This is a genomic window from Tardiphaga sp. GW822-FHT04G09 (assembly GCF_058800725.1).
This window is the reverse complement of sequence record NZ_JBXAMO010000016.1, coordinates 1-56,615: the sequence shown is the minus strand read 5'-3', so window position 1 is coordinate 56,615 and position 56,615 is coordinate 1. Positions and strand designations below refer to the sequence as shown.

Sequence of the window (56,615 nt, the reverse complement as noted above, 5' to 3'; positions counted from 1 at the left end):
CGCCGCTCGAGGCCATCGCCTCGTCGCTGACGGAACTGTTCGCGCCGAACCTGCATGAGGAGCGCATCTCCGGCATGCTGAAGCACTATGATTTTGTGAACCCGGACATCATGAGCTATTTCAGCCGCCGCCTGACCCAGGCGCCGCGCGATGCCGGCTTTGCGCTGGATTACGTCAGGCAGCATGCCACCACGCCGGCCGAGCGCCGCGCGGTTTGCAATGCACTGATCTTCAAGACCAATGTGTTGTGGGTGCAGCTCGATGCGCTGTATCATGCCTATGTGGACGGCCATGTGCCGCCGGGCGCGTTCGTCCCGGCCAGATAGAGGCAACGATGACGGAGCTCCGCAGCAATCGTCGGATGAGCGTCAGCGAGGCGAGCAAGCCGGTCTTGCCGCGCCACGCCAGGCTGAAATTTGACGAGACGCGCCAGCGCTGGGTGATCCTGGCGCCGGAGCGCGTGCTGGCGCCCGACGATATCGCCGTCGAAATCCTGCAACTCTGCGATGGCGCGCGCAATGTTGCCGATATCATCGATCTGCTGGCGGCGAAATATACCGCGCCGCGCGACGATATTGGTGCCGATGTCCTCGCCATGCTGCAGGATCTCGCCGACAAGGGCTTTCTCACGCAGGCGCGGGAGAAGACGGCATGAGCCCCACCCTCACCGACGCCAGCCCCGTCTTCACCGATCCCGCCGACAGCCTGGCGATCATGGAGCGCGCGCGCTCCACTGCGGAGACCTTCGGCATTCCCCTCGCCGTACTGGCTGAACTCACCCATCGCTGTCCGTTGCAATGCCCGTATTGCTCGAACCCCGTGGAGCTCGACCGCGGCAGCACGGAGCTCACCACCGACGAATGGAAGAAGGTCCTGTCCGAGCTCGCCGAAATCGGCGTGTTGCAGATCCACTTCTCCGGCGGCGAGCCGACCGCGCGCAAGGACATCGTCGAACTGGTCCAGCATGCGACGGATGTGGGCCTGTACTCCAATCTCATCACCTCGGCAGTGCTGCTGACGCGCGACAAACTCTCCGCGCTCGCGGATGCCGGGCTATGCCATGTGCAGATCAGCTTCCAGGGCAATGAGCCCGTGGTGGCCGATCGCGTCGGCGGCTATCGCAATGGCCACGTGAAGAAGCTCGAAGTCGCCAGATGGACGCGCGAGCTCGACCTGCCGCTGACCGTGAATGCGGTGATGCATCGGCAGAACCTGCATCAGCTCACCGATATCATCCAGATGGCGGTCGATCTCGATGCCGACCGGCTCGAAGTCGCGAATGTGCAATATTACGGCTGGGCGCTGAAGAACCGCGCCGCCTTGATGCCGACCATCGCGCAGATCGACGAGACCAGCCGGATCGTCGAGGACGCGCAGGCGCGCCTGAAGGGCATTCTCGATATCGACTATGTCGTCCCGGACTATTACGCGCTGCGGCCGAAGAAGTGCATGGGCGGCTGGGGCCGGCAGTTCTTCAACATCTCTCCATCCGGCAAGATCCTGCCCTGCCATGCCGCGGAGACCATCACCGGGATGGAATTCGAATCCGTGCGCAGCAACCATTCGATCGCCTGGATCTGGCAGAATTCCGAAGCCTTCAACCGCTATCGCGGCACCGGCTGGATGCCCGAGCCGTGCCGGAGCTGCGAATTCAAGGAAGTGGATTTCGGCGGCTGCCGCTGCCAGGCCTTTGCGCTGACCGGTGACGCCGGCAATACCGACCCCGCCTGCACGCTGTCGCCGCGCCACGAGGAAATCTTCAAGCTGGCCGCGGCGGAATCCACCGAGGGCCGCGACCGTTTCATCTATCGCAACTTCAAGGGCGGCACGCTGGAAGCCGAAGACCCCCATCTGGACAGCACCCATGGCGCCTGATGCCGATATCGGCAAAACCACCGACTTGTCCGATCCCTTCGCGCCTCTCACTTCCGAGCATCTCGATGTCGGCGACGGCCACACGATCCATGTGGAATCGGTCGGCCGCAGCGACGGCATTCCCGCGGTGTATCTGCATGGCGGCCCCGGCTCGGGCTACCAGCCCGATCATCGCCGGCTGTTCGATCCGCAGCGCTTTCATACCGTGCTGTTCGACCAGCGCGGCGCCGGCCGCAGCAAGCCCAGAGGCAAGCGCGAGGCCAATACGCTGCCGCATCTGATCGCGGATATGGAAACGATCCGCACCAAATTCGGCTTCGACAAATGGCTCGTGGTCGGCGGCTCCTGGGGCGCAACGCTGGCACTCGCCTATGCGCAGGTGCATCCCGAACGCGTAACAGGCATCGTGCTGCGCGCGACGTTCCTCGGCACGCGGGAAGAATTGCACGATGTCTTCAATGTCATGCTGCCGCGGCATTATCCCGGCTTGCACGGAGATTTTCTGAGCGTCCTCTCCGAAGCCGAGCGCGCCGATCCGCTGCCGAACTTCTATCGCCGCATTCTCGATGCCGATCCGGCTGTGCATGTCCCGGCGATCCGCGCCTGGGGCGGCACCGAAGCCATCCTGTCGGAAATCGCGCCGAAGCGCGCGCGGCTCGACCGAGCCGAACTCGGCTACACCGCGCGGCCGCTGCCGGCCACGCCGGCGATGGAAGCGCATTACTTCAAGCATGACTGCTTCATGCGGCCGCATCAGCTCATGGAAGACGCCGGCAAACTCACCGGCATTCCCGGCATCATCATTCAGGGCCGTTATGACTTCCTGTGCCCGCCTGCGACATCGCACGCCCTGGCCAAACGCTGGACGGATGCGGAAGTGCGCATCGCTGAAAGCGCCGGTCACAGCCTGTATGACCCCGGCATGCGCGATGCGGTGATGAAGGCCGCCGCCGACGTCGCGTCGAAATTGAAATAGGACTTCTGGAATGCCGATCAAAGGCACGGGAATGCTGATGACGTCGATGGATATCGACGCCGCACACGAGCAGGAATTCAACGCGTGGTACGACCGCGAGCATCTCGCCGAGCGCGTCGCCATCGAGGGCTTCATCGAAGCGCGCCGCTATGTCGCCGTCGATGCCAAGCCGAAATATCTCGGGCTGTATTCGACCGCGACATTCGACGTGCTGGACAGCGACGCCTATCGCACGGCACTGGCCAATCAAACAAAATGGTCGCTGACCAATATCGGCCGTTTCCAGAACATGCTGCGCTCGGTCGCACGGATCACTGTCAGCCGCGGTCAGGGCCGCGGCGCGGCGCTCGGGCTGGTGCGCATCCGGCCACCCGTCGAAGGCGCTGACAAACTGCGCAGCGCCATCGAAGCACAGCTCGATCCCGGCGATATCAACGGCATCATCTCGATGCATCTGATGGAGAGCGATCCCCGCCTGTCGAAACCGCTCACCGACGATCCCGCCGCGCCCAATCCTGCGGCGCGCGACTGGTATGTGATGATCGACGGCACCGATTTGGATACGGTGGCCGCGACCATGAAGGGGCGTTTCAATACAGCCATCACAGCGTCTTCGGCGGAGCTGATCTCCGAGGGGACCTACCGGCTGATGTGGGATCTGGCAAAAAGCGATCTTTGAATTCACGGTCGACGCGACGCTACCTAACCTCCCCCCGCTCTTTGACCCGCATCTTCACGATGTTGGGAAAGTCCGTACCCTGCCCCTCACCCCACAAGTGCGGGGCGAGGGAGCGCATCGACCGGGGCGAAGGACCGACAACAGGTATTCCAGCGCATCGGATTCGGTCGGAAACTGGCGGATGCCGGACTCAAGGCCGCGCTCGCTGTAAAACACGACCCATTGCGTCTCGCGCGTCTCCAGCACATGACACTCGTCGCGTCGATGATCCAGATCGAATGATCGCGGATCGATCTTCCGCGTTCGGATGGCCTCCAAAAACTCATCTCTGGTCATTGGTTGCTCTTCGGACATGCGCTCCGGCAATGCCTCGCCAGCGGGTGTCACCCATAAATCCGACGCACAAAATTTACACAATCGTCATTTCACGCACCGTTCCGGCCAAACACGGAATTGCGATCCGGCTCCCGCGACCGGAATGGAACCGTTCGGCTTGCCATGCGTAGGGGTTTGGGGCGATCATTGGAACCGGGCCGCGGCACGTTCACGCGGCGATCGGCCTTTTGATAATTGTGAACAGAACAAGGCATCATGAATCCCGTCAAAGCACTCGAATCCCATGGTCAGGCCGTCTGGCTGGACTTCCTCGCCCGCGGCTTCGTCGCCAAGGGCGACCTCAAGAAGCTGATCGACACCGACGCCGTGAAGGGCGTGACGTCGAATCCGGCGATCTTCGAGAAGGCGATCGGAAGTTCGGACGAATATGATGCCCCGATTGCCGAGGCCTTGAAGTCCGGCGACAAGTCGCCTGCCGACCTGTTCGAGCACATTGCCGTCGAGGACATCCAGCATGCCGCCGATGTGCTGAAGCTGGTCTATGACAAGATGGAGGGCGACGACGGCTTCGTCAGCCTGGAAGTCTCGCCCTATCTCGCCAATGACACCAAGGGCACCGTGAACGAGGCCCAGCGTCTTTGGAAGAGCGTCAAGCGCCCGAACCTGATGGTGAAGGTGCCGGCGACGCCGGAAGGCCTGCCGGCCATCGAACAACTGATCGGCGAAGGCATCAGCATCAACATCACACTGCTGTTCGCGCAGAAGACCTATGTCGAGGTCGCCGAGGCCTATCTGAAGGGTCTCGAAAAATATGTCGCCGGCGGCGGCGATCCCTCCCATGTGGCGAGTGTTGCCTCTTTCTTCGTCAGCCGCATCGATGCGCAGGTGGACAAGCAGCTCGACGACAAGATCGCCAAGGCCAACGATCCCTCCGAAAAGGCACGGCTCAAGGACCTGAAGGGCAAGGTGGCCATCGCCAATGCGAAACTCGCCTATCAGGAATATCTCAAACTGTTCGCCGGCCCGCGCTGGGAGAAGCTCAAGGCCAAAGGCGCCAAGCCGCAGCGCCTGCTCTGGGCCTCCACCGGCGTGAAGAGCAAGGACTATCGCGACACGCTCTATGTAGAGGAGCTGATCGGCAAGAACACCGTCAACACCGTGCCGCCCGCCACATTGGACGCCTTCCGCGACCACGGCGAAGTGCGCGACAGTCTCGAAGAGAATGTCGAAGATGCGAAGAAGGTGCTGGCCGATCTCGCCAGGACCGGCATTTCGCTGGATGCGATCACGACCCATCTCGTCGAGGACGGCGTCAAGCTGTTTGCCGACGCCGCCGACAAGCTCTACGGCGCCGTGGCACACAAGCGCGCGACGTCGCTCGGCGGCAGCATCGGTACGCAGAAGCTGGCGCTCGGCGACGGCATCACGAAGAAGGTCGCAACCTCGACCGAAGAGTGGCGCAGTCAGGCGAAGATCCGCCGGCTCTGGCACAAGGACAAATCGGTCTGGACCGGCGCCGACGAAGACAAGTGGCTGGGCTGGCTGAACAGCGCTTTTGCCGAGAAGGCCAAGCTCGCCGACTACAACGACTTCGCCAAATGGGTGAAGGCGCAGGGATTCACCGATGCGGTGGTGCTCGGCATGGGTGGCTCCAGCCTCGGGCCTGAAGTGCTGGCGCAGACTTTCGCCAGGGTCGCTGGCTTCCCGAAACTGCATGTGCTGGATTCCACCGATCCGGCACAGGTGCGTGCCATGGGCGCTGCGGTGACCGTCGCCAAGACGCTGTTCATCGTCTCCAGCAAGTCCGGTGGCACCACCGAGCCGAACGTGATGAAGAACTACTTCTTCGAGGAGGTGACCAAGGCGGTCGGTGCCGACAAGGCCGGCGGCCATTTCGTCGCCGTGACCGATCCCGGCTCGTCGCTGGAGAAGGTCGCCAAGACACAGAAATTCGCGCGGATCTTCCACGGCGACCCGACCATCGGCGGGCGCTATTCGGTGCTGTCGCCGTTCGGCCTCGTGCCGGCCGCAGCCGCAGGCGTCGATCTCGCCAAGTTGCTGGATCTCACACTGTCGATGGTGCGCTCCTGCGGGCCCGACGTGCCGCCCGCCGAGAATCCCGGCGTGCAGCTCGGCCTTGCCATGGGCAATGCCGGTCTCGATGGCCGCGACAAGGTGACAATCCTCTCATCGAAGAAGATCGCCGATTTCGGCGCATGGGCCGAACAGCTCATCGCTGAATCCACCGGCAAGGACGGCAAGGGCCTGATCCCTATCGACGGCGAGACGCTGGGCGAGCCCTCCGTCTACGGCACCGATCGCTTCTTCATCGACCTGCGCACCTCCGGCGAGGACGACAAGGCCCATGACGACAAACTCGCAGCGCTGGAGAAAGCCGGTCATCCCGTCGCGCGCATCGTGATGGCGTCGATCGATCATCTCGGCCAGGAATTCTTCCGCTTCGAAATGGCCACGGCGGTCGCAGGATCGATCCTCGGCATCAACCCGTTCAACCAGCCGGACGTGGAAGCCGCCAAGATCAAGACGCGAGAGCTGACGGAATCCTTTGAAAAGACCGGCGCGCTGCCGCCGGAGACGCCGGTGGTGTCGTCGAAGGAAGCCGATCTCTATACCGACGACAGCAATGCCGAACTGCTGAAGAAGGCCGGCGCCAATGGCGATCTGACGTCGTGGCTGAAGGCGCATTTCCGCCGCGTCACGCCCGGCGACTACGTGGCCCTGCTCGCTTATGTCGAACGCGACGGCGCGCATATCGACACGCTGCAGCACATGCGGATGGCCGTGCGCGACAGGAAGAAGGTCGCGACCACAGCCGAATTCGGCCCCCGCTTCCTGCATTCAACCGGCCAGGCCTATAAAGGCGGACCCGATACCGGCGTCTTCCTGCAGATCACGGCGGACGATGCCAAGGATCTCGCCATCCCCGATTACCGGGCGTCATTCGGTGTCATCAAGGCTGCACAGGCGCGTGGTGACTTCGGCGTACTCACGGATCGCAATCGCCGCGCTTTGCGCGTCCATCTCAAGGGCGACCTCAAGGCCGGTCTCGCGATGCTCGACAAGGCGATGACTGCCGCATTGAACTAGACGACGACTCGCATGGCCCGGACATTGCTTCGGGTCATGCGCAATCAATAAAGGACATCGCACAATGCAGCTCGGCATGATCGGCCTCGGCCGAATGGGTGGAAATATTGTCCGCCGCCTGATGAAGAACGGTCACAGTGCCGTCGTCTATGACAAGGACGCCAAGGCCGTCAGCGGCCTCGCCTCCGAAGGCGCCACCGGCGGATCGTCGCTGGAAGACTTCGTCAAGAAGCTCGACAGGCCCCGCGCGGTCTGGGTGATGCTGCCCGCCGGCAAGATCACCGAAACCACCATCGACGCGCTGACCAGACTGCTGGAGCCCGGCGATACCGTCATCGATGGCGGCAACACCTTCTGGCAGGACGACGTCCGCCGCGGCAAGGCGCTGAAGGAAAAGGGCCTGTATTACATCGATGTCGGCACCTCCGGCGGCGTCTGGGGCCTTGAGCGCGGCTATTGCATGATGATCGGCGGCGACAAGGAAGTGGTCGACCGACTCGATCCGATCTTCAAGACGCTGGCGCCGGGGATCGGCGACATCCCGCGCACGCCGGGCCGCGACAACAGCGATCCCCGCGTCGAGAACGGCTATATCCATGCAGGCCCGGTCGGCGCCGGCCATTTCGTCAAGATGGTCCATAACGGCATCGAATACGGATTGATGCAGGCCTATGCCGAAGGCTTCGACATCATGAAGAACGCCAATATCGAGGCGCTGCCCGAGGCGCATCGCTTCGATCTCAATCTGCCCGATATCGCCGAAGTGTGGCGCCGCGGCAGCGTGATCCCGTCATGGCTGCTCGACCTCACCTCATCCGCACTCGCCAGGAACGAGACCCTCGATACTTACTCCGGCTTCGTGGAGGATTCCGGCGAAGGCCGCTGGACGGTGAATGCCGCCATCGACGAGGCGGTGCCCGCCGAGGTTCTGACGGCGGCGCTGTTTGCGCGGTTTCGCTCCCGCAAGGAGCACACATTTGCAGAAAAGATTCTATCCGCGATGCGCGCCGGTTTCGGCGGCCACAAAGAGCCCGATCAGCATCCGGATCCAAAACGGCAGGACGCGCCTGACATCATCAAGCCAAAGGCGTAGCCCGCATGACCGACACACCAGCTCAAAGCCTTGCCAAATCCAAGAAGCCGGATCCTTGCGCATTCGTGATCTTTGGCGTCACCGGCGATCTCGCGCACCGGCTGGTCATCGCGGCGCTTTATAACCTGCAGGCAGCCGATCTGCTGCCGGAGAAATTCTGCGTCGTCGGCATCGCCCGCAAGGACATGACCGGCGCCGAGCTGCGCGAGGATCTGATGAAGGGCCTGAAGCAATATGCGACGCGCCCCGTCGACGACGCCATCGCGCAGAAGCTGCTCAATTGCGTCACCTGCATCGAGGCCGATCCGGGCGAGCCGGAATCCTTCGACCGCATGCGCGACCAGCTCGACAAACTCGAGGAAGCCCGCGGCACCGGGGGCAACCGCCTGTTCTATCTGGCGACACCGCCTTCGGCCTTCGCGCCGATCGCGCGCCAGCTCGGCCGCACCGGCATGTTGAAGGAAAATGGCTGTTGGCGTCGCCTCGTGGTCGAGAAGCCGTTCGGCACCGACCTTGAATCAGCGAAGAAGCTGAACAAGGAACTGCTCAGCCTGATGAACGAGCAGCAGATCTACCGGATCGATCACTATCTCGGCAAGGAGACGGTGCAGAACATCCTGGTGCTGCGCTTTGCCAATGGCATGTTCGAGCCGATCTGGAATCGCAACCATATCGATCACGTGCAGATCACCGTGGACGAGAAGATTGGCGTCGGCCATCGCGGCTCGTTCTACGATGCGACCGGCGCGCTGCGCGACATGGTGCCGAACCATCTGTTCCAGCTGCTGTCGCTGGTTGCCATGGAGCCGCCCGCGCGTTTCGAAGCCAACGCGGTACGCTCCGAGAAGGCTGAAGTTCTCGCTGCCGTCACCACGCAGACCGAAGAGGAAGCGCTGAAGAATTCGGTACGCGCGCAATATGTCGCCGGCCATGTCGGCGATACCGATATCGGCGACTATCTGAAGACCAAAGACGTCAAGGAAGGCAGCACCACCGAAACCTATGCGGCGATGAAGCTGTCGATCGACAACTGGCGGTGGGCCGGCGTTCCCTTTTATCTGCGCACCGGCAAGGCGCTCGGCATCAAGCGCACCGAAGTGGCGATCAAGTTCAAGCAGGCGCCATTCGCGATGTTCCGCGATATGTCGGTGGAAAGCCTCGCGGAGAATTTCCTCGTCATCGCCGTGGAGCCGAACGAAGGCATCTCGCTGAAATTCAACACCAAGGTGCCCGGCCCTGCCGTGAAGATCGACGGCGTGGAAATGAAGTTCCGCTACAAGGACTACTTCCAGGCCGCGCCGGCGACGGGCTATGAGACGCTGATCTATGACTGCATGATCGGCGACAACATCCTGTTCCAGCGCGCCGACAGCGTGGAAGCCGGCTGGCGTGCCGTGCAGCCGTTCCTCGATGCCTGGAAGAAGGCCGGCAAGGATGGGCTCAAGACCTACAAGGCCGGCAGCGAAGGGCCCGACGAAGCCAACGACCTGCTCAAGCGCGACGGTCGTAGCTGGCGCGTGCTGAGCTGACGCCATGACAGCGCCCAATCGTCATATCGTCGTGGTCGAAGATGCGCTGGCGCTCGCAGAAGCCGCGGCCGAGCGACTGATCGAGCGCATCGAGGCCAATCCCGGCCGCATCGCCATCTGCATGACCGGCGGCTCGAGCCCCAAGCGGCTCTATGAACTGCTCGCCACCGAGCCTTACCGCAGCGAGATCCCCTGGGATCGCGTGCACTGGTTCATCGGCGATGACCGCTTCGTGCCGTCAAGCGATCCACTCAACAATATGAGCATGGCGCGAACTGCGTTTCTGGATGCATGCGCGCCGCTTGCGAATGTGCACCCGATCAAAACCGATACGGCGAGCCCGGATGAAGCCGCTGCGCTTTATGCACGCGAGCTGCAGTCGTTCTACGGAGCCGACAAGCTCGATAACGCAAAGCCGCTATTTGATCTGGTGCTGCTCGGCGTCGGCCCCGACGGCCATGTGGCCTCGCTGTTTCCCGGCTACCCCGCCATCGAGGTCAAGGACCGCTGGGTGGTCGGCGTGCCCGAAGCCCATGTGAAGCCGTTCGTGCCGCGCGTCAGCCTGACGCTGGCGCCTCTCGCCTCGTGCCGCGAGATGCTGTTCCTGATGAGCGGCGAGGACAAGCGCGCGATCCTGACGCGCATACTGAAAGGCGAGGACCTGCCGGCCAACCGCGCGCGGTCGGACGGCGAAACCGTGTGGCTGTGTGACAAGGCCGCATTGCCGGACGACACGCGTGGCTGACACCGCCCCCAACAATCTGGCAGCCAAGACCCTGACACCCAAGGCTTTGGTCGTGATGGGCGTGTCGAGCTCGGGCAAGAGTTCGATCGGAAAGGCCCTGGCCGATCGTCTCGGCTGGCATTTTGCCGACGGCGATGATTTCCACCCACCGGCGAATGTCGAGAAGCAGCGCGCGGGTCAGCCACTCACCGACGACGACCGCTGGCCCTGGCTGCAGAGCATCGCCGACGAGATCGACCGCGTCACCGCCGATGGCCATAGACTCGTCGTTGCCTGTTCTGCACTCAAGCGTGTCTATCGCGATCTGCTGATACACGGCCGGCATGATATTCGCATCGTCTATCTCGACGGCGCCAGGGAGCTGATCGCAAAACGGATGGCGGCGCGGAAGAACCATTTCATGCCGCCGTCGCTGCTCGACAGCCAGTTCAGGACGCTGGAGGTTCCCGGTCCCGATGAACGTCCGATCACGGTGTCCATCGACGACAACATCGATGGCATCGTGGACGCCATCACAAAGCAACTACCGGCCTGAAGGATCAGACCATGACCAAGATCGCTCTCGTGGTGTCCGATGTCGACGGCACGCTCGTCACGCACGATAAACGCCTCACCGACACGGCCAAGGCGGCCGTGAAGAAACTGGAAGACGCCGGCATCGGCTTCACCATCACGTCGAGCCGACCGCCCGTCGGCATGCGCTTCCTGGTGAAACCACTGGGGATCACACTACCCATCGGCCCGTTCAACGGCAGCTCCATGGTGGACGGCGACCTCAAGCCGATCGTGCAGCACCTGATCCCGGAAGCCGCCACCAAACGCGCCATCGAAATACTGGAAGACTACGGCGTCGATATCTGGATTTTCACCAATGACGAATGGGTGATCAAGCGCAACGACGGCAAATATGTGCCGCATGAGCGCGACACCATCCAGCACGAGGCCGTGACGGTGGATGACTTCTCGCCCTATCTCGCCAGGGCCTGCAAGATCGTCGGCGCGAGCCAGGATTTTCCATTGCTGGAACGCTGCGAGGGCGCGATGCAACAGGCGCTGGGCGATACGGCCGTCGCCGTACGCTCGCAGAACTACTATCTCGACATCACGCCGCCCAATCAGAACAAGGGCACCTTCGTGCAGGCCATGGCGCAGCGCCTCGGCATCTCCCTTGAGGCCATCGCTACCATCGGCGACATGCGCAACGACCTGCCGATGTTCAAGGTGTCGGGCATGTCGGTCGCGATGGGCAATGCGAGCGACGATGTGAAATCGCAGGCGACGGATGTGACGACGTCCAATGAGGAGGAAGGGTTTGCGGGCGCGGTGGAGATGATTTTGAAGCGGAATGCGGGCGGATAAGGCGAAGATTGCACTTCTTCCCTCGCCCCGCTTGCGGGGCGAGGGAAGACAGAGCCTCTATTTCGACCGCTCCATCGCAGGCCTGCCCTGCGGACGCTTCGCGCCATCGATATTCTGCGCCGCCGCGATCAGCGCGATATGTGTCAGTGCCTGCGGGAAGTTGCCCGTCTGGCGTTTCATCAGCGGGTCGTATTCTTCCGCCAGCAGCCCGACATCGTTGGCAACGGACACCACGCGTTCGAACAGCTCTTCCGCCTTGGCGAGCTCGCCCATCATGATATAGGCCTCGGCCAGCCACAGGCTGCAAGCAAGGAAGGCGCCTTCGATCGGCTGGATCTCGTCGGTGACTTCGCGCGGATCGTGGCGCAGCACAAAGCCGTCGCGCATCATGTGTTTCTCGATGGCCGCGATGGTGCCTTTGACCCGCGGATCGGTCGCCGGCAGAAAGCCCACCAGCGGCAATAGAAGAACGCTGGCATCGAGCACATCCGAGCCATAGGATTCGACGAAGGTGTTTTCGCGGGGGTCATAGCCCTTCTCGCAGACATCGTGATGGATTTCGTCGCGCAGCTTGCGCCATGCCTCGACCGGCCCCTTAAGTCCGAATTTCTCGGCGCTCTTGATGGCGCGATCGAACGCTACCCAGCACATGATCTTGGAGAACACATAGTGCTTGCCGTTGCCACGGCGCTCCCAGATGCCGTGATCCGGCCGCTGCCACACCGCTGTCAGGTGCTCGAGGATTTCGCGTTCGACCGCCCAGGGTTCGCCCTCAAGCTCGAGTTTGGCGACGCGGGTCTGGTAGAATGAATCGATCAGCTCGCCATAGACGTCGAGCTGCAGCTGCGCATGGGCGGCATTGCCGATGCGCACGGGCAGCGCGCCGCCATAGCCCGGCAGCCAGTCGGCCTCCCATTCCAGCAGGCGACGCTGACCCATGATGCCATACATGATCTGCATTTCGGCGGGCGAGCCGGCAACGGCGCGCAGCAGCCAGTTGTGCCAGTCGCGCGCTTCTTCGGTGTAGCCACTGTTCATCAGCACCAGCAGTGTGAAGGTCGCGTCGCGCACCCAGCAGAAGCGATAATCCCAATTCCGGGCGCCGCCGAGCTTTTCCGGCAGCGACGTGGTGGGCGCCGCGACGATGCCGCCGGATGGCGCATAGGTCAGGGCCTTCAGCGTGATCAGCGAGCGCATCACGAGATCGCGGTGCTTGCCTTTATAGGTGCAGCGCCCGCTCCACTCCGACCAGAACTCGATTGTATCTCTCAGGGCATGGTCGGGATTGATCGGCGCCGGCAGTTTGAGATGCGAAGGACCATAGGTGAACACGAAGGGGATGCTGTCGCCGGGTTTGACCTCGAACTCGGCAACCGTGGTCATGTTCTCGCCATGGGTCTCCACGGGCGAACGCAGCACGGTCATGTCGGGCCCGCAGATCGCGAGCAGCGCGCCGTCTTCCGCACGTCTGACCCACGGAATGTTGTTGCCGAAGCCGAAGCGGATGATCAATTCCATCCGCATCTTCACGGTGCCCTGCTCGCCGCGAACGATGCGCACGATGTCGGACGCGGCACCGCGCGGCGGCATGAAGTCGATCAGTGTGACCGCACCGTCGGCCGTCTCCAGACGCGTTTCCAGGATCAGCGTATCGCCCTGATAGCGGCGCTCACATCTGGTAATCTCGGCGGCGGGCTTGATCAGCCAGCGGCCATGTTCCTTGGTGCCGAGGATAGCTGCAAAACATGCATCGGAATCAAAGGCCGGCCAGCATAGCCAGTCGATGGAGCCATCGCGGTTGACGAGGGCGGCGGTCTCACAATCGCCGATCAGGGCGTAATCTTCGATGTTGCTGAACAATGACTTTCTGCCCGATCAATCAATTAGGAAGTAACGGACCTCCGGTCGGCTGTGGCGTGTTTCAGCGCCGCGAGATCGATGGCCTCGGTGATCTTGTCGACTGCGACCGGAAGCCGCTGTCGCCAGTTGGGATGCTCGTTGATGGTACCGGGAATATTCGGCTGATCGATCACACCCAACAGGTCTTCCAACGCGATGGCCAGCAAACGGGTCCGCGTACACGCGAGAAAGTGAGCAACGGCGTAGAAATCCTCGGTCTCGATGCCCTGATCTCGCAGGGCCTCGCCGAGCATCTGCAGCGCATAGCGGCGGGCATCGTCGCTTTCGCCGGGATCGATGCCGAGCGAGCGCTTGAGCTGCAGGTCGTGCAGGCTGCGCCAGCCGGCATAAGTCGGCAGATCGTGGGTGTTGAACGTCACCAGCGCATTGGGCGCGTAATAATCGACGCCCCTGAACGCATAGCGTTCGTCGCGCTCGAACATCATGACCAGATATGACCATATGCCCCAGGATGCGAGATGATCGCGGAAGCCGTCCGGCACGGTACCGAGATCCTCACCGATCACCACGCAGCGATTGGCCACGCTTTCCTGCGCTGTCACGGCCAGCAGTGCTTCCAGCGGCATCTTCACATAGGCGCCGTTGTCGGCGTCGTAGCCATGCGGCACGACATAAAGGCGGTTGAGGCCGAGCACGTGATCGAGCCTGACAGCGCCGGCATAGCGCATCGAGGCGCGCAGCATGTCCTTGAACGGTGCGAAGCCCTGCACCTCGAGTCCCGCGGCATTGAAGCCGGCGAGACCCCAGTTCTGTCCGGCGGGCTGCAGCGCATCGGGCGGCGCGCCGACGGAGAGATGACGTGAGATCGCGATCTGTTCATTCCAGGCATCGAAGCCGCCGGCCTGCACACCGACGGCGACGTCGAGATAGAGGCCGACGGGCATGCCGAGCCTGGTCGTCAGATCGAAACAGGCCTTGAGCTGCAGGTCGGCATTCCACTGCACATATTCGATATAGGCGACGTCCTTGCCGTCCGGTCCGGCCCGAAAGGCGGCGCAGGTCGCATCATCCGGGAGCAGCCATTCCGGCGGCCAGTCCCACCATGCGGTCTGCTGCTGATGCCGAAGTACCTCGAAACAGGCGAAGCGCGTCAGCAGCGGCGCACGCTCGGCGCGGAAGGCGGCGAAGGCCTTTTGACGTTCTGAACCTGGGTCCGCATAGAACACCTCGAAGGCCGCACGCATCGCCTTCGACTTGGCGGCTGCGATGTCCGCGTAGTCGACGAATTGGCTAGCGCGCAGTTTGGCCAGCATATCGCCGCTGTCATTAGCCGCGTATTCGGGCAGTGCCTCGACGTCGATATAAAGCGGATTGAGAAACAGCCGGCTGTTGGGCGAATACGGGCTGCATTCGGCCGGCCGGTCGTCGAACAGCGCATGCAGCGGATTGAGCCCGACACCGCCAGCGCCGATACTGGCGGCCAGTTTGATCAGGTTCTGCAGATCGGTGAAGTCGCCGATCCCCCAGTTGCGCTCGGTGCGCACACCATAGAGCTGCACGGCGAGAATCCAGGAGCGTTCAAATTCACCGGGAAATGCCCTGGATGGTGCCACGATGAACGGCGCTTCGTCGGGGAAATTCCTGGCGTCGACCAGCCTGAGCTTATGCACGCCGACCGGCAGATCGCGCGGCCAGATAATCTCGCGCCCCTCCGTCGTTCCCTCGGCGATAACCTTAACCCCGTCGAGGATTTTCCAGATCAGGGGGAACGTGGCAGCCTCGTTGAGGACCGTGCGGGCGCCCTCTCCGGCCCGGACCACGACCGGACTTTCCACAAACCTGTGCGGCGTGCGCACCGGCATGGCGTCCAGAATGATCTTCAGCGCCGCTTCGCTGGTCGTATGCCATTGGCCCTGACCATCATGAAAGCCGGTCTGGATTCCGAGTTCGGCAGCTTTGGTGAAAAGGTCCATTCGGCACGCCGTTTGCAGAGCAACAATCGAGAGTTGCTGGGAAATTCATGAATTTGCGGAAGAGGATAGCCGTTCTCAACGCGTCGATCTAAGCTCGGTTCCCGAGGGAACCAAACGCCTGTCACGGGGCTTTGTATATGATCGCACCGTCTCTTTTCCATTCATTCGAACAGGGGACGACACCTCATGTTGATGGCATCACCGTGAACAGAACTTCCCAAGTCGTGGACACCGCTGGTATTGGTGGGGCTTTCCATATCGAAAATATCTATCCGATCATCGATGCCGGCCGTTTCCCGGTCAAACGCATCGTGGGCGAACCTGTGGCCGTCTATGCGGACCTGTACCGCGATGGTCACGAGATCATCGCCGCGGCCATTGTCTGGCGGCGCGAGCAGGACCGCGAGTGGAATCGGGTCCCCATGACCCTGGAGGCCAATGACCGTTGGGGCGGCACCTTCACACCCGATGGTATCGGCCGCTATGTCTATGCCATCGAGGCCTGGACCGACGAATTCGCCACCTGGCGCCACGGCTTCGAACTGAAGCTGCAGGCGGGCCAGGATGTCACGCTGGATGCGCTGGAAGGCGCCGGCCTGATGACCAAGGCGCAGAATGGCGGCCCCGAGGCTTCGGCGCTGATCGTCAAGCAATGCGAGAATTTCCTACAGACCGGCGACAATGAGCCGCTGCTGTCGCCGGAACTGCGCACCGCCATGAGCGAAGCCCAGTTGCGCCCGGACCTGACGCGCTCGCCCCTACTGCCGCTGATGGTCGACCGTGAGCGCGCCCGCAACGGCGCATGGTACGAGATGGTGCCGCGCAGCCAGAGCACGGTGCCCGGCCAGCACGGCACGTTCCGCGATTGTATCGCTCGCCTGCCTGACGTGCAGGCCATGGGCTTCGACGTGCTGTATTTCACGCCGATCCACCCCATCGGCAAGACCAACCGCAAGGGCAAGAACAATTCGCTGACCTCCGAACCCGGCGATGTCGGCAGCCCCTATGCTATCGGCGGCGACGAAGGCGGCCATGACGCGATCCATCCTGAACTCGGCACCATGGACGATTTCCACGCGCTGATCGCTGCGTGCAAGGAGCACGGTCTGGAAGTGGCGATCGACGTGGCCGTGCAATGCTCGCCGGATCACCCCTGGGTCAAGGAGCATCCCGACTGGTTCAAGCGCCGGCCCGACGGCTCGATGAAATATGCCGAGAACCCGCCGAAGAAATACCAGGACATCCATAATCCCGACTTCGACTGCGAGGATGCGGGATCGCTGTGGAATGCGCTGCGCGACATGCTGCTGTTCTGGTGCGATCAGGGCGTGAGGATCTTCCGCATCGACAATCCGCACACCAAGCCGCTGCGCTTCTGGGAATGGGTGATCCACGAGGTGCAGATCAGGCATCCGGACGCGCTGTTTCTGGCGGAGGCCTTCACACGGCCGAAGCTGATGAAGGGCCTCGCCAAGCTCGGCTTCTCGCAGTCCTACACTTACTTTACGTGGCGCACCGCAAAGTGGGAGATCGAGCAATATCTCAACGAACTGTGCGGCTATCCCGAGCGCGAATACTATCGCCCGAATTTCTTCGTCAATACGCCGGACATCCTGCCCTATCACCTGCAATCCGGCGAAGCCTGGATGTTCAAGGCGCGCGTGGCGCTGGCGGCCGCGCTGTCGTCCACCTATGGCATCTATAACGGCTTCGAATTGCTCGAACACGAGGCCATTCCGGGCAAGGAGGAATATCTGAACTCGGAGAAATACGAGATCAGGACCCGCGACTGGAATGCGCCGGGCAATATCAAGCCCTATATCACTGCACTGAACCATGCGCGCCGCGCCAACCCGGCGCTGCAGCAGACCTCGAACCTGCGTTTCATGCAGGTGGAGAACGACAATATCATCGGCTTCGTCAAGGAGTCGGTGGATGGCACCAACACCGTCGCCGGCGCCATCGCCCTGTCGCGCGACGCTTACGAATTCTGGCTGCCGATCGACACGCAAGTCACAGTCGATAGTGAAAGGCGCAACGTCGCCGCCGTCGAGAACATCATTACCGGCGAGCGCCATGGCGTCGAATGGGGCGGCATCCGCCTGCGTCTCGATCCCCAGCGCGACCCCGCCATCTTCTTCCGTTGCCTCGCCTGAAAGCGTTGACATGAACGTAATGACCGACATCGACGCCAAAGCGAAACAGCGCGCTGAAGAGATCGACAAGCTCTGGTACAAAGACACGATCATCTACCAGCTCCACGTGAAGACCTTTGCCGATAGCAACAATGACGGCATAGGCGATTTCGTGGGCCTGACCGAAAAGCTGGATTACCTGCAGGATCTCGGCGTCACCACCCTGTGGCTGATGCCGTTCTATCCGTCGCCCGGGCGCGACGACGGCTACGACATCGCCGATTACGGCACCATCCATCCCGACTTCGGCACGATGAAGGATTTCAAGCGCTTCATCCACGAAGCCAAGCGCCGCGGCCTGCGCGTCATCACTGAGCTCGTCATCAATCACACCTCGGACCAGCATGACTGGTTCAAGCGCGCACGCCGCAGCCCGGCAGGTTCATCCGCGCGCGACTGGTATGTCTGGAGCGATACCGACCAGAAATATCAGGGCACCCGGATCATCTTCACCGACACCGAGAAGTCGAACTGGACCTGGGATCCGGAAGCAAAGGCCTATTACTGGCATCGCTTCTTCTCGCATCAGCCGGATCTGAATTTCGACAATCCGCGCGTCGTCTCCGCTGTGGTGCAGGTGATGAAACGCTGGCTGGATGCCGGCGTCGATGGCTTCCGCCTGGACGCGATCCCCTATCTGGTCGAGCGCGATGGCACCAATAACGAAAACCTGCCGGAGACCCACAAGGTCATCAAGCATCTGCGCGCGGAGCTCGACGCCTATGCACCCGGCAAATTGCTGCTGGCCGAGGCCAATCAATGGCCCGAGGACGTACAGGAATATTTCGGCGACAGTGACGAATGCCAGATGGCCTATCACTTCCCCCTGATGCCGCGCATCTATATGGCGCTGGCGCAGGAAGACCGTTTCCCGATCACCGACATCATGCGGCAGACGCCGGATATCCCACCCGACTGCCAGTGGGCCATGTTTCTGCGCAATCACGACGAACTAACGCTGGAAATGGTCACCGACGTCGAGCGCGACTATCTGTGGTCGACCTATGCCAACGATCCGCGCGCGCGCATCAATGTCGGCATTCGCCGCCGCCTGGCGCCGTTGATGGACAATGATCGCCGCAAGATCGAGCTGCTGGATTCGCTGTTGCTGTCGTTCCCCGGCACGCCGATCATCTATTACGGCGACGAGATCGGCATGGGCGACAATATCTATCTCGGCGACCGCAACGGCGTGCGCACCCCGATGCAATGGGCGCCCGACCGTAATGGCGGCTTCTCGCGCGCCGATCCCGCGCGGCTCTACGCACCGCCGATCATGGACCCGATCTACGGCTACGAGTCCGTGAACGTGGAAGCGCAATCGCGCAGCCTGTCGTCGCTGCTGTCGGCGACCAAACGCCTCATTGCCGTCAGGAAATCGACGCTCGCTTTCGGCCGCGGCACCATGACCTTCATCCGCCCAGATAACCGCTCCGTTCTCGCTTATGTGCGCCAACTCGGCGACGAAGCGATCCTCTGCGTCGCCAACCTGTCGCGCGCCGCGCAGGCCACCGAACTCGATCTGTCGCCGTGGAAGGAACGCGTGCCGCTGGAAATGCTCGGCCGCACCAAATTCCCGCCGATCGGCGAACTGCCTTACATGATCACGCTGGCGCCTTACGGCTTCTACTGGTTCCAACTGCAGCTCCGCGATGTCTCCGAACATTCGCAGCCGCCGGTGGTGCCGGAATTCGAAACGCTGGTTGTGCCGCTCGGCTCGACCTGGATGACTCTCGCCCGTACGCGCGGTGTGTTCGAGCGCGACGTGCTGCCCTCCTTCCTGGCGCGCAGCCGCTGGTATCCGGAGCGACAGCCCAAGGCGATCCAGCCCTTGCTTACCGGCGCGATCCCGTTCTGCGAGATCGGCGACAACCGTCCATGGCTGGTGTTCTTCGAAACGAGCCAGCGCAACGTCACGACGCGCTATCTGCTGCCCATGCAGATCGAATGGACGCGCTTCGATCGCGAACGCTACAATCCGAAGGCTTTTGCCGCCGTCCGTCAGGGCGCGCGCGAAGGTACGCTGCTCGACGTCGCCACCGACCACATCTTCATTGCGCTGCTGTTGCACAATTTGCGCATTTCACTGACCGTCGAAGAAGAGGGCAACCGTCTGGAATTCCGGCCCACGGCCAAGCTTGCCGAAAAGCCGGGAGCGCCGCTGGAGAACATCCGTGCGGTGGAGACCGAACAATCCAACAGCACTGCACTGGTCGACAAAGATTATGTCGTGAAGATCTATCGCAAGCTGCAGGCCGGTATCAATCCGGAGATCGAGGTCAGCCGGTTCCTGACCGATGTCGCCGGATTCGCCAATACGCCGGCCCTGCTCGGCAGTGTCGAGCTGGTCGAGGGCGATCAGCGCACAGCCGTCGCCATCGTGCATGCCTTCGTGCAGAATCAGGGCGATGCCTGGACGGTGACATCGGCCTATCTCGACCGTTTCGCCGATGAGCAGCGTCTGCTGGCCGTCGATGACCACGCCCCGCACAGTGAAGAGCAGGTTCCTTACCTGCTCTATATGTCGCAAACCGGACGCCGCGTCGCCGAGATGCAGATGGCGCTGGCCAGCCACGACGACATCCCGGATTTCAAGCCGGAGCGAACATCGCCCGACGATATCAAACTGTGGATCAGCGAAATCGTCTCGCGCGCCGAGCCGGTGTTCAGCGCGCTGGCACAGCGTCGTAACAACGTGCGTGACACCGATCGCGGCCTGATCGATCAGGTTCTGGCGCTGCGCAACGGCCTGCGCGAACGGCTGGCTGCGCTACTGCCCGAGGGGATCGACGGACTGAAGATCCGTCATCACGGCGACTTCCATCTCGGCCAGATGCTGATCGTGAAGGACGACATTTTCATCATCGACTTCGAAGGCGAGCCACGCCGGTCGATCGACGAACGCCGCCGCAAGGCGCCGGCCGCACGCGATATCGCCGGGCTCATCCGCTCGATCGATTATTCGGCCACTGCGGCGCTCGAACGGGCGCTCAGGGTTACGCCCGATGACACCGGCAAGCTTGCCGCCGCGCTGGATGCCTGGCGGGAACGTGCCACATCGTCCTTCGTTGATGCCTATCGCGAGACCATGACCGACAAGCGGTTGTGGCCCGCCGATCAGAATGCTGCGGCAAGCATGCTGAATTTCTTTCTCATCGAGAAGGCGCTCTACGAAATCGAATACGAACTCGCGCATCGGCCAGACTGGCTGCGGGTGCCCCTGGCCGGCATCCTCCGCATCCTGCACCAGCACTCTGAGGAGGTCGTGTGACCAATATGACCAATCTACCCGCGGAGGCTTACGCGATCGTCGAAGGCCGCCATTCGGATCCGTTTCACTATCTCGGCCCTCACAAGGAGGACGACCGGATCATTGTGCGCGCCTTCCTGCCTGAAGCCGTGAATGTCGATGCCATTGACGATCATGGTGCGACCACGGCGCTGGAGCGTGTCCATGATGCCGGCCTGTTTATCGGCGCACTGGCCAATGGCTCGACCAAATATCAATTGCGGGCGCGTTATGGCGACAAGTCGGTCGATCTCGACGATCCCTATCGCTTTCCGCCGATCCTGAGCGAGTTTGATCTCTACCTGCTGGGCGAAGGCACCCATCAGCGGCTCTATGACAAGCTCGGCGCCCACCCCATGGTGCTCGAAGACGTCAGCGGCGTCGGCTTTGTCGTGCTCGCACCGAATGCGAAGCGCGTCAGCGTGGTCGGCGATTTCAATTTCTGGGACGCGCGGCGCCACCCGATGCGCGTGCGCGGCCCCGGCTACTGGGAATTGTTCGTGCCCGGTGCCGTCCCCGGAGATCACTACAAGTTCGACATCATCGGTCCACATGGCCAGCTGACGCAGAAGTCCGATCCGATGGCGTTCGCGGCCGAGCTGCGCCCCTCGACGGCCTCGATCGTGCTCGATGAAACCAGGATTCCGCATCCGCGTCCTGCACCGGCCGATATCAATGCGCTCAACAAGCCGATGTCGATCTATGAGGTGCATCTCGGCTCATGGCGCCGCAAGGGCGACAATGAATGGCTGACCTATCGCGATCTCGCCGAGACGCTGCCGCGTTACGCCCGCGATCTCGGCTTCACCCATGTGGAATTCCTGCCCGTCAACGAGCATCCGTTCGACGGCTCCTGGGGCTATCAGCCGACCGGCATGTTTGCGCCGACCAGCCGCTTCGGCACGCCGGCAGAATTCGCATTGCTGATCGACGCCTGCCACGCCGAAGGGCTCGGCGTGCTGCTCGACTGGGTGCCCGGCCATTTCCCTGATGACCCGCACGGCCTCGGCAACTTCGATGGCACGGCGCTATATGAACATGCCAACCCGCTGCAGGGCCGGCACATGGACTGGGGCACGCTGATCTATAATTACGGCCGCACGGAAGTCGTGAACTTCCTGGTGTCCAATGCGCTGTTCTGGCTGGAGCGCTACAATATCGACGGTCTGCGCGTCGATGCTGTCGCCTCGATGCTGTATCTCGACTACAGCCGCGAAGCCGGCGCCTGGATTCCGAACAAATATGGCGGCCGCGAGAATATCGAGGCCATCAGCTTCCTGCGCCGCTTCAACACCGAAGTGTTCGCGAAATTCCCGCATGCCACGACGGCGGCAGAGGAATCGACGGCTTGGCCGCAGGTGTCGCGGCCGGTCGAATTCGGCGGCCTCGGTTTCGGCTACAAGTGGAATATGGGCTGGATGCACGACACGCTGAACTATATCAGCAAGGATCCGATCTATCGCAAATACCAGCACGGCGACATCCTGTTCGGCCTGCAATATGCGTTCTCGGAAAACTTCGTGCTGCCGCTCTCCCATGACGAAGTGGTACACGGCAAGCGCTCGATCCTCGGCCGCATGCCCGGCGACGACTGGCAGCGTTTTGCGAACCTGCGCGCGTATTATTCCTTCATGTTCGGACATCCCGGCAAGAAGCTGATGTTCATGGGCTGCGAGTTCGCCCAGGAGCGCGAATGGAATCACGATCATTCGCTGGACTGGCATCTGCTGGAGCAGGACAGGCATGCCGGCATCCATTCGCTGATCCGCGATCTCAACGAGCTGTATCGCAACCAGCCGGCACTGCATGAACTCGACTGCGACCCCGCAGGATTCGAGTGGATGATCACCGACGACGCCGGCAACAACGTCTTCGCCTGGCTGCGCAAGGGCGCCAATCCGCGCACGCAATGTCTCGTGGTGGTGAACTTCTCGCCGAACGTCTATCACAATTATCGCGTCCGTGTGCCGTTTACCGGCACCTGGCGCGAGGTGCTGAATTCCGACGCCGCGCATTACGGCGGCAGCAATGTCGGCAATTCAGGCAGAGTGATTGCAACCGGGCTCGTGCCCGAACTCAGTCTGACCATTCCACCGCTGGCCGCTATCTTTCTCGTACCGGAACTCTAGAGCATGAGATTATCCGCCGGCACGCCCTCCCGCCTCGGCGCAAGCTGGGACGGACGGGGGACCAACTTTGCCTTGTTCTCTGCGAACGCCAGCAAGGTCGAACTGTGCCTGTTCGACAGCCAGGGACGCCGCGAGCTCGAGCGCATCGAATTGCCGGAATATAACGAGCACGTCTTTCACGGCTATCTCAACGACGTGTCGCCGGGCCAGCTCTATGGCTATCGCGTGCACGGCCCCTATGAGCCGGAGCACGGCCACCGCTTCAATCCGCACAAGCTGCTGCTCGATCCCTATGCCAAGAAGCTGGCCGGGCGCCTGGCGTGGAGCGATGCGCATTTCGGCTATCGCACTGGCTCATCCCGCGAGGATCTCTCCTTCGACCGCCGCGACAATGCGCGCGGCATGCCGAAGGCTGTGGTGGTCGACGAGACCTTCAACTGGGGGCGCAAGGAAGCGCGCCCGAGCGTGCCCTGGGAAGATACGATCATCTATGAGGCCCATGTGAAGGGCCTGACGCAGACCCGCAAGGATATACCGCCAGGGCTACGCGGCACCTATCGCGGCCTCTCGTCGCCGTCGATGATCGACCATCTCAAGCGGCTCGGCGTCACCACCATCGAGCTGCTGCCCGTGCACAGTTTTGTCGATGACCGCCGGCTGGTGGAAATGAAGCTGGTGAATTACTGGGGCTACAACACCCTCTCCTTCTTCGCCCCGGAAGCGCGCTACGGCGCCGACAATCCGCTCGATGCGTTCCGTACCACGGTGGCGCGTCTGCACGATGCCGGCATCGAGGTGATGCTCGACGTGGTCTATAACCACACCGCCGAGGGCAACCATCTCGGCCCGACATTGTCCTATCGCGGCATCGACAACGCCTCCTATTACTGGCTGATGCCGGACAATCCGCGCTTCTATGACGACTTCACCGGCTGTGGCAGCTCGATGAACCTTACGCATCCGCGCGTGTTGCAGATGGTGATGGATTCACTGCGCTACTGGGTGGAGGTGTGTCACGTGGACGGTTTCCGCTTCGACCTTGCGACCACGCTGGCGCGCGGGCCAAACGGCTTCGATCGCAATAGCGGCTTCCTCACCGCAATCCGGCAGGATCCTGTTCTCGCGACCGTCAAGATGGTCGCCGAGCCCTGGGATCTCGGCATGGGCGGCTATCAGGTCGGCGCGTTTCCGTCGCAGTGGTCGGAATGGAACGACAAGTATCGCAGCGCCATGCGCCGCTACTGGAGCGGCGAGGGCTCGCTGATCGGCGAGGTCTCGAGCCGTATGACCGGCTCCTCCGACGTGTTCAACCATGACGGCCGCAAACAGCGCGCCGGCATCAACCACGTCACCGTGCATGACGGTTTTCCGCTGGCCGACCTGTTTGCCTATAACGAGAAGCACAACGAAGCCAATGGCGAGGACAATCGCGACGGATCGTCGGATAACCTCAGCAACAACTTCGGCGTCGAAGGCCCGACCGACGATCCCGAACTGCTGGCACTTCGCCGGCAACTGCGCAAGAACCAGCTTGCCTGTCTTTTTCTCGCGCAGGGCGTGCCGCTGCTGCTGGCCGGCGACGAGGTCGGCAATACCCAGGGCGGCAACAATAACGCCTATTGCCAGGACAACGAGATCGGCTGGGTGACCTGGGACAACCTCGGCGATAAGGACGAGGACCTCACCGACTTCATCGGTCATATGGCGCAACTGCGGCAGCGCTTTCCCCAGATCACCGCGCAGCGCTGGCTCGATGGCCGCCGCGCCGACGGCACCTATGGCGTGCTGTGGCTGACGCCCTCGGCCGAGGAGATGACAGAAGCGGACTGGGCATTTCCCGACGGTCGATTTCTTTCTTATGTGCTTAGCGCCTCGGGCGAGAACACCAACCCCATCTTTATCGTGCTGAATGCGGCGCCCGAAGGCATTGCCTTCAAGCTGCCGAAGATGACGGAATACAAGAATTGGCGGCAGGTGCTGAACACCGCCGATGACAACCTCTCCATCGCCATCCTGCCACCGGGCGCCGACATCGACGCGCCTCCGCGCTCGGTGCTGGCTTTTGCGGGGACACCGGCATGAATAGGCATTCGTTCGGGCCGCGGTTGACTGCGAAAGGCGCGATCTTCCAATTGTGGGCACCGGCCGCGCAGGGCGTCGATGTGATGCTCGGCGATCAATGCCATCCCTTGAAGCCCGGCGAAGAGGGCTGGTTCGCGGCAGAGATCGCGGGCGTGACAGCCGGCGCGACCTATCGCTTCAGGATCGACGGCAAGACCGACGTCCCTGACCCCGGCTCACGCTTTCAGCCGAGCGACATCTCCGGCCCTTCCGAAGTGATCGACCACAGGACTTATTCGTGGCGCGCGACCGGCTGGCGCGGGCGGGCGTGGGAAGAGACCGTGCTGATTGAGACCCATGTCGGCACCTACACGCCGGAGGGCACCTATCGTGCCATGATCGACAAGCTCGATCATCTGGTCGCGACCGGCATCACCGCATTCGAGCTGATGCCGGTGGCGGATTTCGCGGGCAAGCGTAACTGGGGCTATGACGGCGTGCTGTGGTATGCGCCGGACGCGATGTTCGGCCGTCCCGACGATCTCAAGGCGTTGATCGACGAGGCGCATCTGCGCGGGCTGATGGTGTTCCTCGATGTCGTCTACAATCACTTCGGCCCGGAGGGGAATTATCTCGGCCTCTATGCGCCGAATTTCTTCGGCGGTGCCGATACGCCATGGGGATCGGCGATCAACTATCACCTGCCGCAGGTGCGGGCCTACGCGATCGAGAATGCCGTGGCGTGGCTACGCGATTATCGCTTCGACGGGCTGCGGCTCGATGCGGTGCATGCGATCCCCGAACAGGGCGAGATCCCGATGCTGCACGAGCTGAGCCGCGAGGTCGGCAAGCTGGCCGCCGACACCGGCCGGCTGATCCATCTCGTACTCGAGAACGACGACAACCGCGCCACGCTGCTGGACCCCGTCACCAACCCGGCGCGCGGCAAATATCGCGCGCAGTGGAATGACGACTATCACCACGCCTGGCACGTGCTGCTCACCGGCGAGGACAAGGGCTATTACAGCGACTACGCGCCGAAGCCGCTCGATCACATCGTGCGGGCGCTGGGCTCGGGCTTCGCCTATCAGGGCGAGCCGTCGGCGCATCGCAACGGCGCACCGCGCGGCGAGCCGAGCAGCGAACTCGCACCATCGGGTTTCGTGAACTTCCTGCAGAACCATGACCAGATCGGCAACCGTGCGCTCGGCGACCGCCTCGAAACTCTCGCCAGGCCTGACGCCATCGAAGCTGCGCTGGCGATCACGCTGCTGGCGCCGATGGTGCCGATGCTGTTCCAGGGCGAGGAATGGGGCTCGAAGGTGCCCTTCCCGTTCTTCTGCGATTTCCAAGGCGATCTCGCCAATGCCGTGCGCAACGGTCGCAGGAAGGAATTCGCCAGCGCCTATGAAAAATACGGCGACGAGATTCCCGATCCGCTGGACGAGCGCTCCTTCCGCTCGGCTTTCATCGATTGGGATCATCGCGACACTGCGCCGGGCCGGAAGCGGCTGGCTCTGGTGCGTGACCTGCTGGTGCTGCGCAAGCAGCACATCGTGCCGCGTCTTGCCGGTGCGCGCTTCGGCAAGGCCGAGGCGACCGACGGGGGCTTCATCACGGCATTCTGGAAAATGGGCGACGGCAGCAGGCTGCATCTCGCGGCCAATCTGTCCAACAAGGCCGTCAACGCAGCACCGCCGAGCACAGGCACAACGATTTGGGGCAACACTACCATCGGCGTGGGGACGCCGTGGTCCGTCGCATGGCGGATCGGAGATAGATAATGGCGCCTGCGATTCCCGTCGCGACCTACCGCATTCAGCTCACCAAGGATTTCGACTTTGATGCCGCCGCGGGCATCGTCCCCTATCTGAAGGCGCTTGGCATCACGCATCTCTACGCCTCGCCATTCATGAAATCGCGCGCCGGCTCGACCCACGGCTATGACATCGTCGATCACACCAAGCTCAATCCCGAACTTGGCGGCGAAGCCGGCTTCGAGCGCCTGAGTGCCGCGCTGAAAGCGCACGACATCGGACTGATCCTCGATTTCGTACCCAATCACGTGGGCGTGCATTTCGCTGACAATCCGTGGTGGCTCGACGTGCTGGAGTGGGGCCAGGCCTCGCCGCATGCCGTCTCGTTCGATATCGACTGGGATACCCTGCCCTATCGCGCCCGCGGCGGCGTGCTGCTGCCGATCATCGGTTCCTCCTACGGGCAGGCGCTGGACAATGGCGAGATCGAACTGAAATACGACGCCGGGGAAGGCAGCTTCTCGGCCTGGTATTTCGAACACCGTCTTCCGATCGCGCCGGAGCGCTACAGCGAGATGTTGCGCAGCATCGTCAAGGAGGCAAATGCCGGAGAGACCGCGGCCGGCCGCGCGATCCTGAAGCTGGCGGCCAAGCACACCGGCCTGCGCCATCCCAACCGGCAGGAAGCGCCAGCGTTCAAACGGCAGCTCGCATCCATCGACGGTGCTGCCGAGGTCATCTCCAGAGGCCTCGAGGCTTATCGCGCCGGCGCGGATCGGCCGGCACAGATCCAGGCGCTGCACATGCTGCTGGAGCGCCAGCGTTACAAGCTCGGCCAGTGGCGCCTCGCTTCCAGCGAGATCAACTATCGCCGCTTCTTCGACGTCAACACGCTGGCCGGGCTGCGCGTCGAGGATGCCGGCACGTTCGAGGCGATCCATTCGCTGGTCAAACGACTGATCGCCGAGGACAAGTTACAGGGCCTGCGGCTCGACCATATCGACGGTCTGCGCGATCCCTCACAATATTTCCAGCGCCTTCGTCGCCTGATCCGCGAGGCGCATGGCCGCTCGTCCAAGCCGTTCTATATCGTGGTCGAGAAAATCCTCGGCGAACATGAGAAACTGGTGCCATTTGCCGGCGTGCACGGCACCACCGGCTATGAATGGCTCAATGTCATCACGCAGGTGCTGGTCGAGGAAAAGGGCCTGGAGCCGCTGGGCGAAACCTGGCGGCAGGTCAGCAATACCTCGCCGAAATTCGATCCACTGCTGATGGAAGCCAAGCGCCGCGTCCTCGATACGCTGCTGCTCAGCGAATTCACGGTGCTGACGCGCCTCCTGGCGCGGATCGCCAACGGACATTATTCGACACGCGACTTCTCCGCCGACACGCTGCGTCAGGCGTTCGAACTCTATGTGCTGCATTTCCCGGTCTATCGCACCTATCTCACGGCCGCCGGCCCGTCTGCCCTCGACCGGCAACTGATCGCCACGACCATCGAGAAGGCGCGCGCCGACTGGTTCGGCACCGACGAAGGCCTGTTCGACTTCCTGCGCGACGCGTTGACGCTTGACCTGCTGAAGCCCGGCCGCCCCGCGCACAGCAAGCCGCGCGTGCGGCGCTTTGCATTGAAGGTGCAGCAGTTCACCGGACCGACCATGGCGAAGTCGCTCGAAGACACCGCCTTCTATCGCTATCACCGCCTGCTGGCACTGAATGAAGTCGGCGGCGAGCCGGCGGCGAAAGCGATACCTGTCGCCACGTTTCACGAGATGATGGTGACGCGCGCGCGCGAATGGCCGCATGGCATGACCTCGACCGCCACCCATGACACCAAGCGCGGCGAGGATGCGCGCGCGCGTTTACTGGCTTTGGCCGAAATGCCCGGTGAATGGGCCAGTGCGGTCAGCCGCTGGAAGGTGCTGAATGCGCCGCATCTGGTCGTCCATGGCGAGATGCGCGCGCCGTCCGCAGCGTTTGAGTATATGTTGTATCAGGCATTGATCGGCGCATGGCCGCTCGACGGGCCGGACCGTTCCTTCCTCGAGCGGATGCAGGCCTATGCGCTGAAGGCGGCGCGCGAAGGCAAGCAGGAGACGAGCTGGCTCAATCCGAACGAGGCTTACGAGAAAGGCCTGCACACGTTCCTGGAGCGCATTCTCGATCGCGCGCAATCGCCTGACTTCATCGAGGCGCTTGAGACGTTTGCCAAGCGTACGTCGCTCATCGGCGCATTGAATTCACTCAGCCAGATCACGTTGAAAGCGACCATTCCCGGCATGCCGGACTTCTATCAGGGCACAGAATTCTGGGATTTCTCGCTGGTCGATCCGGACAACCGCCGCCCGGTGGATTTCGCCGAACGCACGAAAGTGCTGGAGGGATTGCGGCAACCGGACTGGGCCGCGCTGGCGCAAAACTGGAATGATGGCCACATCAAGCTCGCCTGGACGCGCGAACTGTTGAAACGCCGCACCGCAATGGCAGCCGTCTTCACCGATGGCGATTACGAACCGCTTGAAGTGACCGGACCTCAGGCCGCACATATCATCGCCTTTGCGCGGCGGTATCAGCGCGACGCCGCAATCGTCGTGATCCCGCGCGCCTTTTTCGAAGCAACGCAAGGCGGGCGCCATTGGCCGGAGGCGACGGCGTTCGACGCGACCGTGATCGCGCCCGGCTACCTCGTCGAAGGTGCATCGCAGAAGCACGGCGCGAGCGAACTCTCCGTTACCAAACTTTTCAGGCAGCTTCCGATGGCGATCGTGAAGGCGCATGCCGCGCCGAAACGCATTCGTTCGACGCGTTTGCGATAGCACACACGACAAGGCCGTCCGGGATCAACGGCCGGACGGCCTGGCGGATGTCGTGCCGACTCGAGAAAGGTCGGTTCCCTTCCTCCGCGTGCTCAAAGCTTTTCATCAAATTATTGGCGAATGGTTTATGGCGGGACCAACGTGCACCGCACACTCAGGCGCGGCTTCTTATGCTGCTAAGCAAAAGACATTGAATAACAGCGGGAATTCCTCTTGAGCGTTTCGCAGCGCATCAACTCTTTTTTGTGAGCAGCAGATTTCCACGCGATTTGATTGCCGCCTGGGCAACTTGCGCGAATCGCTGCAGCAGCCACGGCAGCACCACTTCGACCTTGACGTGATCGTCCGCGACATCCACCTGGCCGGACGCAGCCTGCCCTAGGGCGCGGACGCGGAAGATCATCCGGTCACCCTCCCAGCGTTCCTCATCTACCGTCAGCGTCGGGACATTCGACGCAGCACGTGTCAATCCATTCCTGAGACGGCGAGACGCCTCCTCGCGACCGAGACTGTGCGGAATGGAGACGATGAGAGGTGCAGACATCACACGATCCTTTGTTAGCTCACCCGATGTAAGCCCGATTTTGTCCGGCGGTAGTCGCAATCAAAGTTTCAACCATGGAACCTTGGGGATGCCTGCGCGTTTTTATCGCATGAAGGCAGCAGGCTTGTCCGTCTGCCAGGCTGAGGAGAAATCCATGTCTATTGGTACTATTATTCTGATCATCCTGATCATCGCCTTGCTTGGCGGCTTCAGCGGTATCGGTGGCGGTCCGTTCTACGGCACCGGCTATTACGGCGGCGGCGGTCTCGGCCTCATCGTGGTGATCCTGCTGATCCTCCTGTTGCTTGGTAAGTTGTAAGACAAATATTGATTTCAAGGCGCGCGATCCGGAAGGGTCGCGCGCTTTTGTTTTGTCGCAGAATGGGTAGAGCGCCTTCGCGAAACCCATCTTCTCATGCATGAAGGCGACGGGTTTCGCTGCGCCCTACCCATCCTGCGATGTCAGGCCATCTTTCCAATCGCCGCCTTGATCGACGATGCAACATCATCGTAACCGGCCCACGCCTTGCTCTTCTTCAGAAGCGCCGGCACGCTGCGCACCGTGAACCGCTTCGGATCGAGATCGCTCCGCACCTGCGCCCATGTCAGTGGCATCGACACGGTGGCGCACTTTCGCGCCCGGGGTGACAGCACAGATACCGCGGTCGCCATCCGGTCGTTGCGCAGATAATCGAGGAAGATCTTTCCGCCCCGTAGCTTCTTCGACATGTTGAGCAGATAGCGCTCGGGGTCATCGCTCGCCATCTGCTGGCACACGGCCTGCGCAAAGGTTTTCGCGGTCTTCCAGTCCACCTTGTCCCTGGCCCCATACAACAGCGGCACAACCACATGCAGGCCCTTGCCGCCGGTGGTCTTGCAGAAGCTCTCCATGCCGAGGCTTGACAGCCGCTCGCGCATCTCGCGCGCCGCATCCATCACAGCTGCAAACTCCACATCGGGCGCGGGATCGAGGTCGAACACCAGACGCCCAGGCGTATCCGGAGCATCCGGGGCGCAATTCCACGGGTGCAGTTCAAGCCCGCCGATCTGCGCGACGGCTGCGAGGCCCTCGACGCGGTCGATCTGCAGATAGGGCTTGCGGTCGCCCGAGACCTTCACAAGCTCCAGCAGATTGGACGTTCCCGGCATGGCATGGCGCTGGAAGAACTGCTGGCCCTCGATGCCGTCGGGCGCGCGTACAATCGAACAGGGCCGCCCCTTGAGATAGTCCATCATCCAATCGCCGACCGCTTCGAAATAGGTGGCGAGGTCGCGCTTGGTGACGGGCTGGTCGTCGCCTGCATCGGGCCACAGCTCCTTATCGGGCTTGGAGATGGAGACACCCATGACGACAGCATTCCCCACCGCTGCTCTTGCGGGTGCAGCCTTCTTCGCAGTCGTCTTCGCCGCCTTCTTCGCACCGCGCTTCGGCTTCGGCTCGGCGAGCTCAGTCTTCTTCGGCGTTTCGGCCTCGACTTCGTCCGCGGGCTTGTCCTGTCGCAGCCCCTTGAATGCAGCCTGCCGCACCATGCCCGCGCCGGTGAAACCTGCGAATTCGATCTCGGCCACCAGTTCGGGCTTCAGCCAGTGCACATCGCGGCCGCCCGGTGGTGTTTCCTTGCCGCCAAAGGGGCTGCTCTTTGCCGCCGCTGCTTTCAGCGCTGGCATGATGCGCTTGACCGTGTCCTGGCCGAAGCCGGTGCCGACCACGCCGACATAGGCCAGATGATCGCCCTTGTGGACGCCGACCATCAGCGAACGGAATTTGCCGGCATTGCTCTTCCATCCGCCGATTACGACCTCGTGGCCGGCGCGGCATTTGGCCTTGGTCCAGTTTTGCGAACGGCCGGAGACATAGGGTGCCGAGAGCTTCTTGGAGACAATGCCTTCCAGCGACAGTTTGCAGGCGGATCGGAGGATGGCATCGCCTCCGGTCTCGAAATGATCGACATAGCGGATCAGGCTTTCCTTGCGGCCACGGCGGGCTTTGTCGAGAAGCTTATGAAGCCGTTCCTTGCGCGCGCTCAGCGGCAGCTTGCGCAGATCCTCACCGTCGGCGAACAACAGATCGAATGCAAAGAAGATCAACGTATCGGTCTCGCCATCGGACAGCGCCGCCTGCAGCGCCGCGAAGTCCGGTGCGCCGTCCGCATCGAGGCCGACAATCTCGCCATCGATGATGGCATCCGGGAGGCCGGCGGCTTCGCTGGCGATGGCCTGAAATTTCTCCGTCCAGTCGAGACCCTTACGCGTCTTCAGTGTCGCCTCGCCGTCCTCGACACGAAGCTGCACGCGATAGCCGTCGAACTTGATCTCATGCGCCCAGCCATCGGCAGAAGGTGGACGATCGACGGATACACAAAGCTGCGGGGCGACAAATCCGGGCATCTTCGCGACCCTCGCGGCCTTACCTGTGACAGCCTTCTTCGCTGCAATCTTCTTCGTCGCACCTTTGCCGACATCCGCCTTGGTCTTCACGCCTTTCGTCGCACGCGCCTGCGCAGCGCTGCCCTCGCTGGAATCCCACACCGCATCCGGCTTGATCCTCGCGGTCTTGGCAATCATGAAGGGCTTCGGCGCTTTTCCCTTGCCCGACGCAATCTCGCGCATGGTCCGGCCGGAGGCGACCGACATATCGTCATCGAGAATCCTGTTGGCCTTGCCTTCCCTGACGAATTCGTCGCGGTGCTTGATCAGCAACCAGTTGGTGCGTTTGCCGCCATTGCGGTCATGCTTCATGCGCACCAGCACGAAGCCGCCATGCAGCTTCTCGCCATCCAGCGTGAATTTGAGGTCGCCTTTCCTCAAGCCCTTTTCCGGGTCGTCGCTCTCCCAATAGCCGCGATCCCAAAGCTGCACCGTGCCGCCGCCATATTGCCCCTTGGGGATGGTGCCCTCGAAGTCGCCGTAATCGAGCGGATGATCCTCGACCTCGACGGCGAGGCGCTTGTCGGCAGGGTCCATGGACGGACCGCGGGTGACGGCCCAGGACTTGAAGACGCCGTCCATCTCCAGCCGCAGATCGTAATGCAGCCGGGTGGCATCGTGTTTCTGGATCACGAAACGGCGCCGCTTCGCCGGCGCGACCACGATCTGGCCCGACGGCTCTTTCGTCTGCGCGAAATCGCGCTTCCGGCGATAGATCTGAAGCTGCTTGTCGGCCACGCCGTCCCCCACTCAACGCATCGGGCACATGATCCGGCCCGGAACCAAAACCGGCAACTGCCGTTGAAGTTCCTGGAAATCCACGCCAGCGCAATACTTTGCGGCCTGCGTGCTTCATTTGTAGATCGAATTGGAGAACGAGTATGGCCCCGCCCCGCGCCTATTGGAAAGGCTCTCTCAAGCTGTCGCTCGTCACCTGCCCGGTGGCGCTGTATCCGGCCGCGACGACGGTCGAGAAGACCAAATTCCACATGATCAACCGCGAGACCGGCAACCGGCTGAAGCAGCAGATGGTGGACGCCGAGACCGGCGACGTCGTTGAAAAGGAACAGAAGGGCCGCGGCTACGAGATCAGCAAAGGCGAATATGTCGAGATCGAGAAGGAGGAGCTCGAGGCCGTGCAGATCGAGAGCAACCACACTATCGACATCGACAATTTCGTGCCGCGCGACGAGATCGATCGGCGCTATCTGAACGCCCCCTATTACATCGCACCCGACGGCGACGCCGGCGCCGATGCCTTTGCCGTGATCCGCGACGCCATGAAGGACAAGGATCGCGTGGCACTGGCCCGCATCGTGTTGACCAATCGCGAGCACATCATCGCCATCGAGCCGCTCGGCAAGGGTCTGCTCGGCACCACGCTGCGATTCCCCTATGAGATACGCGACGAGGAGGACTATTTCGACGGCATCAAGAGCCCGAAGATCTCCAAGGACATGATCGACCTCGCAATACATATCCTCGACAGCAAGGCTTCGCATTTCGATCCGACCGAGTTCAAGGACGAATATGAAACCGCGCTGAAGACGCTGGTGAAGCGCAAGGCGGCCGGCAAGCCGGTGAAGGTGGTCGAGAAGGAAGACAAGCCGGACAATGTCGTCAATCTGATGGATGCGCTGAAGGCGAGCCTCAAGGGTGGCAAAGCGCCGAGCAAGCGCGTCTCTGCCACACGGCCGCATGTGGCGCGTAAACGCCCCGCCAAGAAGACCGCGCGGTCATCCGCACGGCACCGCAAGGCAAGTTGACCGCATGAAGCCCGTTGCAATAGCTCTCATCCTGACGGCGACACTTGCCGTGACTGCCGATGCGCAACAACTGCAGACACGGGAATGCAATGCCTCGAACATCGGCTTCATCGCCGAGGCCATCGCCAAGATGCCTGACAGCAGCAAGCAGAAGAAAACGGCGTCGGACGAAATCGGCCTTGCCAGCGAAGCAATGGTGGAAGGCAAGGAAGACGAATGCAAGAATCATCTGCTGAAGGCGACATTGCAGACCAAGTGATCTGCAGTGTCGCCTTCGATCTGACCGAGGTCAGGATTTCTTCTTCGAGGTCTTTCTGGATTTCTTCGTTTTCGTAGTTTTCTTAGCTGCCTTCTTGGCCGCGGTTTTCTTCTTTACCGTCTTTTTCTTCGGCGCCTTTGGCACTTTCCGGCCTTCGGCGCGGGCTTCAGACAGGCCAATTGCAATCGCCTGCTTCTTGCTGGTCACCTTCTTGCCCGAACCGCCGCTTCGCAATGTCCCGGTCTTGCGCTTCTTCATGGCCCGCGCGACCTTCGCGGCGGACTTCTTGGAATATTTCGCCATTCCATGCTCCCATTATGATCGAAATGTTCAATCGCCGCCGCGAATGATGGTTCCGCCTGGTGATGTGCGAACGGAAGCACTTATGAAATCCCTATAACGCGGTACCACCGCTCATCTCGTTTTCAAACGGGCCGCCGATCATCTTGCAGACATTCGCTCAAGCGAATGAACTGGAGACTGCAAGTGATCACCATCGAACCTCCCTCGCGTAGCTCATCCCTCATTTTCATCGGCAAGAACCGCCGCGGCCAGTGGGTCGCGCAGGAGCAGAACGGCCTGTTCGGCGGGTTGTTCGTCAGCCGCGCGAATGCCGTGCGCTATGCGCTGTTCGAGAGCGGCCATCACCCCGAAGCGATCATCGAGACGGCGGGCCTCATCGAACTCGATATGAATGCCGTGCCGGTCACGACAGCAACCTCTGACGAACTGTTGCAACAACGGCGCGTCGCCTGAGCTTCTCACCATGTCCGCAGTTGCCCTTCGGGCCCATGCCCTCCCGCAAGCTCATGCCTCCCGTCACACCAATGACTGGTTGCATGGCATCATCGCTGAAGTGCCGACGCCGTTCGATGCGCATGGCGCACTCGATCTCCTCACTTTCGCGCGGTTATGCGAGCGACAGGTTTGTGCCGGCGCGAGTGCCATCGTGGTCGGAGAGACTATTGGTGAGTCTGACACGCTCACTTCGAACGAGCGCGCCACCCTGATCCGGACTGCCGCCGGCGTCGCCCGCGGGCGCATCCACATCATTGCCGGCGCGGGATCGAACTGCACCAGTCGCGCCGTTGAATCGACGCGGCTGGCACGGGCCGCCGGCGCCAATGCCGTCATGTCGGTCGTGCCGTATTACAACCGCCCGACGGCAGATGGCATAGCAGCGCATTTCCATGCGATCCTGAAGGCGACATTGCTGCCGGTCATTGTGCATGATGCACCGTCGCGCTGTGCCCGTGCGCTGACCGACGACACGCTCATCGCTCTCGCCGCCTCGCCACGACTGATAGGACTGCGCGACGACACCTGCGACGCCGGGCGACTGGCGCGATTGCGGCCACTGCTGCCGGGAGGTTTCCGGATGCTGACGGGACAGGACACCGCAGCCCTGCCCTATCTGCTGCTCAGCGGCGACGGCGTTGTCTCCGCGATGGCCAATGTGGCGCCGCAGCTCTGCCGCGGCATGTATTACGCGGCCCGCCAGGGATGCCCGCGCTATGCGACAACCATTTCCGACATGCTGGCGCCGCTTGCCGAAGTCCTGCCGTCGGATCAGGCATCAGCAGCGGTGAAATTTGCATTGAGCCTGCGGGGCCTGGGGAATGCCGCCGTGCGCCTGCCGCTGACAGAGCTCACAGAGACCGAGCAGCAGCAGGTCTACGCCGCGATGGAAGCGATATGGGCGCAGCCTGACGACGCGCCGCCCCTGCGCCGTATGCGCTAGAGCTAGATTCATTGAAGATGAATCTAGCTCTAGCTTTTTTCTCTAGTGGAGCATGATCTTATCCGAAAACCGGGCCCCACTTTTCGGGATCATGCTCTAGGACTTGGGGCGCGTCCGCTCGTTCTTCTCGCGACATTTCGGGCCGGGTCCGCGCATGTAATGTGCGGCCGGCCGATAGACGGCAGGTCCAATGACAAAACGCCAAAGCCGGGCGAGAATGCCCGGCATGATGGTCGCATAGGAGGCGATGCGCGCGAACAGCGCTGCAGAACGGTCTTTCCTCATGGCACGCTCCGGCGATCCGGAAGCACCGGCGTATCAGTGGCACGGACGCGGACGCGCGCCAGTTCACGCCGCGCGCGGCGCATCTTGTCGGCGACCAGCGCCATGTGAATGGCGGCGAAAAAACCATTGACGTGGTTACGCGTCAATCGCGCGGCGACGCAGAGCCGCTTCCACTGGACATCACCGGAGTGATAGACGATCGGGGACTGGTTGCGGCTGATGAGGTAGCTGCGATAAGCGCTATCGGCCGAGAGATCGTGCAGCTGCGTATCGCGATTGTAGAACATCGTCATGGTCGTTGTCCGTCTTCTCAACTCCCTGGCGCATGAGCGCGTCGGGATGGTGGGAAGATGCGGACATCGCCATATGAAATCGAGACGGGCAGCCGCGCCTGTTCATAGGCGCGGCATAAAGATGGAAGCGGCCGCGGTGACCGGGCTCAGCACCCGTCGGATGGGTAGTGCGTCTACGCGAAACCCCTCGCCGCATATGCAAAAGCGATGGCTTTCGCTCCGGCGCTACGCGCCTGCACTCTGCCCGTCCTACGTCTCAACTCTTGCTAGCGCCTCAGCTCTTGGCCATGCAGTCTTCGATATAGAACCAGCGGTCGTCGCCAGCGAGGCCCTTGACCTTCACGTCCTTGCGGCAGGCCTTGAGCTTGCCCTTGTTGGCGCTCCACTTCGCCTTCATGTCCTTGAGGCTCTGCTTGTTCAGCTTCATCTTGGCGGGTGCGGCAGATGCCGCTGGCGTCGCAGGCGCTTGCGCCGAGGCAACGCCGATTGAAGTCGCAACGAACAGTGCGGCCACGAGGCCCGTGGTGATGCGTGTCATCGTTATCCCCGAATGTGCTTGTTTTGAAGATTGATCGTCAGATGTGAAACAGGACCGGAAGCTTTCGCCGCCGGTCCCGCAAAGCCTTACTGGAAGATCTTGACCGCGCTCTGCAATGTGAGCCAGACGCCCCAGCACAACGGGAGGCCGACAAAGGCCCAGAAGGCGATCGCGCTGGTGTCGAAACCACCCTTGCCGATGCCATAGGAGCCGCCACCGGTCGACGCCGCAGCCCCCTTGGCCTGCAGCGCCGCGACTTCCTCGGGCTTCATGAACCAATGCGGCGCCAGCGGCCTCACCAGCATGTTGCAGATCAGGCCGAGCACCAGCATGCCGGCGAGGATGTACATCGTAAAGTCATAGACCTGCGCCCGCGGCACGCCGGCGGCGATCTGGAATTCGCGGATGTAGTTCACCACCACAGGACCCACGATGCCCGCCGTCGCCCAGGCGGTCAGCAACCGGCCGTGGATCGCGCCGACGAACTGGGTGCCGAAGATATCTGCGAGATAGGCCGGGATCGTGGCGAAGCCGCCGCCATACATCGAGAGGATGACGCCGAAGGCCAGCACGAAGAGGACCTTGCTGCCCATCGCCGCCAGCGTCGGCACCAATGCGTAGAGAACGATGCCGAGGATGAAGAACGTATAATACGTGTTCTTGCGGCCGAGCTTGTCCGACAGCGACGCCCAGAAGAAACGCCCGGCGATGTTGAATAGCGACAGCAGACCCGCGAAGCCAGCGGCGATACCGGCGATGGCGGTCTTTTGCGTGGCCGAGAGCTGGCTGAATGAGACATCGGGCAGGCCGATCAGCTTGCCGGCGAAGATTTCCTGCAGCATTGGCGAGGCCATGCCGATGACGCCGATACCGGCAGACACGTTCAGACAGAGCACGCCCCAGATCAGCCAGAACTGCCTGGTCTTGTGTGCATTGTCGAGATGCACGTGACCGGTGGTGATCATGGCATTCGCTGTCGCCGGGGGGGTCCAGCCATCAGGCTTCCAGTTCGGCGGCGTGATGCGATAGGAGAATGCACCGATCATCATGAACACGAAATAGATCACGCCCATGGCGAGGAAGGTCTGCCAGACGCCGACATCGGTCGGGGTCTTGAAATAGTTCATCAAGAGGTTAGCCAGCGGCGAACCGATCATCGCGCCACCGCCGAAGCCCATGATCGCCATGCCCGTCGCCATGCCGCGACGATCCGGGAACCACTTCACCAGCGTCGACACCGGCGAAATGTAGCCGAGACCGAGACCTATACCGCCGATCACGCCGGAGCCGATCCACAACAGCCAGAGCTGATGCGTGTAGACGCCGATCGAACCGAGCACGAGACCGCCGCACCAGCACATCGCCGAGACGAAGCCGGCCTTGCGCGGACCGACGCGCTCGAGCCAGCCGCCCCAGATCGCGGCAGAGACGCCGAGCAGCACGAAGAACAGTGTGTACATCCAGCCGAGGCTGGCGACCTTCCAGTTGCAGGTGGTGGTGAAGAGTTCGGTGGCGAGGCTCATGCCGTCGCACACGTCTTTCGACGCAGGTGTCGTGATCGCCTGCGACAGCGGCAGCCAGAACACGCTGAAGCCATAGGCCATGCCGATACAGAGATGGATACAGAGGGCAGCAGGTGGAACCAGCCACCGGTTGAAGCCGGCGGTCGCAATGATGCGTTCGCGTTCCAGCAATCCTGGCTTGGTGCCAGACAGTATTCCGGCGTTGCCAACACTTGTCATGAAATCCCCCCCTGCAGCCGACCCTTCTGAGCCGATCAGCGATTTGAAAAGTCGCGTCGTCAATTCCCCTGCAGCGCGCAGAAAAGATTCAAGCGCGCACTCAATGAGAATGGGCCAGAAGCGACTGCGGGAGTCGATAGTCCAAAGGTATCAGGAACGAAAATTTCTCAATGATTTCCACTGCATCGCAGCAACTCAATCGCGATTTGCAATCGCAGCATTTCGTTTCTCGATAAAGAAGATCATCACATCGCCGCTACGTTCAGAGGTCTCGATCTGATCACCGCACTGTTGGATCAACGCAGGGATGTCGATCACTGCGAGGGGGTCCGTACAGTGAACTTCAAGCCGATCACCGACCGACAGCGCCTTCATCGCCTTGCGCGTCATCAGCGCCGGCAACGGGCATTTCAATCCTGTCAGGTCGAGCTTGGTGAGGGCCATCGTGGGGTTCCGTTTTGTGCAACTGCGTTATATCCGGCTGACGCCAAATGTCATATGCAGCGCTATGACGATGACGAGCGCATATCCGACCACCCTGGGCGTGCTGCTGGCCGGCGGCCTGGCACGCCGGATGGGCGGCGGCGACAAGCCGATGCGGACAATCGGCGGCCGCAGCATCCTGGCCCGCGTGATCGCGCGCGTCGCACCGCAATGCGTCGGGCTGGTGCTGAACGCCAATGGCGATCCCGCGCGGTTCGCGTCCTTTGCCCTGCCGGTGATCGCCGACGACGTTGCGGATTTCCCCGGCCCCCTTGCCGGGATTCTCGCAGGCCTGGAATGGACAGTCGCCAACCGACCGGATGTCACGTGGATGCTCAGCGCCCCCGGCGATTGCCCGTTCCTGCCGCGCGACCTCGTCTCGCGTTTGCATCACGCCCGCATCGCTGAGAATGCACAGCTTGCCGTCGCCTCCTCGGCCGGACAGTCGCATCCCGTCATAGGATTGTGGGACGTTGCCCTGCGCCATGAGCTACGCGATGCCCTCGTCAACGAGAACATGCGCGCGGTCGGCCGCTGGACGTCCCGCTACAAACTCGCAACCGTCCAATGGCCGGTTGATCCGGTCGACCCGTTCTTCAATGCCAATACGATGGATGACATCGCAGAGGCCGAGCGGTTGGCGAAGCTGGATGACGGTTAACGGCCCGTCGCCGTTGCGACGCTGCATTCAAGAGACGCGTCATCCGCACCGCATCTCCTGAGATGGGCGTTCTTAGAATCTCACAGCGAAATTCCCGCGCAAGGTCTGGTCGGTGACACCCGAGCCGAACTGACCGCCATAGGTGACACCAAGCGTGGCGTTCGGCGTGACATTGATGTCAAAGCCAAGATCCGCGAGAGCGGCGTTTGCAGCGATAGGCACACCGGCAACGGTGAAAGGTGACCCACCGGCAAAGGCCATGATCGAGGTTGGCGTCACGTCACCGAAGGCGTGGCGCCAGCCGAGCATTGATATCGGACACCGCATATCCGACCGACCAGATTCCGCAACGTGAATATCTTGAGTCCGCATGCCGACCTGATCGAAAGGCGAGCGCGTAATGCTGCATGGCCAGAGCGCGCGAGAACTAGCATACAACTATCATACAACTATAATATGTCAAAGCGTCGCGATGGACTCTACTCGCAGCCATATCAAGCATTGGATTTAATGTGCTATCGTACTTGTTGCACCCTCACGCTTGCTGCATGATCGGCCCAAAGCTGGGACGTGCATGTCACGCGTCACACAGTTAAAGAACCAGGGAGGCAATATTCGTGCACTTGAAAAGACTGACCGTCACACAACTTTCACTCGCCGGTGCTTTGACGCTTGCGCTGTTGGCCACATCCGCGCACGCGCAGGTCTCCGACAACGTCGTCAAGATCGGCGTGCTCACCGACATGAACGGTCCAGCCTCGACGCCCTCCGGCCAAGGCTCTGTGGTCGCCGCTCAGATGGCTGTCGATGATTTCGGGGGCACCGTGCTCGGCAAGCCGATCAGCATCATCATCGGCGATCATCAGCTCAAGCCCGATATCGGCGCCAGCCTCGCGCGGCGCTGGTACGATGTCGATCAGGTAGATATCATCGTCGACGTGCCGGTCTCTGCCGTTGGTCTTGCCGTGCAGAATGTCGCCAATGACAGGAAGCGGCTGTTCATCACCCATTCGACCGGCGCTGCGGACTTTCACGGCAAGTTCTGTTCGCCCTATACGATGCAATGGGTATTCGACACCCGTGCGCTCGCCGTCGGCACCGCACAGGAAGTGGTGAAGCGCGGCGGCGACTCATGGTTCTTCATCACCGACGACTTTGCTTTCGGCCATGCGCTGGAACGCGATGCTGCGGCTGTCGTCACCAAGACCGGCGGCAAGGTGATCGGCTCGGTGCGCCCGCCGTTCGGCGCATCGGACCTCTCGTCCTTCGTGCTGCAGGCGCAGGCCTCCAAGGCCAAGATCATCGGCATCGCCGGCGGCCCGCCGAACAATATCAACGAGATCAAGACCGCCGGCGAGTTCGGCGTGTTCAAGGGCGGGCAGCAGATGGCGGCGCTGCTGGCGCTGATCACCGACGTCGACTCGCTGGGGCTGCAGACCGCGCAGGGCCTGCTGCTCACCACCGCTTTCTACTGGGACATGGACGACAAGACCCGCGCCTGGTCGAAGCGCTTCTTCGAGAAGACCAAGCGCATGCCCACCATGTGGCAGGCCGGCGTCTATTCCTCGACCATGGCCTATCTGAACGCCATCAAGGAAGCCGGTACCGACGAGCCGCTAAAGGTTGCCGCCAAGATGCGCGAGAAGCCGATCGAGGATTTCTTCGCGCGCAACGGCAAACTGCGCGAGGATGGCTTGATGGTGCATGACCTGATGCTGGTACAGGTCAAGTCCCCCGAAGAGTCCAAGTATCCGTGGGACTACTACAAGATCCTCGCGAAGATTTCCGGCGAAGACGCATTCGGGCCGCCCGATCCGGCTTGTGTGTTGGGGAAGAAGTGAAGGGCGAATGGTGAGTGACGCGTAGCGAATGGCCGCCTCCATTCGCTACGCGCCCTTCGCTCCCTACTTTACCAACCCGATCTCCCTGAAATACTTCAGCACACCGGGATGGATCAGCGACACATCAGGCGCTGACGCCACGGTGTTGCTGGCCGTCGTTTCCTTCGCCTGCGCGAGCCGCGCGCCAAGCGCGGCCTCCGCGCCATGCAGCGTCTTTGCCAGCCGATAGGCGACATCATCCGGCAGCGTTTCCCGCGCGAGGATGTAACTCCATGAACCCACCGACGCGATCGGCACCGGCTGGTTCGGATAGCTGTTCGCGCCCACCAGCATCGGCTTGAGGAAGGCGTGCTTGGCACGGATCTGCGCGATCTCTGCCGCATCAGGCGCAATGAAGCGCGCGCCGCCCGGGCTTTCGCTCATGGCCTTGAAACCGGGCCAGCCCAGCCCCGCACCCCACAATGCGGCAACGCGGCCGTCCTGCACCATGGCCGGGCCATCGCCGGCGCGGTCGAGATAGACCGACTGGAAATCCTTGTCGTGATCGAGACCGAGCCCGTCCAGCACATAGCGCGACAGGATCACGAGGCCGGAGCCCTTCGCGCCGAAGGCGATCGGCTTGCCGACCAGATCGCGGATCGTCCTGTAGGGACTGTCGGCGCGCACCACGAACATGCCGGGATTGGAATACAGCGCGGTGATGATCTTGAGCTTCGTGGGGACCCGCCCGATGCCCTTGAAGGCTTCATAAGCGGGCTCGCCGGCCACCAGCGCGAGATCGAGCTGGCCGGCCTCCAGCAGCGGAATGTTTTCGGTCGAGCCCTTGGTGTTGCGCGTCACGAGCGCCAGCGACGGATCGGCCTTGTTCATGACCTCGGCAAAGGCGTCGCCATAGAGTGGAAAGCCCCCGCCGGGCGTCGCCGTACCGAGACTCAGGTTGAAACCAGGACTTGGCGTGGTGGTCGACATCGGCTTGGCTCCTTCCTGCGCAACGGCCGTTGTGACCACCAGAAGTGCTGCGCAAAGAAGCGGCATCATTTTCATGTGGCATCCTGACGTCGTTCGCCCTGCATCGTTGAGCCATGCTTGTAGGCAAAATCCGAATTCTGTGAAAGCATGGAGGTAACGGGTAGCAAGCCCGATCGAACGACGGCGCGCATCACCGCCGCAATCTTCATGTCTGGGAGGAATTATGATCGCTTTTCTGCGCACTGCTGTTCTGTGTCTTGTTGGCTTCGCTAGTCTTGCCACGACAACCCTCCCCGCCTCGGCTGCCGGCTATCCGGATCGCCCGGTGCGCTGGCTGATCGGCTTCGCGGCCGGCGGCCCCGTCGATATCGTGGCGCGCATCATGGCGCAGTGGCTATCGGATCATTTCGGCCAGCAATTCGTCGTCGAGAACCGCGCAGGCTCCGGCGGCAATCTCGCCGCCGCTGCGGCCGTCACCTCGGCGCCGGATGGCTATACGCTGCTGTTCGTGGCGCCGAACAATGCGATCTCCACTTCGCTCTACAAGAAGCTGCCCTATGACTTCATCCGCGATACCGTGCCGGTCGCCAGCATCATGCAGCTGACCAATATGCTGGTGGTGTCGAACGGCATGCCGGTGAAAACCGTCCAGGAGTTCATTGACTACTGCAAGGCCAATCCCGGCAAGATTTCATATGCTTCGTCGGGCAACGGCACCTCGGTGCATATGTCGGCCGAATTGTTCAAGGCGATGACCAAGTGCGACATGATCCACGTGCCCTATCGCGGCTCGGCGATCGCCTTTCCCGACATCATCTCCAACAAGGTCCAGTTGATCTTCGACAACCTGCCTACCGCGCTCGAACAGTCGCGCGGCGGCACCGTGCGTGCACTCGGCGTCACTTCGCCGCAACGCTGGCCGATCGTGCCGGACGTCCCGGCCATTGCCGAGACGGTGCCCGGCTTCGAGTCGGTCGGCTTCTACGGCATCTCCGCGCCGAAGGGCACGCCGCCGGACGTGATTGCCACCCTCAACAAGGCCGTCGGCGAAGCGCTCAAGGATCCCAAGCTGATCGCGCGGCTCGCCGAAACCGGCGGTGTACCGAAGCCCATGACGCCTGGGGAATTCGGCAAGCTCATAGCCACTGAGACCGAGAAATGGCGCAAGGTGGTGGAATTCGCCGGCGTCTCGGTCGACTGAGCTGGACGCTCACCGCGACCATGGCGGGCAGCAGCTGAGAGCTGCTGACCGCCCCGGCGACCGGATAGGCAAATCCAGCAGCGCCGGGAGGCCCGGGAAGAACAGCGCGACGAGGATGAGCGAGAGCTTCCCGGCGAAGGCCGGGATATTGGTAAGGCCGAGGCTGCCGGCAATCAGGGCAACGATCGGACAGACGACAGCCCCAGCAAACACCCGCGCTTCCATGCGTTGACATTGCGCGGGCAAGCGTCACTGCCGGGCCGAAGTTCCTGCCCCGGGGACCACGGCATTGCCCGCAGGCGGCGGCCGATATAAGGAATGCCTGCACCGCCGTCCCCCGCTCCCGTGCGCCGGACGCCGGCGGGGCCTGTAGCTCAATGGTTAGAGCCGACCGCTCATAACGGTCTGGTTGCAGGTTCGAGTCCTGCCGGGCCCACCAATGATTTCAGATAGTTGGACGACATTCAACGCTGCTGAACTTTTCGCCGCCACAAGTGTCGCCACAGGTGCGGTGCACGCTTCGTTCGCTGTTGATTCAGGGGGCGTGTTCTCATTCGCGTGGAATGAAAGTCGGCACAACCTTATATTGCTAACGGGGGAATGAGTCGCGTCGTCCGGCGCTCTTATGAGGAGACCAGTCTTTGACCGAGCGCATCGCCATCCCAGATCACTGCTTCGCCCCAAAGCCGCTGTTCGACAAACCTCCCGACCGCGATGTCGTGGACGAAGTGCGCTCATGGGTGAAGAGCCAACCGGTTTATCTTTGGCGTGGCCACACGCACTCAAAACCGGACAAAGAAGAAGCCGGACAGATCCGCTACATCAATGATTTCGTACTGCCAAAAGGAGTGGAATCGCCCTGCCCTTGCTGCACCCCCTACCACGCAAAGTTTGGAAAGGGGTACATCGCTTGGTTTCCACTAACGCAAAACATAAGGCTCATGGGGCAGGATTGCTTTCGGACGTTGAATCCAGAGGGACACGATTTCGCGGTCAACGAATTGGACGCGCGCATCAAGCGAGAGGCAGAGCAAGAGTATCTATTAGCTAACGTTCACAAGATTCCCGATATCATCGCCACCATTCGTGCAGCTAAGCCGATCGCGTCTTACCTCGACGATCTGCGCGAGATCCTCGGACCGAAATTGGCCAGGATGACGGAAATCAATCTCTGGTCCTACGTGCGATCTGGATCGCTCGATCTAATCGAGGAAACCCGCGAGGGAGCAGTATCAACTCCTTATGCGTCAGTATCCGGCATTAGTTTGCTGAACCCTAATAGGCGTTCGTATCGCGTAGCACTCGACGCGGCCGAAGTGATGATCACCAGCAACATCGACCTTCCGTTTGATCCTAAGAGGGCCAGCGACATAGACCGGCAAAGAGCTGCTAAGGTCTTAGCGCGCACCACTCGCTCAACAATCGATACGCTCTCCGCGATGGCGGAAGCCCGGCTTTTTGTATCCGTGGCTAACACGGCGACGATGCGGAACTGGGCCGCACAAGAAAACGCGCCGGCGCGCTTCTATATTCGCCGGGAAAGCAGAGACCTGCACATCGGCATCACAGAGAGAGACGCACACTTGATACAGCTGAACCCCGTGATCGATAGCTCGATTCCGAAAATACCTGACTAGCCTCCGCGCACATGATGATCACGCGTGAGATGGTCGCGGCCGTGGAAGCTGAGATGCGCGTTTCTGGGCAAGGATGACGCCCGCCCCGCCATCCGCTAAAATGGCGGGATGCCAGAACTCCTCCTCCGCTGAAACGCCGTTGTGGCAGCCTACCCTGATCTGAAGGGCTGGAAGCCCTCATAGCGGTAATGGCCGAAACCGGCGATCCATTTTCCGAAATAGGCCACTCTAAATTGTGCTAGCTTCCGACCGGGGAATGGAGTGCCGCCAGGTGTTGCATCGAACGATAAGATATGACGTGCAGGAGATTGAGCCGGGCCTTTGGCGCTGGAATATCTATCCAGGCAATCGCACAGTGCAGGGGCCGGTCAAGTTTCGCTCGCGCGAACTGGCCGTCGAAGCCTGTCACGGCGAGATCAATGATGGCATTGAACGGACCCGGCGTCAGGCAATGCACCGATAGACACTCGCAGATTCAAAACAGGCCACTGTAATATCCTTGGGAAATCACATGGCCGCAAGTAATTCAGGTACTCGCCCGCTTCCGGCCCTAGTCGCTAATTTGGTTCCAGTTACATTCTTTAAAAATTGACTCGCGCCCCGCCGGATTCAGGCGCAGACTTGAAGCATCACAGCCCTGCCCGAGGCTTTTGTCTGTGATGAGATCGCCCGGTAGCGCTCCCGCCTTCCTCTCATGGAAAGGAGCGCGCCATGTCTCAACAGCGTCGCTTCGAACAAACCGATCTCATCGCCAAAGGTTTTTCGGAAGAGGTCAAACGTTTCCGGAAAGAAGCCCGCGGCACTCCGCCCGGGGTGGAGCGCGAGAGGCTTATTCGCAGAGCGCGTCAAGCCGAAATCGGCGCGCATATCAGCGAGTGGCTTTCCTCACCCAGCCTGAAGGCTCCGACCAAAACGTAAGGCCACCCACTGAGGCGGCCTTGCGCAAGTCCGGGGTATCTGCGGATCTGAAGTTCTATGGGGCGCGGATTGCGATGATCTTTTCGATGCCCTGCGCCATCTCGCGGTACTCGCGCGCTAGCTTTTGGAATAGCTCGCGCTTTTGAACGTCTGTCGCCAAATCCGCGATCAAGTCGCATTCAGCGGCTTCTATGCGCAGCTTAGCCAGTCTGGCTTTGTAGTCCTGCATGGCGTTTCCACATAATTCAAAACAGGCCACTGTGGAAAGAAAATTATACCACTAAGGGTTAAAGCAGCCCGGCACCCGAAATTCAACCTAAGCGGACTCGACTTTTGTTCTTCTTATGTTCTAATCGAGGGTATGAGCGACCGACCCGCAAGTTTCCGTATGTTCACCGAGCGGCAGATGGAAAGGCTGGCCTCCAAGCCGAGCCGCCCGCCTGAGCCTGGGACCCCGACGCCCGGCCCTGCGGACGATCTTCGGAGGCATATTGGGATTCCATTGTCCGGGACCTCGCGGTCAGATCCGTACCGGCGTTCCCGTCCAGCAGCGACGCCTCTCCGAAATTCCCCGACATGTCCTGCGAGTAGCCTGCCGCCGCTGTGATCGGATCGTTGAGATCCGAACCGTCGATGCTGTGCGTCTCTACGGGGCACATGCAATCTGGAAAGACGTCGGCATGAAGTTGCTCGACAACGGTTGCCGGGAGCGGACAGGACGCCTCGAAGAGGACGGCTGCTGGCCCTCGTTTGAGACGACGTAGCGTTTTTGATTTTTCATTTTTGACCGTCACGCTTGGACGCCCATATGGCTCCGAAATATCACCTCACGCCCCTATCCGGCGGCGACCGCAAGGCTCTCAATAAAGAGCTGACGAAGGCGCGAAGCGTGACGCTGATGCTTGCGCGTCAGTCGGACGAGTTGCGCGCCAAGGGTGAAGCGCTAATCCGGGAAGCCGACAAGCTGTCCTGCGAAAGCTGGAACGAGCGTATGTGGGCGGATGGCGAGCCGGTCGACCCATCACCGACCGTGGACCAGGCGCTGAATGGCGGCTTCCCGTGGCTCGAGATTGAATGTTCAAGATGCCGGGCCAGGCGCGACGTCAGCCTGGCAGAGCTTCCGCACGTTGACACGACATGCATTCACGACCTCGCGACCCGCCTGCGCTGCGAGCGATGCGCGAAAGGCGGGAAACGGCCACTGGCAAAATTGCTGCAGCTGGCGCCCCGGCGACGACACGAGCCGGAGGCGCCATGATGCTGGAGCTGACACGGCGACGTGCCGATGATCGTCTGGAGACATGGGAAATCTGGTACGGCGACGTGCAGGTCGGCACCATCGCTCAGCAAAACTGGGATCCGAGCCCGGAGAGGTCGGGGATCTGGAAATGGTCTTGCGGCTTCTACCCGCTCCATCGCGATGAATGTTTCAGAGGTGAAGCGCTTGATTTCGAGACAGCCCGCACCGGCTTTGAGGCCGCGTGGAAGCTGTTCCTGCCGAGGCGCACCGAGGCGGAGTTCGAAGCCTGCCGCCGAGACAAACAGTGGACCGCCAACAAATACGCGCTTTGGGATGCCGGCTATACCGAGCAGATCCGCCGTGGCGAGATCCACTGCCCGTGCGGCGCGACCTTCAACCCGCGGTTCCACGATCAGACGATGGCGCATATAACGCACATCACCGGAAGACCTCCGGGAACGTAAGCGACAGGAACGCTCTATGTGCAACCTCTATTCGATGACGAAGAACCAGGATGCCATCCGCCGGCTGTTCGCCTTCGACATCGACAGCACCGGGAACTTGCCCGCAATGCCCGGCATCTTCCCCGACTATCCGGCGCCGATCGTGCGCAATGTGTCGGGCGGCACTGAACTTGCGCTGGCACGCTGGGGCATGCCGTCCTCTCAGTTCGCCCAGATGCAGGCTGCGAAGAAGCGAGCCGCAAAGCTCGAGGAAAAAGGCAAGCCGGTCGACTTCAAAGAACTGCTGCGGATGGAGCCGGACAGCGGCACGACGAACATCCGCAACCTGGACAGCAAGCACTGGAAGCGCTGGCTCGGTGTGGAGTCGCGGGGCTTGGTGCCGTTCACATCCTTCAGCGAGTTCAACAAAGCCGAGGGCGGCGACATCTGGTTCGCTCTCGACGAGAGGCCACTGGCATTCTTCGCGGGAATCTGGACGAACTGGACATCGGTCAGGAAGGTCAAGGAAGGCGAGACCACCAACGATATCTTTGCGTTTTTGACCACAGACCCGAACGCCGAAGTCGGCGCAATCCACCCGAAAGCAATGCCTGTTATCCTGACGAAGCCCGAAGAACTGCAAGTCTGGATGACCGCGCCAGCCGATGAAGCGATGCAGCTCCAGCGCCCTCTTCCGGACGGCGCGTTGAAGATCGTGGCTCGCGGCAAGAAGAGAGACGAAGCCCCTACCCCATGAGCAAGCCGTTCGAGAAATACGTCCAAGCCCGCCCCTACGCCACTCCTGAAGCCGCAGCCGCTAGACTGCTGGAAATCGCCAAGACGCTCCGAGTCGACCAAGGCCGGATGTCGATAGGCGAATGGAATGGCACCTTCCTGAAAGGCGGCGCCGGCAGCGTTGAGGAATATACCGCCGGCCGTGACAAGCTCATCGCGGATGGGATTATCCGCATCCACGAGTGCGGAGGATTCATCATGTGGGCTGATAAGGCACACTTGGCCGGCCATGGGGTTGGAACCTGATGTACTCCTAGATCGTTCTAGCGCTACTCTCTGCACTCTCCGAGTCACGGTTTGAGTAGGAGTAGCCGGCCATGCCCCGCCGCTCTGCATCGAAGACTTGCCCGAAATGCAAGGGGCCGATGAAAAAAGAGCCATCTATCGTCGGCCCGGCCATCTACGTTTGCGAGAACTGCGATCCGCCTGACCCGTTCGAGATCGGATCCAAGTGGATGAACAGCGATCTCAAGCCGCCAACGTAGGTCTCAATCGTCATCCTCGCATGCAACAGGCCGCGGACGGCCTCTCCGAAGATCGTCTGGCCGGGCAAACGCTGGCACCGGCGCCAGATATACCGGGCGCCGTTCCGATTTCTTTTCGTCCGACTTTTCTGGCATCGGCGGTACTCCTTTATCCTCCAACACGTCTTTTCTGAGCTCGTTCCCACGCTGCGGAACGAACTGGGATTTTCTCACTTGAGTCGCCGTTCAGTTGTGGAGTTGCGTTGTGTCCTGGTCAGCCAGATTTCCCGATCCCATAGGCCTGCCCGGCGGCGGCGCGTTGACGACGTTGCAGGATGCCGGCGCGTACATCACCCGATTGCCAAAAGAGAAGCAGGCGTCGCCGGCTTGGCAGAACGCGACCCACGTCCTGATCCAGGCGGCAGACCACGGCGGCCCGATCGAATTCGCGCGCCTTGGCATGTTGCGAGCGCTGTGGCCCAAGGGGACGCCCGTCTATCACTCGGTCGACAAGGATCCGAAGTGGCGCAATCGCTATAAGCTCGTGAGGGATCGGTGAAGATTTCGGATCAGGAGACTGTATTGGCAACCATCGATACCGTGCGACGCATCCTTGGTGAGTATATCGAGCCGGGCCAGCGCGATCCGAGGGCTATTTTACAGCGCATCTTGACCGTTATGGATGATGGCGACTTCGTCAGAGCGCTTGATCACCTGAACCGGCGAAGAGTTATCAGGCTGGTCGAATAGCAAAAAGCCCCGCCACCATTTCTGGCAGCGGGGCAAGTTTACAGAGACAAACAGGACCGGATGATCGGGCCGCCCTCTCGGGCCTCGTGACGGGCCGTAGCCCGAATTCAATCTCGATATCGGACCGGCAATTCCGGAAGGTCGATAGTCTGCCCGGCCAGCGCGTGCGTGCAGTCGCTGAGAAACTGTATTTTCCCAGCTCGAAGAAAGTAGTGGCAGACGTCAGTCCGGCCTTGCTTTCCCTCATCGTCGTCGGGATACGGGCCGATCCGAATATTCATGCTCGGCGAGAATGTCGGCGCGTCGAGATTGCCGTCGAACGACCACTGTGCGCCGTTGCGCTGCGGAGCATCGACGGCAAATGCGTGCATCGCCTCGCACGCCGGGCACCAGTGAGCGTAGCCGCCCGCCGTGTAGCCGCTCGCGGCCCCGGTGCGGCGGAGATATTTGCAGACGGCGTTCACGATGCCACCCGATAACGCGCGTGTCGCCCAGTGTATTCGACCTCCCGCCAGCCCCGGCCGCGCGTGCTGGGATTCCAGACGAAGACCCGTGATCCCTCGACACGCGAGACGATGGCTACATGCCCACCACCTCGCCTGTCGGTGACCGCCACGGCGCCGGGAACGGGACGCGACACCCTGACGCCCCAGCGATCGTAGGAATGCGCCAGCGCGCTCCCGGTGCCCTTGATACCGCGTTCGGCGAGAGCGGCGCCGACATTGATGGCGCAGATCAGGCGGCCGGCGATGTAGCGAGCCGGACGCGAGATAGCCGAACCACTGAACGAGACGGCACCCAAGCGATCGACATCCGCCCGCGCGCGACGCTCCCGCTCCATCGTCACGTTGATTGACGTCACGAGCCGGCCGTCGCGGGTCTCCCAGATGCCCGGGCTGGAGCCGCCCATTCCACAGATCGGCACCATCACGGTGCCAGTTTCGATGCAGCCTCGAGCGAAGGCCGGGTTCACGGTGCAGGTGGAAACAAGGCACAGCAAAGCTGCCGCCAGAAAGCGGGTCATGGTTTTTCCTTCAAATGTGATGCAAGATGATCGCGCTGAGGGTAGGTCTGAACCTCCCACCTCAGTCTGGCCCGGCGCTCATGGATTCGGTTGAGCGTCGGGCCGTTTCGTTTCCTGGAAGCACAGGAACGATTCTGGAAAATTTGTGTTTTTCCCGCGGCTGGCAGCTACCTCCAAGGCTGCTGGCCGGGCTCGGCGGCTCCCCCCGTTCCCCCTCCCATGCCGCCGGGCCGCCGGCATGGTGGCGCGCCCACTATCAGGCGTGAACGCTTGATGGGATTCGACTTTCCAAAAGCCGATCAAGGCGCGTGGTGATGCCCTTCAGATCCTCGCGCAGATTGTCGAACTGGGCCTCGTGGCGCACCACAAGTTCTTTCAGGTCGTCGTGATTGACGAATTCCTTCTCGGCATAAACTTTGAAGTCCGACAGACCAGCCTGCAGAGTGTCAATCTTCAGATTGGCCTGAACTCCGCGCAGCCCAGCGGCGTTGGCCTCTGTTTTTGCCTCGGTGATCTGCCGCTGCATGTTCATCCAGAATGTTGCAAATCCGATAGCGCACCCGACGGCACCGAAAACGGCGCCAACAACAGCCCAAGCGAGGCCATTGTCCATTTCAGCCCCTTTGATTACTTTTTGCCCCAGCCGCAGGCGCGCTTGCCCGCGGCGTTGATCAGGTCGGCGCGGTTCTTGGTCTCTTCGGTATCGCTGCGGGACCAGCGCACGGGTCCGCCCTGACGGTTCATCACGTCGCAGAACGACGCGGCGTTGACCGGCGGATCTTTGGTCTCGCATTCGAATTCCATGAAGCCGTCGAATGTCGGCCGGCAGATCGTCTTTCCAGCCATGGCCGGGCTCATACCGGCGATCAGCAGCAGAATGGCTATCCAGCCCATCAGTCCCTCCGGAATTGTGTGTCGCGGCCGTTGTCGCCCGGCGTGGCGGCCTGCTTCGCGCGTGCCTCCTCGACGGACTCATCGATCTCGGCGAGTTGCTTGACCATCAGCCTGACGCCATCGGCAACCGCCTGGTCGTACCCGACCCCTTGCGCAGCCTTGGCGTCCGCAGACGCCTTGAACCGCGACACGAGGTCGAGAACGACAGGAAGCGCCTTCGCCAACGCGGCTATGAAGGCGAGCCAGGTCACGAGGTGACGGCGCCGGTGGCAGCCGAAACCGTCGGCACGTCCGGACGGGTAGCAACCGCGTCAGGAACGGCAGTGGTGCCGGACTTCACGAACAGGCCCCACAGCACGGCACCGATCGATCCGATAGCACCGACGATGGCCGTGACCTGATCGGCCGAAAGATAGCCTTTGCCGGTCAGGAAGCCGCCGCCAGCGATAAGCAGATAACGCAAGATCTGCCAAACAGTATCCCACTTCATTTTCAGTTCTCCAGTGATGCTATGATTGCGCGATACCGTCGCGCGGCGGTTTGAGAAAATCTTCGATCTTGACGACCAGCAAAATCGAACTAATTTTTCCCGTCTGAGAAAACCAAGGACGGGAACTCAATCGTGTAGGGTGAGGATCATGAGTGACAAAAGGCTCGCGCTTCTGCTTTGCCACAGGGCCAATATTGCCCGGTATATCCGGCTGCTCAGAACAGAACTGACAGCTGTCGAGCGCGAGTTTATCGTCAGGCGACTTGACGAAGAGCAATCCAGGTTGGATGCCCTCACTTCTTCGACCTTTTCCCTCGTGGTGCCGCACCCCCGTTCGCCAGGCGCCACGGAAACCGCAGCTTAACTAGGCCTCGCTCCCTGCCTTCACCGCCTGCCCTGTCGCACCCATCTTGCGGCCGGTCGTCGGCAGCGGCACGCCGGCGGGCCAGCGTATCGTCTCGATGGGGCGGGACTTCGGGATCTTGGTGACGTTGACGCTGTCGGACTGATTGCCGCCGCGGCAGTAGTAATAGTTCGCGTCCTCAGACTCATAGAGCGTGACGTGGCCGCCACCGGTGCGGCTGTAAACCATCACGGCGCCGGGCGTCGGCACCTTGAGCCGCTGACCCCAGGTTGCCCAAGCGAGCGCTGAGAGAGGCGCGCTGGCCGGCTTGATGCCATTCACGGCCATGACGTAGCCGATGCCGAGACCGCACCACGGGATGCTATCGTGGTTGTACCAGCCGACGTTCCCCTTCAGATCCGGATAACGCCGCACGATCTCGTGGGCCATCTCGATGATGAAGGGGTTGTCCTTCGACGACGGGGCTTCCTTCGTGCCAGTGATCGCGCGCATGGTGGACAGCCAGGGCGCGACCTTCAGTACCGACGGCGATAGGGCGATCTTGTCGAGCTCGGCCGCGGTCGGCTTGTCGACCACGCCATCCGGCTGCAATCCGTGGCTCGCCTCAAAAGCCTTCAAGGCGGTTTGGGTGATGGTTCCGAAGCCGCCATCGGCCTCAAGATCGTATCCCGCATTGCGCAAGGCAAGCTGAACGGCGGTCACGGCCGGCCCCGTTGCGCCCATGCGCAAGGGTCCCGACGCAACGAGTGCGGCGATTGTCATGTCAATGTCTCCGATAGAGTTGGCGAGAGTCACCCGATTGGGTGATGGCTAATCGACGAGTCCACCCGGGAATGTCTGGCGATCCGGGTCGCTCGTCGCATCAACAGTTTCGGCGTCATTGAGACGATGGCCGACGTGATGCTTACCAGGGGCGTGCCCGAGCACATCAGATCCGACAACGGCGCGGAGATGACGGCCAAGATCGTGCGCAGCTGGTTTGCAAAGCTCGGGGCGAAAACACTTTACATCGAGCCAGGCAGTCCGTGGGAGAACGGCTACTGCGAGTCCTTCAACGGGAAGCTACGTGATGAGTGCCTGAACGGTGAAATCTTCTACAGCCTGAAGGAAGCCACGGTCGTCATCGAGCAATGGCGCAACCACTACAACCGCGCATCAGAACACCCATCTGTCTATGTTGTTGAAGAGAAGAGACTTTGCTGATCGGGATGCGATCCCGTGGGGTATCTTGGGTTCTGTCGCGCTCGCTCGGCGATAGATTGAGCAGCAGTTGTTATCAGCGAGGCGCGGGCGAAGATCCACGGGCCATCCGATAGCGGATGGAAGGCTTCGATCTCGCCGACTTCAGCGGCCAGCCGGAGCGTCTTGGGCGCGATCTTCAGGAGCTTTGCGGCGTTGCCAAGGTTGAGCCAAGGTTCGATCCCGTCATCGGCGGGCTTGAACACTGGGATGTGGTAGTTCGAGCGCATTGATGTGACGCGCTCGCGGGTCCAGCGATTGCCGTTGCCCGTTTTGAGGCCGTTGCGGTTGAGGAGGCCGGCAATCAGATCGTCGCTGGCGATCAGCACCAGTTGACGCACGGCTTGAATGATATCGGCAGAGGTGCTGTTGCGCTGTCCGCGCCGGCGCTTGGGCAAGCGCAAATCGCTGTGGGCGCCACCCACCCAGTGGACGATGAGAACGATCTCGGAGGCCGCGTCGTCGATATCGGCCACGACCTCATGGATGAGGGTGCGCACAATGCGCTTCTTGAGGCGAGCATCCGTCGTCGGTGCATCCCAGACCGTTTTGAAGTTCAAGGCCAGAACGCCGAGTGACGCTGGATCAGCAACGGGTTCAGGCGTCGCCGCATCATGCATGGCGATCTTGCCCTCGATCTCCGCCGCATGAGCGAGCGCCCTGTTCCAGCGCGCTTCAAGCTCGCTCGCCACCAGCCGATTCGCGGGGTCGGCGGCATCGTATTGCCGAAAAGCCCGGTCGGCGGCATAGCGCGCCGCTTCGAGGTCGCGACTGAGAGCATCGCGCACCTGATCACGCCGTTCGTTGGCTCCTTTGGCGGCAGCGGTTGCAGCGGCGATAGCCCCCGGACTGACGACGCCAAGCAGCGCTTCCTCGATTGCATCATCGACGCGCAATCCGCCGAAGGCGATGCAGTGAGGGCCGCCATTATCCATCCAGGCGCGGCTGCAGCTGTAGCGCGGAATATGATGCTTCATCCCGGAGTACCGGAGCGTGAGCTTGCGGCCGCAGCGCTTGCACCGGATCAGACCAGCCAGCAGCGCGTCACCATGCTTGGGTGCACCGTGATACCGACCAGTGGGAACGTTGCTGCTGACCATGGTGCGGATCGCCTCGAACCTCTCCCAGCTCACATACCCCTCGTGGGTGTTGGGCTTCAGCGCCAACCATTGGTTCCGCGCCTTGCGGCGGATCTTCACGCTCACGCCCTCGGCGGTGTATCCCGCCGCCACAGCTGTCTTACCATAGGCATAGGCGCCGCCGTAGACCGGGTTCTCAATGATCCGGTGGATGGCGGAGTAGCTCGGTCGCCGCCAGGTCGTGTCGCCGTTGGTCTGCTTCACCGGCAGATCGAGCTTGTACTCGTGGAGCCAGCAGAGCGCCTGTCGCGCGCTGCCCAGTTCCTCGACCTTGTCGAACACCAAGCTTGATCGCTTCCTGGACACGCCGATCCGGGTCTTTCTCATAACGGTCGCCGGCCTTCACGAAGCCGACGGGCGCTGCCACAACCAACTCGCCGCGGCGCGCCTTCTCATAACGGGCCGACAGCGAGCGCTGGCGCAATAGATCCAGCTCGTACTCGTTGAGGCTGCCCTTGAGCCCGAGCAGCAGGCGGTCGTTGCCGTGCCTCGGTGCATAGATGGTCTCCTGATCGACCAGAACGGTATCGACCACGCGGCACATCTCGATGAGTTGCTGCCAATCTCGGCTGTTGCGAGCGAAGCGTGAGACCTCGCGGGCGCAAACTGCACCAACCTTACCGAGGCAAACCTCCGCTACCATCCGCTCAAAACCAGCGCGTTGTACCCCGCCGGCGGCTGAACG

56 protein-coding genes, 1 tRNA gene and 2 pseudogenes (1 of these 59 running past the window's edge) are annotated in these 56,615 nt (G+C 61.7%); 35 read left to right on the top strand and 24 right to left on the bottom strand.

Annotated features, from left to right (window positions below):
- From pqqC to AC1RLZ_RS22755, 11 genes are all read left to right on the top strand, one after another.
- Positions 1-326, top strand: the 3' portion of a protein-coding gene (pqqC, locus tag AC1RLZ_RS22805; RefSeq protein ID WP_493190449.1) for a pyrroloquinoline-quinone synthase PqqC. Its footprint begins 460 nt before the window's first position; 326 of the gene's 786 nt are visible here — the last part of the coding sequence; its start codon lies beyond the left edge, outside the window; the stop codon is at positions 324-326.
- A gap of 8 nt (positions 327-334) precedes the next feature.
- The gene (gene pqqD, locus AC1RLZ_RS22800) at positions 335-655 is read left to right on the top strand and encodes a pyrroloquinoline quinone biosynthesis peptide chaperone PqqD (RefSeq protein WP_493190448.1); all 321 of its coding nucleotides are present in this window, start codon (positions 335-337) and stop codon (positions 653-655) included.
- A complete protein-coding gene (pqqE, locus tag AC1RLZ_RS22795) occupies positions 652-1,875 on the top strand; it encodes a pyrroloquinoline quinone biosynthesis protein PqqE (RefSeq protein ID WP_493190447.1) in 1,224 nt (407 codons plus the stop codon). Before pqqD ends, pqqE begins: the two co-directional genes overlap by 4 nt.
- Positions 1,865-2,851, top strand: coding sequence for a prolyl aminopeptidase (gene pip, locus AC1RLZ_RS22790; protein ID WP_493190446.1), 987 nt, complete (start codon positions 1,865-1,867; stop codon positions 2,849-2,851). The genes pqqE and pip overlap by 11 nt, the downstream gene beginning before the upstream one ends.
- 10 nt (positions 2,852-2,861) lie before the next feature.
- Entirely contained in the window at positions 2,862-3,530 is a 669-nt protein-coding gene (locus AC1RLZ_RS22785; protein WP_493190445.1) for a hypothetical protein, read from the top strand.
- A gap of 591 nt (positions 3,531-4,121) precedes the next feature.
- Positions 4,122-6,974 carry a bifunctional transaldolase/phosoglucose isomerase gene (locus AC1RLZ_RS22780; protein ID WP_493190444.1) on the top strand — a complete coding sequence of 951 codons (2,853 nt, stop codon included), beginning with the start codon at positions 4,122-4,124 and terminating at the stop codon, positions 6,972-6,974.
- Positions 6,975-7,038: 64 nt separating this feature from the next.
- A complete protein-coding gene (gnd, locus tag AC1RLZ_RS22775) occupies positions 7,039-8,067 on the top strand; it encodes a phosphogluconate dehydrogenase (NAD(+)-dependent, decarboxylating) (RefSeq protein ID WP_493190443.1) in 1,029 nt (342 codons plus the stop codon).
- A 5-nt stretch (positions 8,068-8,072) separates the two neighbouring features.
- Complete coding sequence (zwf, locus tag AC1RLZ_RS22770) at positions 8,073-9,596, top strand: glucose-6-phosphate dehydrogenase (protein WP_371420677.1); 1,524 nt, start codon at positions 8,073-8,075, stop codon at positions 9,594-9,596.
- Between the two features lie 4 nt (positions 9,597-9,600).
- The gene (pgl, locus tag AC1RLZ_RS22765) at positions 9,601-10,341 is read left to right on the top strand and encodes a 6-phosphogluconolactonase (protein WP_493190442.1); all 741 of its coding nucleotides are present in this window, start codon (positions 9,601-9,603) and stop codon (positions 10,339-10,341) included.
- Positions 10,342-10,396: 55 nt separating this feature from the next.
- Positions 10,397-10,876: a gluconokinase gene (locus AC1RLZ_RS22760; protein WP_493190507.1), complete on the top strand. Its 480-nt coding sequence runs from the start codon at positions 10,397-10,399 to the stop codon at positions 10,874-10,876.
- Positions 10,877-10,887: 11 nt separating this feature from the next.
- Positions 10,888-11,700, top strand: coding sequence for an HAD family hydrolase (locus AC1RLZ_RS22755; RefSeq protein ID WP_493190441.1), 813 nt, complete (start codon positions 10,888-10,890; stop codon positions 11,698-11,700).
- Positions 11,701-11,757: 57 nt separating this feature from the next.
- Here the strand turns inward: AC1RLZ_RS22755 and AC1RLZ_RS22750 are convergent, their stop codons facing one another.
- A complete protein-coding gene (locus AC1RLZ_RS22750; RefSeq protein ID WP_493190440.1) occupies positions 11,758-13,560 on the bottom strand; it encodes a glycoside hydrolase family 15 protein in 1,803 nt (600 codons plus the stop codon).
- A 23-nt stretch (positions 13,561-13,583) separates the two neighbouring features.
- Positions 13,584-15,533: a 4-alpha-glucanotransferase gene (gene malQ, locus AC1RLZ_RS22745; RefSeq protein ID WP_493190439.1), complete on the bottom strand. Its 1,950-nt coding sequence runs from the start codon at positions 15,531-15,533 to the stop codon at positions 13,584-13,586.
- 203 nt (positions 15,534-15,736) lie between these two features.
- On the opposite strand from malQ, the gene AC1RLZ_RS22740 reads away from it, so the two are divergent.
- The 6 genes from AC1RLZ_RS22740 to treY are packed head-to-tail and all read left to right on the top strand — an operon-like array spanning position 15,737 to position 29,783.
- Complete coding sequence (locus tag AC1RLZ_RS22740; RefSeq protein WP_493190438.1) at positions 15,737-17,689, top strand: alpha-1,4-glucan--maltose-1-phosphate maltosyltransferase; 1,953 nt, start codon at positions 15,737-15,739, stop codon at positions 17,687-17,689.
- Positions 17,690-17,699: 10 nt separating this feature from the next.
- On the top strand, positions 17,700-20,999 hold the full coding sequence (gene treS / locus AC1RLZ_RS22735) for a maltose alpha-D-glucosyltransferase (RefSeq protein WP_493190437.1): 3,300 nt from the start codon (positions 17,700-17,702) through the stop codon (positions 20,997-20,999).
- 5 nt (positions 21,000-21,004) lie between these two features.
- Entirely contained in the window at positions 21,005-23,146 is a 2,142-nt protein-coding gene (gene glgB, locus AC1RLZ_RS22730; protein WP_493190506.1) for a 1,4-alpha-glucan branching protein GlgB, read from the top strand.
- A gap of 3 nt (positions 23,147-23,149) precedes the next feature.
- Positions 23,150-25,228, top strand: coding sequence for a glycogen debranching protein GlgX (glgX, locus tag AC1RLZ_RS22725; RefSeq protein WP_493190436.1), 2,079 nt, complete (start codon positions 23,150-23,152; stop codon positions 25,226-25,228).
- Positions 25,225-26,991, top strand: a complete 1,767-nt coding sequence (gene treZ / locus AC1RLZ_RS22720; RefSeq protein WP_493190435.1) for a malto-oligosyltrehalose trehalohydrolase — start codon at positions 25,225-25,227, stop codon at positions 26,989-26,991. The genes glgX and treZ overlap by 4 nt, the downstream gene beginning before the upstream one ends.
- Positions 26,991-29,783 carry a malto-oligosyltrehalose synthase gene (treY, locus tag AC1RLZ_RS22715; protein ID WP_493190434.1) on the top strand — a complete coding sequence of 931 codons (2,793 nt, stop codon included), beginning with the start codon at positions 26,991-26,993 and terminating at the stop codon, positions 29,781-29,783. The genes treZ and treY overlap by 1 nt, the downstream gene beginning before the upstream one ends.
- Before the next feature lie 232 nt (positions 29,784-30,015).
- Here treY and AC1RLZ_RS22710 read toward each other — a convergent pair whose 3' ends face one another.
- Positions 30,016-30,327: a polyhydroxyalkanoic acid system family protein gene (locus AC1RLZ_RS22710; protein ID WP_493190433.1), complete on the bottom strand. Its 312-nt coding sequence runs from the start codon at positions 30,325-30,327 to the stop codon at positions 30,016-30,018.
- 154 nt (positions 30,328-30,481) lie between these two features.
- Here AC1RLZ_RS22710 and AC1RLZ_RS22705 point away from each other — a divergent pair, with 154 nt between their 5' ends.
- A complete protein-coding gene (locus AC1RLZ_RS22705; RefSeq protein WP_081422059.1) occupies positions 30,482-30,646 on the top strand; it encodes a DUF3309 family protein in 165 nt (54 codons plus the stop codon).
- 143 nt (positions 30,647-30,789) lie between these two features.
- Here the strand turns inward: AC1RLZ_RS22705 and ligD are convergent, their stop codons facing one another.
- Positions 30,790-33,492 carry a DNA ligase D gene (gene ligD / locus AC1RLZ_RS22700; RefSeq protein WP_493190432.1) on the bottom strand — a complete coding sequence of 901 codons (2,703 nt, stop codon included), beginning with the start codon at positions 33,490-33,492 and terminating at the stop codon, positions 30,790-30,792.
- A gap of 143 nt (positions 33,493-33,635) precedes the next feature.
- Here ligD and ku point away from each other — a divergent pair, with 143 nt between their 5' ends.
- Entirely contained in the window at positions 33,636-34,520 is an 885-nt protein-coding gene (gene ku / locus AC1RLZ_RS22695; protein ID WP_493190431.1) for a non-homologous end joining protein Ku, read from the top strand.
- Between the two features lie 4 nt (positions 34,521-34,524).
- A complete protein-coding gene (locus tag AC1RLZ_RS22690; RefSeq protein WP_493190430.1) occupies positions 34,525-34,779 on the top strand; it encodes a hypothetical protein in 255 nt (84 codons plus the stop codon).
- Between the two features lie 30 nt (positions 34,780-34,809).
- On the opposite strand, the gene AC1RLZ_RS22685 is transcribed toward AC1RLZ_RS22690, so the two are convergent.
- A complete protein-coding gene (locus AC1RLZ_RS22685) occupies positions 34,810-35,082 on the bottom strand; it encodes a DUF6496 domain-containing protein (protein ID WP_493190429.1) in 273 nt (90 codons plus the stop codon).
- Between the two features lie 183 nt (positions 35,083-35,265).
- Between AC1RLZ_RS22685 and AC1RLZ_RS22680 the strand changes: the two genes are divergently transcribed.
- A complete protein-coding gene (locus AC1RLZ_RS22680) occupies positions 35,266-35,535 on the top strand; it encodes a hypothetical protein (protein ID WP_493190428.1) in 270 nt (89 codons plus the stop codon).
- Positions 35,536-35,545: 10 nt separating this feature from the next.
- Positions 35,546-36,520, top strand: a complete 975-nt coding sequence (gene dapA / locus AC1RLZ_RS22675) for a 4-hydroxy-tetrahydrodipicolinate synthase (protein ID WP_493190427.1) — start codon at positions 35,546-35,548, stop codon at positions 36,518-36,520.
- A gap of 96 nt (positions 36,521-36,616) precedes the next feature.
- Here dapA and AC1RLZ_RS22670 read toward each other — a convergent pair whose 3' ends face one another.
- From AC1RLZ_RS22670 to AC1RLZ_RS22650, 5 genes are all read right to left on the bottom strand, one after another.
- Complete coding sequence (locus AC1RLZ_RS22670; protein ID WP_493190426.1) at positions 36,617-36,805, bottom strand: hypothetical protein; 189 nt, start codon at positions 36,803-36,805, stop codon at positions 36,617-36,619.
- Positions 36,802-37,098 carry a hypothetical protein gene (locus AC1RLZ_RS22665; RefSeq protein WP_493190425.1) on the bottom strand — a complete coding sequence of 99 codons (297 nt, stop codon included), beginning with the start codon at positions 37,096-37,098 and terminating at the stop codon, positions 36,802-36,804. Before AC1RLZ_RS22665 ends, AC1RLZ_RS22670 begins: the two co-directional genes overlap by 4 nt.
- A gap of 274 nt (positions 37,099-37,372) precedes the next feature.
- On the bottom strand, positions 37,373-37,636 hold the full coding sequence (locus AC1RLZ_RS22660) for a hypothetical protein (protein WP_493190424.1): 264 nt from the start codon (positions 37,634-37,636) through the stop codon (positions 37,373-37,375).
- An 86-nt stretch (positions 37,637-37,722) separates the two neighbouring features.
- A complete protein-coding gene (locus tag AC1RLZ_RS22655; protein WP_493190423.1) occupies positions 37,723-39,378 on the bottom strand; it encodes an OFA family MFS transporter in 1,656 nt (551 codons plus the stop codon).
- 195 nt (positions 39,379-39,573) lie between these two features.
- Positions 39,574-39,822, bottom strand: coding sequence for a sulfurtransferase TusA family protein (locus tag AC1RLZ_RS22650; RefSeq protein WP_493190422.1), 249 nt, complete (start codon positions 39,820-39,822; stop codon positions 39,574-39,576).
- A 70-nt stretch (positions 39,823-39,892) separates the two neighbouring features.
- Between AC1RLZ_RS22650 and mobA the strand changes: the two genes are divergently transcribed.
- Positions 39,893-40,522: a molybdenum cofactor guanylyltransferase MobA gene (gene mobA / locus AC1RLZ_RS22645; protein ID WP_493190421.1), complete on the top strand. Its 630-nt coding sequence runs from the start codon at positions 39,893-39,895 to the stop codon at positions 40,520-40,522.
- A 72-nt stretch (positions 40,523-40,594) separates the two neighbouring features.
- Here mobA and AC1RLZ_RS22640 read toward each other — a convergent pair whose 3' ends face one another.
- A complete protein-coding gene (locus AC1RLZ_RS22640; protein ID WP_493190420.1) occupies positions 40,595-40,831 on the bottom strand; it encodes an autotransporter domain-containing protein in 237 nt (78 codons plus the stop codon).
- A gap of 308 nt (positions 40,832-41,139) precedes the next feature.
- Between AC1RLZ_RS22640 and AC1RLZ_RS22635 the strand changes: the two genes are divergently transcribed.
- Positions 41,140-42,363 (top strand): ABC transporter substrate-binding protein, encoded by a 1,224-nt coding sequence (locus AC1RLZ_RS22635; protein ID WP_493190419.1) that lies wholly within the window; start codon positions 41,140-41,142, stop codon positions 42,361-42,363.
- 63 nt (positions 42,364-42,426) lie between these two features.
- On the opposite strand, the gene AC1RLZ_RS22630 is transcribed toward AC1RLZ_RS22635, so the two are convergent.
- Positions 42,427-43,407, bottom strand: a complete 981-nt coding sequence (locus AC1RLZ_RS22630; RefSeq protein ID WP_493190418.1) for a TAXI family TRAP transporter solute-binding subunit — start codon at positions 43,405-43,407, stop codon at positions 42,427-42,429.
- Between the two features lie 148 nt (positions 43,408-43,555).
- On the opposite strand from AC1RLZ_RS22630, the gene AC1RLZ_RS22625 reads away from it, so the two are divergent.
- Positions 43,556-44,533 carry a Bug family tripartite tricarboxylate transporter substrate binding protein gene (locus AC1RLZ_RS22625; RefSeq protein WP_493190417.1) on the top strand — a complete coding sequence of 326 codons (978 nt, stop codon included), beginning with the start codon at positions 43,556-43,558 and terminating at the stop codon, positions 44,531-44,533.
- 9 nt (positions 44,534-44,542) lie between these two features.
- Here AC1RLZ_RS22625 and AC1RLZ_RS22620 read toward each other — a convergent pair whose 3' ends face one another.
- Complete coding sequence (locus tag AC1RLZ_RS22620) at positions 44,543-44,746, bottom strand: hypothetical protein (protein ID WP_493190416.1); 204 nt, start codon at positions 44,744-44,746, stop codon at positions 44,543-44,545.
- Between the two features lie 150 nt (positions 44,747-44,896).
- Between AC1RLZ_RS22620 and AC1RLZ_RS22615 the strand changes: the two genes are divergently transcribed.
- The 3 genes from AC1RLZ_RS22615 to AC1RLZ_RS22605 all read left to right on the top strand — a co-directional run bounded on the left by AC1RLZ_RS22615 (position 44,897) and on the right by AC1RLZ_RS22605 (position 47,088).
- Positions 44,897-44,972: transfer RNA gene (locus tag AC1RLZ_RS22615), tRNA-Ile, on the top strand.
- A 202-nt stretch (positions 44,973-45,174) separates the two neighbouring features.
- Positions 45,175-46,170 (top strand): hypothetical protein, encoded by a 996-nt coding sequence (locus tag AC1RLZ_RS22610; protein ID WP_493190415.1) that lies wholly within the window; start codon positions 45,175-45,177, stop codon positions 46,168-46,170.
- A gap of 711 nt (positions 46,171-46,881) precedes the next feature.
- Positions 46,882-47,088, top strand: coding sequence for a hypothetical protein (locus AC1RLZ_RS22605; RefSeq protein WP_493190414.1), 207 nt, complete (start codon positions 46,882-46,884; stop codon positions 47,086-47,088).
- A 55-nt stretch (positions 47,089-47,143) separates the two neighbouring features.
- On the opposite strand, the gene AC1RLZ_RS22600 is transcribed toward AC1RLZ_RS22605, so the two are convergent.
- Entirely contained in the window at positions 47,144-47,317 is a 174-nt protein-coding gene (locus AC1RLZ_RS22600; RefSeq protein WP_493190413.1) for a hypothetical protein, read from the bottom strand.
- A 579-nt stretch (positions 47,318-47,896) separates the two neighbouring features.
- Between AC1RLZ_RS22600 and AC1RLZ_RS22595 the strand changes: the two genes are divergently transcribed.
- The 6 genes from AC1RLZ_RS22595 (at position 47,897) to AC1RLZ_RS22570 (ending at position 50,780) form a co-directional block, all read left to right on the top strand.
- Complete coding sequence (locus AC1RLZ_RS22595; protein ID WP_493190412.1) at positions 47,897-48,346, top strand: hypothetical protein; 450 nt, start codon at positions 47,897-47,899, stop codon at positions 48,344-48,346.
- Entirely contained in the window at positions 48,343-48,792 is a 450-nt protein-coding gene (locus AC1RLZ_RS22590; RefSeq protein ID WP_493190411.1) for a hypothetical protein, read from the top strand. Before AC1RLZ_RS22595 ends, AC1RLZ_RS22590 begins: the two co-directional genes overlap by 4 nt.
- A 16-nt stretch (positions 48,793-48,808) precedes the next feature.
- Positions 48,809-49,528, top strand: a complete 720-nt coding sequence (locus AC1RLZ_RS22585) for an SOS response-associated peptidase (RefSeq protein WP_493190410.1) — start codon at positions 48,809-48,811, stop codon at positions 49,526-49,528.
- On the top strand, positions 49,525-49,812 hold the full coding sequence (locus tag AC1RLZ_RS22580) for a hypothetical protein (protein WP_493190409.1): 288 nt from the start codon (positions 49,525-49,527) through the stop codon (positions 49,810-49,812). Before AC1RLZ_RS22585 ends, AC1RLZ_RS22580 begins: the two co-directional genes overlap by 4 nt.
- A gap of 483 nt (positions 49,813-50,295) precedes the next feature.
- The gene (locus tag AC1RLZ_RS22575; RefSeq protein WP_493190408.1) at positions 50,296-50,589 is read left to right on the top strand and encodes a hypothetical protein; all 294 of its coding nucleotides are present in this window, start codon (positions 50,296-50,298) and stop codon (positions 50,587-50,589) included.
- A gap of 23 nt (positions 50,590-50,612) precedes the next feature.
- Complete coding sequence (locus AC1RLZ_RS22570; protein WP_493190407.1) at positions 50,613-50,780, top strand: hypothetical protein; 168 nt, start codon at positions 50,613-50,615, stop codon at positions 50,778-50,780.
- 107 nt (positions 50,781-50,887) lie between these two features.
- On the opposite strand, the gene AC1RLZ_RS22565 is transcribed toward AC1RLZ_RS22570, so the two are convergent.
- The 8 genes from AC1RLZ_RS22565 to AC1RLZ_RS22530 form a co-directional block, all read right to left on the bottom strand.
- Positions 50,888-51,244 carry a ubiquitination-like system serine protease family protein gene (locus tag AC1RLZ_RS22565; protein WP_493190406.1) on the bottom strand — a complete coding sequence of 119 codons (357 nt, stop codon included), beginning with the start codon at positions 51,242-51,244 and terminating at the stop codon, positions 50,888-50,890.
- On the bottom strand, positions 51,241-51,804 hold the full coding sequence (locus AC1RLZ_RS22560) for a C40 family peptidase (protein ID WP_493190405.1): 564 nt from the start codon (positions 51,802-51,804) through the stop codon (positions 51,241-51,243). Before AC1RLZ_RS22560 ends, AC1RLZ_RS22565 begins: the two co-directional genes overlap by 4 nt.
- A 256-nt stretch (positions 51,805-52,060) precedes the next feature.
- Positions 52,061-52,417 carry a hypothetical protein gene (locus tag AC1RLZ_RS22555; protein WP_493190404.1) on the bottom strand — a complete coding sequence of 119 codons (357 nt, stop codon included), beginning with the start codon at positions 52,415-52,417 and terminating at the stop codon, positions 52,061-52,063.
- A 14-nt stretch (positions 52,418-52,431) separates the two neighbouring features.
- The gene (locus AC1RLZ_RS22550) at positions 52,432-52,698 is read right to left on the bottom strand and encodes a hypothetical protein (RefSeq protein WP_493190403.1); all 267 of its coding nucleotides are present in this window, start codon (positions 52,696-52,698) and stop codon (positions 52,432-52,434) included.
- Complete coding sequence (locus tag AC1RLZ_RS22545; RefSeq protein WP_493190402.1) at positions 52,698-52,949, bottom strand: hypothetical protein; 252 nt, start codon at positions 52,947-52,949, stop codon at positions 52,698-52,700. Before AC1RLZ_RS22545 ends, AC1RLZ_RS22550 begins: the two co-directional genes overlap by 1 nt.
- Positions 52,946-53,188, bottom strand: coding sequence for a Pam3-gp28 family putative phage holin (locus AC1RLZ_RS22540; protein WP_493190401.1), 243 nt, complete (start codon positions 53,186-53,188; stop codon positions 52,946-52,948). The genes AC1RLZ_RS22545 and AC1RLZ_RS22540 overlap by 4 nt, the downstream gene beginning before the upstream one ends.
- A gap of 19 nt (positions 53,189-53,207) precedes the next feature.
- Positions 53,208-53,465 (bottom strand): hypothetical protein, encoded by a 258-nt coding sequence (locus AC1RLZ_RS22535; protein ID WP_493190400.1) that lies wholly within the window; start codon positions 53,463-53,465, stop codon positions 53,208-53,210.
- Positions 53,466-53,552: 87 nt separating this feature from the next.
- A complete protein-coding gene (locus AC1RLZ_RS22530) occupies positions 53,553-54,314 on the bottom strand; it encodes an NlpC/P60 family protein (RefSeq protein ID WP_493190399.1) in 762 nt (253 codons plus the stop codon).
- A gap of 48 nt (positions 54,315-54,362) precedes the next feature.
- Between AC1RLZ_RS22530 and AC1RLZ_RS22525 the strand changes: the two are divergent.
- Positions 54,363-54,755, top strand: a pseudogene (locus tag AC1RLZ_RS22525) (integrase core domain-containing protein); the annotation flags it as partial.
- Here the strand turns inward: AC1RLZ_RS22525 and AC1RLZ_RS22520 are convergent.
- Together AC1RLZ_RS22520 and AC1RLZ_RS22515 are read right to left on the bottom strand one after the other, a co-directional pair.
- Positions 54,725-56,212: a recombinase family protein gene (locus AC1RLZ_RS22520; RefSeq protein ID WP_493190505.1), complete on the bottom strand. Its 1,488-nt coding sequence runs from the start codon at positions 56,210-56,212 to the stop codon at positions 54,725-54,727. The pseudogene AC1RLZ_RS22525 and the gene AC1RLZ_RS22520 sit on opposite strands and share 31 nt — an antisense overlap.
- A 151-nt stretch (positions 56,213-56,363) precedes the next feature.
- Positions 56,364-56,573 (bottom strand): annotated as a pseudogene (locus AC1RLZ_RS22515) (recombinase family protein); the annotation flags it as partial.
- Positions 56,574-56,615 lie beyond the last annotated feature (42 nt).

What these genes read in the sequence shown, in the direction of transcription:
- mobA (WP_493190421.1), top strand. Translation starts at nt 39,893, where the DNA reads ATGACGAGCGCATATCCGACCACCCTGGGCGTGCTGCTGGCCGGCGGC.
- AC1RLZ_RS22640 (WP_493190420.1), bottom strand. Translation starts at nt 40,831, where the DNA reads ATGCTCGGCTGGCGCCACGCCTTCGGTGACGTGACGCCAACCTCGATC.
- AC1RLZ_RS22665 (WP_493190425.1), bottom strand. Translation starts at nt 37,098, where the DNA reads ATGACGATGTTCTACAATCGCGATACGCAGCTGCACGATCTCTCGGCC.
- glgX (WP_493190436.1), top strand. Translation starts at nt 23,150, where the DNA reads ATGAGATTATCCGCCGGCACGCCCTCCCGCCTCGGCGCAAGCTGGGAC.
- AC1RLZ_RS22660 (WP_493190424.1), bottom strand. Translation starts at nt 37,636, where the DNA reads ATGACACGCATCACCACGGGCCTCGTGGCCGCACTGTTCGTTGCGACT.
- AC1RLZ_RS22585 (WP_493190410.1), top strand. Translation starts at nt 48,809, where the DNA reads ATGTGCAACCTCTATTCGATGACGAAGAACCAGGATGCCATCCGCCGG.
- AC1RLZ_RS22605 (WP_493190414.1), top strand. Translation starts at nt 46,882, where the DNA reads ATGTCTCAACAGCGTCGCTTCGAACAAACCGATCTCATCGCCAAAGGT.
- ku (WP_493190431.1), top strand. Translation starts at nt 33,636, where the DNA reads ATGGCCCCGCCCCGCGCCTATTGGAAAGGCTCTCTCAAGCTGTCGCTC.
- AC1RLZ_RS22630 (WP_493190418.1), bottom strand. Translation starts at nt 43,407, where the DNA reads ATGAAAATGATGCCGCTTCTTTGCGCAGCACTTCTGGTGGTCACAACG.
- AC1RLZ_RS22595 (WP_493190412.1), top strand. Translation starts at nt 47,897, where the DNA reads ATGGCTCCGAAATATCACCTCACGCCCCTATCCGGCGGCGACCGCAAG.
- AC1RLZ_RS22785 (WP_493190445.1), top strand. Translation starts at nt 2,862, where the DNA reads ATGCCGATCAAAGGCACGGGAATGCTGATGACGTCGATGGATATCGAC.
- AC1RLZ_RS22760 (WP_493190507.1), top strand. Translation starts at nt 10,397, where the DNA reads ATGGGCGTGTCGAGCTCGGGCAAGAGTTCGATCGGAAAGGCCCTGGCC.
- AC1RLZ_RS22550 (WP_493190403.1), bottom strand. Translation starts at nt 52,698, where the DNA reads ATGGGCTGGATAGCCATTCTGCTGCTGATCGCCGGTATGAGCCCGGCC.
- AC1RLZ_RS22560 (WP_493190405.1), bottom strand. Translation starts at nt 51,804, where the DNA reads ATGACCCGCTTTCTGGCGGCAGCTTTGCTGTGCCTTGTTTCCACCTGC.
- glgB (WP_493190506.1), top strand. Translation starts at nt 21,005, where the DNA reads ATGACCAATCTACCCGCGGAGGCTTACGCGATCGTCGAAGGCCGCCAT.
- AC1RLZ_RS22580 (WP_493190409.1), top strand. Translation starts at nt 49,525, where the DNA reads ATGAGCAAGCCGTTCGAGAAATACGTCCAAGCCCGCCCCTACGCCACT.
- pip (WP_493190446.1), top strand. Translation starts at nt 1,865, where the DNA reads ATGGCGCCTGATGCCGATATCGGCAAAACCACCGACTTGTCCGATCCC.
- AC1RLZ_RS22780 (WP_493190444.1), top strand. Translation starts at nt 4,122, where the DNA reads ATGAATCCCGTCAAAGCACTCGAATCCCATGGTCAGGCCGTCTGGCTG.
- pqqE (WP_493190447.1), top strand. Translation starts at nt 652, where the DNA reads ATGAGCCCCACCCTCACCGACGCCAGCCCCGTCTTCACCGATCCCGCC.
- pgl (WP_493190442.1), top strand. Translation starts at nt 9,601, where the DNA reads ATGACAGCGCCCAATCGTCATATCGTCGTGGTCGAAGATGCGCTGGCG.
- treZ (WP_493190435.1), top strand. Translation starts at nt 25,225, where the DNA reads ATGAATAGGCATTCGTTCGGGCCGCGGTTGACTGCGAAAGGCGCGATC.
- treS (WP_493190437.1), top strand. Translation starts at nt 17,700, where the DNA reads ATGAACGTAATGACCGACATCGACGCCAAAGCGAAACAGCGCGCTGAA.
- dapA (WP_493190427.1), top strand. Translation starts at nt 35,546, where the DNA reads ATGTCCGCAGTTGCCCTTCGGGCCCATGCCCTCCCGCAAGCTCATGCC.
- zwf (WP_371420677.1), top strand. Translation starts at nt 8,073, where the DNA reads ATGACCGACACACCAGCTCAAAGCCTTGCCAAATCCAAGAAGCCGGAT.
- AC1RLZ_RS22655 (WP_493190423.1), bottom strand. Translation starts at nt 39,378, where the DNA reads ATGACAAGTGTTGGCAACGCCGGAATACTGTCTGGCACCAAGCCAGGA.
- AC1RLZ_RS22690 (WP_493190430.1), top strand. Translation starts at nt 34,525, where the DNA reads ATGAAGCCCGTTGCAATAGCTCTCATCCTGACGGCGACACTTGCCGTG.
- AC1RLZ_RS22590 (WP_493190411.1), top strand. Translation starts at nt 48,343, where the DNA reads ATGATGCTGGAGCTGACACGGCGACGTGCCGATGATCGTCTGGAGACA.
- gnd (WP_493190443.1), top strand. Translation starts at nt 7,039, where the DNA reads ATGCAGCTCGGCATGATCGGCCTCGGCCGAATGGGTGGAAATATTGTC.
- treY (WP_493190434.1), top strand. Translation starts at nt 26,991, where the DNA reads ATGGCGCCTGCGATTCCCGTCGCGACCTACCGCATTCAGCTCACCAAG.
- AC1RLZ_RS22685 (WP_493190429.1), bottom strand. Translation starts at nt 35,082, where the DNA reads ATGGCGAAATATTCCAAGAAGTCCGCCGCGAAGGTCGCGCGGGCCATG.
- AC1RLZ_RS22710 (WP_493190433.1), bottom strand. Translation starts at nt 30,327, where the DNA reads ATGTCTGCACCTCTCATCGTCTCCATTCCGCACAGTCTCGGTCGCGAG.
- AC1RLZ_RS22600 (WP_493190413.1), bottom strand. Translation starts at nt 47,317, where the DNA reads ATGCAGGACTACAAAGCCAGACTGGCTAAGCTGCGCATAGAAGCCGCT.
- AC1RLZ_RS22670 (WP_493190426.1), bottom strand. Translation starts at nt 36,805, where the DNA reads ATGAGGAAAGACCGTTCTGCAGCGCTGTTCGCGCGCATCGCCTCCTAT.
- AC1RLZ_RS22540 (WP_493190401.1), bottom strand. Translation starts at nt 53,188, where the DNA reads ATGAAGTGGGATACTGTTTGGCAGATCTTGCGTTATCTGCTTATCGCT.
- malQ (WP_493190439.1), bottom strand. Translation starts at nt 15,533, where the DNA reads ATGGACCTTTTCACCAAAGCTGCCGAACTCGGAATCCAGACCGGCTTT.
- AC1RLZ_RS22705 (WP_081422059.1), top strand. Translation starts at nt 30,482, where the DNA reads ATGTCTATTGGTACTATTATTCTGATCATCCTGATCATCGCCTTGCTT.
- AC1RLZ_RS22530 (WP_493190399.1), bottom strand. Translation starts at nt 54,314, where the DNA reads ATGACAATCGCCGCACTCGTTGCGTCGGGACCCTTGCGCATGGGCGCA.
- AC1RLZ_RS22755 (WP_493190441.1), top strand. Translation starts at nt 10,888, where the DNA reads ATGACCAAGATCGCTCTCGTGGTGTCCGATGTCGACGGCACGCTCGTC.
- AC1RLZ_RS22650 (WP_493190422.1), bottom strand. Translation starts at nt 39,822, where the DNA reads ATGGCCCTCACCAAGCTCGACCTGACAGGATTGAAATGCCCGTTGCCG.
- AC1RLZ_RS22625 (WP_493190417.1), top strand. Translation starts at nt 43,556, where the DNA reads ATGATCGCTTTTCTGCGCACTGCTGTTCTGTGTCTTGTTGGCTTCGCT.
- AC1RLZ_RS22555 (WP_493190404.1), bottom strand. Translation starts at nt 52,417, where the DNA reads ATGGACAATGGCCTCGCTTGGGCTGTTGTTGGCGCCGTTTTCGGTGCC.
- pqqD (WP_493190448.1), top strand. Translation starts at nt 335, where the DNA reads ATGACGGAGCTCCGCAGCAATCGTCGGATGAGCGTCAGCGAGGCGAGC.